The sequence below is a fragment of the Flavihumibacter cheonanensis genome (assembly GCF_022352215.1).
Taxonomy (GTDB): Bacteria; Bacteroidota; Bacteroidia; order Chitinophagales; family Chitinophagaceae; genus Flavihumibacter; species Flavihumibacter cheonanensis.
Genome location: NZ_JAKRWF010000002.1, coordinates 979978 through 1037648, shown reverse-complemented (window position 1 = coordinate 1037648; position 57671 = coordinate 979978). Strand labels below are relative to the sequence as shown.

Here is a 57671-nt window from a genome sequence, read left to right as displayed (position 1 = left end):
AATCAAGCCATACTGTGATACCAGGTCCCAGTGGGGCTTGGATCCTGCAGCCAGAACAGGCTTCACGCCTCCTTCCCGAACCACAACATTTTCTTCCGGAGTGCGACCAACAGGCACTTCTGCAGCCGGCAGATTGGGAAGTTGTACCAGGATGCCATGAACCGCGGCCTCCAGGTCAGCCAGTTCAGAAGTATCATCCATTTGTATTTTGATGGCAGCCACTTCCGCCTTGAGTGCCTCCGCTTCTTCCTTTTTGGCCGATTTCATCAGGTTACCGATTTCCTTGGATGCCGCATTCACCCTGCTTTGCAATTCATCCCGCTCAAACTGGAGTTTTCTTCTTTTTTCATCCAGCGCAATCAGCTCATCCACGAGGTTCAACTGGGAAAAATGTTTTACGGCCAGTCTTTCCTTCACGAAATCCGCGTTCTGCCTGATAAAATTCACCTGTAACATCTCTTTTTGAATTTGACGCAAATATAAGTGACCCGTCCGGTTATCTTTGTACCATGAATGTACAGGACGATTTACAGGTACGCTGGTGGAACCTGGAAGCTAAGCTGGTGGAGCGTTTCGGTAAGAAGCCAGATATGGAAACGATTTTATTCCTGATCGGGATACAGGAACTGGGAGAAGTAAAGGAGAAATTCAGCAAGGAGCAAAAACAGGATCTGATGCATGTGGCTGTATGCAGCCTACTGGCTCAAAGCGGCTATTATGAACTGGAAGGGCGCGATCCCGATGGCTGGCCTCATTTCAGGCAATTGAAAGACCTGCCAATTCTGCCTCCGAATGAACAGGAACTCTTTTTAAAAGATCATGTTTTACTCTACTTTGATAAAAATGAGTTGTAGGTTGATTACCTGCTGCCTGGTGTTAGGTGCTCTAATAATAGGTTGCAGTCCCAAAGCGGGGGCTCCTATCCCTAAAAGATTTCAGAACCGGGATGTGGAGCTACAAACCAGCAAGGGTACCATACGGCTACGATTATACAACGAAACCCCTCATCATCGTGATAATTTCATCCGCCTGGTAAGATCCGGTTTTTATGATGGCATTCAATTCCACCGGGTGATTCCGGACTTTATGATTCAGGCAGGGGACCCCAAATCCAGAAAAGCTGCTGATACGGCTAAGCTGGGAAGTGGTGGGCCCGGATATACTATTCCGGCTGAAATCCGTCCGCAGTACTTTCACCGCAAGGGAGTGCTGGCAGCTGCCCGTATGGGCGATCATGTGAATCCTGAAAGAGCCAGTAGTGGCAGCCAGTTTTATATTGTACAGGGCAGGGTGTTTACCGATCAGTCCCTGGACTCGGTAGAAATCAATCGCCTGAATGGCCGGAAACTACCTGTGGAGCACAGGGCTGTTTACAAAACAATTGGTGGAGCTCCTCACCTGGATCAGGCCTATACGATCTTTGGAGAAGTGATCACTGGCCTGGAGGTGGTGGATTCCATCGCCGCAGTAAAAACCAGTGGTCGTACAGGTGGGGATCGCCCCCTTGAGCCAGTGGTGATTAAGAAAGTCCGGCTAATACGCCGCCCCTAATTCATAATTCATACTTCATAATTCATAATTCTCCATATTTTGCAGCACAAAACGTCAAGACATGAATATCCCTGCAGCATTAAAGTATACGAAAGATCACGAATGGATCAAATTGGAAGGAAATATTGCAACCATTGGCATCACTGATTTCGCTCAGGGGGAATTGGGTGATATTGTATATGTGGAAATCGAAACAGTTGGTAAAAACCTGGATGCAGAAGCTGTATTTGGTACAGTAGAAGCTGTTAAAACCGTATCAGATCTGTTCTTGCCTGTAAGTGGAACCATTAACGAAGTAAATCCCGCCCTTGCTGCCAACCCAGAGCTGGTGAACTCCGACCCCTATGGTGAAGGCTGGATGATTAAAATGACAGTTTCCAATCCGGCTGATGTGGATGCCCTGCTGGATTCGGAAGGTTATAAGACACTGATCGGATAATTCCTTCTTGACAACTGCTAACACATACACAGAACCAGAACTGGTTCAATTGCTCCGGCAAAAAGAGGAGACTGCTTTTAAGTATCTGTATGATCATTATGCAGGTGCCTTAAATGGTGTGATACTTCAAATTATTCCTGATCAGGCCCTCGCTTCAGATGTTTTACAGGAAGTTTTTGTAAACATCTGGCGAAGAATGGAGACTTATGATGCATCGAAGGGAAGATTATTTACCTGGATGCTCAATATCGCCAGGAATGCGGCCATTGACATGACCCGATCCAAAGCCTACCAGAACAGCCAGAAAAACCGGGAACTGGATTCTGACGTACATATTCAGCCGGAGGGAACTAATCCTTCACTGGATCATATAGGCTTATCGAAAGTAATCGGGCAATTGAAAGAAGAGCACCGGGTATTAATCGATCTGGCTTATCTGAAAGGATATACGCATGAGGAAATAGCAAAGCTGCTGGAAATCCCCCTGGGAACCGTGAAAACGAGAATCCGTGCCGCCTTGCTGCAACTTAGAAAATTTTTAACGTGAATGTGCAGGAATACATAGAAAGTGGCAGCATTGAAAGCTGTGTACTGGGACTCGCAGATCAGGCGGAGCAACAGGAACTGGAGCGTATGTGCGCTGCCTATCCTGAAGTTCGGGCTGCACGCGATGCCTTTGAAGCCAGCCTGGAAGCCAGTGCCATGGCCGGTGCGGTTGCACCTCCTCCTGCCCTGCGCGATTCCATTTTTGAAAAAATCACCCAACCTGAATCAGGTTCTCTCACTCAGCCCGCCCCAGTTGTTGAACTGCCAACTCCGGAGGCGTACTCTGGTGTCGGTTGGAAAAAATACCTCGTAGCTGCTTCGGTTATATTGCTGGCTGGAAGTGCAGTCCTGAATATTTACCTGTACAACCGGTATCAACAATCTGATTCCTTGTATAAAGATCTGCTTGCCCAACAGCAGCAGCTCGCTGAGAATAACAATAGCATCCAAACCCGTTTGAATGAACTGGAAACGGATTTGAGCAGGATCAAAAATCCCAATGTACAGCCAATTAAAATGACAGCTGTAAATAACACGAATAGTTTAACCACTGTGTATTGGGATAAAAATGCTGCGGAAGTTTACCTGTTGGTTAACCAATTACCGAAACCTGAACCTGGAAAACAATATCAATTGTGGGCAATCGTTAATGGTAAACCTGTAGATGCTGGTGTAATTGATTTAGAACCAGGAGATGGTTTGGTGAAAATGAAAAATATTCCAAGTGCAGAAGCTTTTGCTATCACCCTGGAAAATGCAGGCGGCAGTCAGAGTCCTACGCTGACAGCTATGTATGTGTTAGGAAAAGTATAATTACATTTTCATGTTGCACTCGTTTTTTGAAAGACGAACATTCCCTTTAGTATTACTTGTTTTTGTTCATTTCCTCCTGCTGCTACCAGGAGGCAGTTTCGGCAAAGAAAAAATCGAGCTTATTCCTCATGCCGATAAGATTGTTCATTTCGGCCTCTATTTTATAATGGTAGGAAGTTGGGTTGTTTTCTTTAACCTGAAAGACGATCTCAACCCTCACCAAAAAAGAACCTGGAATTTTATAATTGTATTACTGGCAATAGGAGATGGAATTATTGTGGAGTTCATGCAGGCCTCGCCTTTGATTCACCGGGATTTTGATTGGTTGGATGCCCTTGCAGATGGTATCGGTGCAATTGCCGGACTCATCGCCGGACTCTGGTTCACCAAAAAAATAAAACGCCCCCCTTTCACATAGTTTTCACGTTTCACTTCTCACATCTGTCGTCTCACCTTCTTTCACTTTTCACCTTTCACTTTTCACCATAAAAAAAGGCCCCTGTGGAAACAGGGGCCGTAACCAAAACTAACTGCTTATGAGAAAATTGACTGCTTAAGTGAGAGTCAAAAACGTTGAATCTAATTTCTATTATACTAAACGATCAAACTAACCAAATAGTGTGCTTTGAATCGTTAAAGAACTTTGAAATTTACCAATCTCTACTTTTCTCTTTCTCTCTTTCGTTGATAACACAAAGTAACGACAGTATCTCCGCTATTTAATCAGACCCAATTTGATTTTTAAAATAATTAACACGGAGCCCGCATCACGACTGCTTTCGTAGGGATTACGCAAACGTTTGATATACCCTATTCAGGGTATTATCCGTAAAAAATGATAGAAAAAGAAGTAAAAACAACAGCAATTTCAATTCACCCGATCACCTACTGAATTTACCACATTAATTCGGTAAAAACAAAATTAATTTCCCTGTTGCTGCGTCATTTTTTCTGCGTTCTCTGCAAACTGTAAACGATCAATAAATTCCTGGATATCGCCATTCAAAACAGCGTCGAGGTTGTATGCTGTGTAGTTGATTCTGTGGTCTGTTACTCTACCTTGAGGAAAATTATACGTTCTGATTTTTGCACTGCGATCCCCACTGCTTACCAGGCTTTTCCGGTGGCGGGAAATTTCTTCTTCCTGCTTGCGCACCTGCTCTTCATAGAGTTTGGTTCTGAGCATTTGCATGGCTTTTTCCCGGTTGGCCAGCTGGGTTCTTTCTGTCTGACAAATCACTACCGTTCCGGTTGGAATATGCGTGAGCATTACTTTGGTTTCCACCTTATTCACATTCTGACCACCGGCTCCGCCACTTCGGGCAGTTTCCATTTTGACATCCGCATCCCGGATTTCCACATCCACTTCCTCTGCTTCCGGCATTACTGCCACAGTTGCGGCACTGGTATGCACTCTTCCGCTTGCTTCAGTTGCCGGCACCCGCTGCACCCGGTGTACACCTGATTCAAATTTCATTGTGCCATACACATCATCTCCAATCACCTCCACATTCACTTCTTTATAACCTCCAACAGTTCCCTCATTTTCGCTCAGGATAGCTGTTTTCCAGCCTTTACTGTTGCAATAACGCAGGTACATATTCAGCAGATCTCCGGCAAATAAAGAAGCTTCATCGCCACCTGTTCCGGCACGTATTTCAAGAATGGCGTTTTTTTCATCCTGAGGATCCTTTGGTATCAGCATTTGGCGGATGGCCGCACGCAGCTTTTCTTCCTTTTCCTCAAGCACAGGTAGTTCTTCCTTGGCGAGTTCACGCAATTCCTCATCATCTCCTGCCAGCGCCTCCCGGTAGGTTTCAACATCAGACAAAACTGACTTATACTGGTTGTATTGTTCAACAATCTTTTCCAGGCTGCGGTATTCTTTGCTCAGGGCACTGAACTTCTTATTGTCTCCCACGATTTCAGGGTTGGTCAGCGCCACACCCAGGTCTTTAAATCTAGCCTCAATCGCTTCCAGCTTGTCTAACATAGTTGCTTACTTTTATACCGGGAAAAGGTTGGCAAAATTAACAGAAAAGCAGGCATGGCATATCGAAAGTTTCGGGGAACAAAACTTTTTACCGGAAAATCCTGGGCTCCGCAGGATTCCGTACTCATCACCCAATCCAATGGGCAGGTTGAAGCAATCGTTTCAATTGCAGAGGCTGGTGATGATATTCAACCCGTAGATGGAATCATTTCCCCGGGATTTATAAATGCACACTGTCACCTGGAACTCAGTCATATGGCAGGAAAAATCCCACCTCAAACTGGCATGATCCCCTTTCTGCTGAACGTGATGAACCACCGACAGGCCGCCATTGAAGCCATCCAGGAAGCCAGCTATCAGACAGACCAGCAAATGCATTTGGAAGGCATCGTAGCCGTTGGTGATATCTGTAATACCCTGCATAGCCTGGAGACAAAAAAATCGAGCAGGCTGAACTACCACAGCTTTGTAGAAGTAAGTGGTTTCATTGGTGCCACAGCCCAAAACCGGTTTGAACAAGCCCGGACTGTTTGGGAAAAATTCCGTGAGATTGGTCCCGCCAGCATAACACCCCATGCGCCCTATTCTGTTTCACCTGAACTGTTTCAACTGATCAACGACTTTGATCCCGGTACCCTGCTTTCCATGCACAACCAGGAATCAGAAGCAGAGAATGATTTTTTTATCAGTGGCCAATCCCCCTTGCGGGATCTCTTCACCTCAATTGGAGTAAACATTGATTTCTTTCAAGCACCCGGCATCACCAGTCTGCAGGCCGTACTCCCCCATCTGAACAAGGCAGCGAAACTGATACTGGTACACAATGTTGTAACCAGTCCGGATGATCTTGCCTTCCTGCAACAGCAACCAATCAACGAAACTTTTTTTTGCGTTTGTCCGGGTGCCAACCAATACATCAATCAAAGTATGCCGCCCGGGTTCTTGTTAAAATCACAGCTTGATAAAATTGTAATCGGCACCGACAGCCTGGCTTCTAACTACCAGTTATCCATAACCGAAGAATTAAAACTTCTGGCAGGCTGCTATCCGGAAATTCCGTTGGAACACCTGCTTCAATGGGCTACCCTCAATGGAGCAAAGGCATTAAATATGGATAGTCATCTGGGAAGTTTTGAAAAAGGCAAAACACCAGGAGTGATTGCTTTGAACGACTGGAAGGTAACGCGGCTACTTTAACCCAATACTTCCTGCAATACCGCCATAGACCTCAGCTGCCCAAAATCACTGACATGAAGCGCATAGTACAATTCCAGTTGCTGTAACAGGTATCTTCGGGTACTCACGGGTAAATGAACCTGGCTTAATTCTTCCGGTTGCATAACACGTAAGAAGGTAGCTATTACTTCACTATTGAACCCCTCCAGGTAAAACGTATGTGTCGGATGCTGATTCAAAAACATACCCTCCTGAAGATCCAGTATAGTATGTGTTTCATCGTATTCATCTACCAGCCGGAATCCGAAAAAATTAGCGAGGTGCAAGGAGAAAAAAAGGGGATAGTTAGCAACCATTTTCGGACTCGCTTTATCCAGGTGCAATAATGCATCCTCCATGAAATAAAAGAGATCCGGGTTGGGCTCCGGTTGCTTAAGGCATTTCTGCAATAATTCTACCATATAGGTTGCCACCGCTCCCTTGAAAACATCAAAGAAAAGATGTTCATACAATACTGCCCAACGGTGCTCTTTAATGCGTTGCAGGTTTTTCTGTTCATTGTGATACACCACCAGGTCGAGTAAAGCCGTAGGCTGAAACAGGTTGGATTTGGTTCCTGCCTTTTTTGAAGAGGAACGTACGCCATTAACAATGTACGATTGCATACCAAACAATTCAGTAAAGATGGAAACAATCACGCTTGTTTCTCCATACTTTACTGTCCGTAACACAACTCCTTTGGTATGAAAATTCATAACTATTGTTGAATGAAAACAATTTTGGTAACTGCCTGCTCGGTTCTTCCATCATTACTGATCCAAACCGGATAAACTCCCGTTGCCACTTTCTTACCGTTCAGGTCTAACCCATTCCAGATAAACTGTCCGCCTAGTGCGCGTCCCTGGTAAATCAACCTGCCATTCAATTCAGTAATCTTCACCACTGCATTGTTCACCAGGCCACGAATGGCAATCGTTCCTGTATATCCGGGAGGAACTGGATTCGGATATACCAGTACGTTAGTATTGGTTCGGCCTCCTTCGGTTGCGGTTGACTGATAGCTCATTAACCCTTTTGCAGTTGATATCAATACTGCTCCGGTTGTAGGATCAATTGCAATCTTACGAATATCATTATCCGGCAAGGGGCTATTCGCGGTCGTAAATCTTAACAGGGTTTGTTCACCACCCGCACTGATCAGCCATGCGCCATTTTTTGTACCGATCCATTTTCTATTTGCTCCATCAACAGCAATAGTCTGAACAGCTTCTCCCTTAAAAAGGAAACCGGCAAAATTATCGGATTGCACAACCGGCAAAATTGCTTCGCAAGCATCCCCTGAAAAAACCTGGCTGGCACATTGTATGATTCCAATACCATCTGCGGTACCGATCCAGATAAAACCAAACTGATCCCGTGCAAGACTGAGCACTTCATTCGAAGGCAGATTACCATTTCCGGTACCTGCCTGGAAGAACCGCCATTGCTCATTCGTGGCATTCAGACAAAAGAGTCCATTTCCCGGAGAAGCAATCCATTTCTGATCCAGTTCATCTATAACGATCTCCTTTACCCGAAGTGAGGGATAAAAAAAGGGAATCTCAAATGACTGGTGGGTTCCATCCGGCCTTCTTACCACCAGCCCCCTTGCTGCTTCATCATTGCTGATCCAAAGTTGTCCGGCCGCATCCAATGCGAGTCCGCCTACTTTATACCCCTCTGGCTCCTGAACCGATTCTCCCAGCAATTCTTCCCGAAAAACCTGCAGGTTGCCTTCCCTTAACAGACCCAGTCCTGCATTCCTTGATCCCACCCAAAGTCCCCCGTCACCAGTTTCCAGTAATGGACCAATAGCTTCAAACGTGGATGATAGTTGCCAGTTTCCATCAAGAAAACGGCTTAAGCGATTTTCATTTGCCATCCACCAGCCTGAAGCTCCTGCCACCAGTCCGCCTGTTCCTATTCCAGCTGGTGAATTAGGATACAGTCGATCAACAAAATTACCATCATAATTTATCAGCCCGTTTAAGGAGTCGGCCACCCAATACTGTTCCTGAAAATAAACTGTTTGATAAGGCCATTGAATCAACGGATGAGTTAATGTAGTTTGAACCTGTCCGGTATTATTTATTAGCTGCACACGTGCAGCACCGTTAGTACGTTGGGCCAGTAATATTTCCGATGAACTGGTATCAACTTCCTGCCATTGCCAGTTGTCCTGGTAGATGGAATTGAAACCGCCTGCCTCCTCCTTAAAGAGTTGATTTCCGATTTGTACGTATAGCTCATTTCGCCATACCAACACCTTCTGTACTGCTCCGGCGGGCAATCCGCTCAAGAGGGTCCAGTTGCGAAAATCTGCGAGATTTGTTGCAGAACGGGAAGCCCGGTAAAGACCTTGCTCGCCAGCTGCATAATAATAGCCAGTGCTTGCCGCGATACTGTTTATTTTCGAATAGACTCCACCGTTAGCGATCAGATATACATCCCCGATTTCTGCTTTTTCGATATTCAATACAGCAATTCCAAAGCCGGTAGCCAGCAGGCAACGGTCATTTTCCTTCCAGATTGCATTCACTTTTTTATCTGCCGCAATATTGCTGAGTCGAAGGGTATTTACAGTTCTAGTTTTACCATCTTCCAGCAAATCGATCTGACCATTTGAGTACGCTATGATTGTCAGAGATCCATCGATGTAAATGGTTTCAATGCCCGATTCTGATAATCCATTGATCTTGGAAAAGCGGGAGAAGGTTTCGTTCTGGGGATCATATGTAAAGAGCGCCCATGGACTTGCCACAACCAGTTTACTATCGCCTGTACCCACCGCGATCGCGGATTGGTAGGATAAATGGTCCTGCCAGGTACCAATGGGTTGAGCAAAACAGGCAGTTGAAAGCAGGAAAATCAATACGAATACGAGGCAGCGGGAACGCATAAGAAGTCAAAGTTAACCGCTTCGGTCCGGCTTTTAACCGATTAATAGCTGTAAAATGGTTTTCTTTGCGTGCTATAATTGCAAAACCTCCTGTTCATGTGGCATCAACTGGGTTCTTTTGTATTGAAAAACAGATTGGTATTGATTCTGGTCCTGCTGCTGGCTACCGGCTTTATGGGATATCATGCCAGCAAGGTGGAAATGAGTTATGAATTCGCCAAGGCAATTCCCACCGATAATCCGAAATACCAGGCCTATATCGCATTTAAAAAACAGTTTGGAGAAGATGGCAACCTGGTAGTGGTTGGCATTCAAACCGATCAACTCTTTAGCCAACCGATATTTGAGTCCTATCGCCTCCTGCAGAAAGACCTGAAAAAAATCAGGGGGGTAGAAAACATCCTGGGTATTCCGGGTGCCGTGAACCTGGTGAAGGACCCCGTTTCAGAGCGCCTGCAATCGCAACGCATATTTCCCGATACCACAGTCAGCCAGGCAGAACTGGACAGCGCGCAGGCATTGTTCCGGAGTCTGCCATTTTATCGCGGACTTCTTTATAATCCGGAAACCAATAGCTGGTTGATGGCATTGGGCATGAACCGGGACTTGATGGCATCTCCGGCCCGGACAAAAATCATTGAGGATATTGTCAGCAGGGTAGATGCATTTGGTAAGGCGCATCAGTTGGACATTCATTATAGTGGATTGCCCCTCATACGTACCCAGATCGCTGACAGGATTGCGCGTGAAATGAAATGGCTGCTGATTGGATCACTTGCCTTATCTGCAGTAATACTATTGTTATTCTTCCGAAGTATCAGTGCCACCTTAATCTCCCTGGCAGTAGTAATTATGGGCGTAATCTGGAGTGTTGGGATTCAGGTTTTGATCGGATATAAAATTACCTTACTTACCGCGCTAATTCCACCGCTGATTGTGGTGATTGGAATACCGAATTGTATATACTTCCTCAACAAATACCATGTATCCTGGAATGAGACAGGCGTTCAAAAAGAAGCAATCCGGACCATGGTAGGAAAAATGGGGATTGTGACGCTGTTCTGCAATATCGCTGCTGCGATTGGCTTTGCAGTTTTTGCACTAACGCGAAGTGCGGTGCTGAAAGAATTTGGTGTGGTGGCAGGTATCAGCATCATGGTGATCTTTTTAATTTCTTTCATTTTCATTCCGGTGGTGCTGAGTTATCTGCCCGCACCCAAAAACAGGCATACGCGGTATCTGGAAAACAGGTGGCTGCAGGCTGTACTTGACCGACTGGAACGCTGGTCGCTCAATCACCGGAAGCTGATTTATGGCACCACCCTGGCTGTTACGATTGTTGCAGTATTGGGCATACTCCGACTTAAATCAGAAGGTTTTATTGTTGATGACCTTCCTAAAACAGACAGAATTTATACCGATCTGAAATTCTTTGAACAGAATTTCGGAGGTGTGATGCCACTAGAAATTGTAGTGGATACCAAAATCAAAAATGGCCTGCGCCGGCAGCCCTTGCAATTGTTTGAGCGGATTGATTCCTTATCAGGATTTATCAGCAGTTTACCGGAAATGGCAAGGCCATTATCGGTAGTGGAAGGAATGAAATTTGCGCGGCAGGCATATTATGATGGTGACAGCAGTAACTATGGTTTACCTAACAGTTTTGACATCAGTTTTCTGGCCGGCTACCTTAATATGAAAGGTTCGGAAGACAAGGGAGATCAGATGGGTCAGTTGGTGCGTTCCTTTATGGATGAGGATAAACAGATGACCCGTATCAGCGTGAATATGAAAGATGTGGGCAGTAAGCGATTGCCGGAAATCCTGAATGAAATACAGACCAAAACCGATCAGTATTTTGATACCAGTCAGTATCAGGTAACCCTGACCGGTAGTAGCATTACTTTTTTGGAGGGCAGTACATTTATCATCAACGGGTTAAAGGAAAGTATCTTCTGGGCTTTTCTGTTGATTGCGCTCTGTATGTTATACCTTTTCAAAAATGGCCGTATTCTATTATGTTCCCTGATCCCCAATGTAGTGCCTCTGATTATAACCGCCGGCATTATGGGCTGGGCGGGAGTGGCGCTGAAACCCTCCACTGTTTTGATTTTCAGTGTGGCATTGGGAATTGCCATTGATATCACCATACGCTTCCTGGTAAACTACAAACAGGAGCAGGGCGGATCTGAGAAAGAGCGCCAGCAGGTGGTGATCGAAACCATTCATTCTACGGGAATCAGTATTATCTATACATCCCTGGTGTTGATTGCAGGCTTTGTGATCTTCTGTTTCAGTGGATTTGGGGGTACCCAGGGATTGGGCTGGTTGACCTCCCTGACCCTTGTTATTGCAACCATAACCAACCTGGTACTGCTTCCTGCCCTGTTAATTGATCTTACAAAAGGGCGAAAAAAATCTTAAACAGATTAGAATTTTATTAGAAATTTCCAAAAGGAGACTCATTAAAAGAGTCTCCTTTTTTGTTTATTCAAATAAACAAACTGCTTTACAATTAGATATATATATAATTTTTTTTGTACTGTAAAATCTGGATCATTTACCAAAATTTTCTATTTCAAACCGTTTAACATGCATCATTTACCGTTCATCAATTGTCTTTATTTTTAACACTCTTTTAATTTCTAGTCAAAACTAAACGCACATGAGAAAATTCGTCCTGTTGTTATTGGGCATCATTATGCTCAATAGTCAACTATTGGCCCAGTCACGCACGGTGACCGGAAAAGTGACAGATGCAAGCGGCAATGCAGTAGCCAATGCATCTGTTTTGGTTAAAGGAACTTCGGTAGGTACTACAACCGGAGAAGATGGTACTTTTTCATTAACGCTCCCTCCTAATGCAAAGGTATTGGTGTTTTCGGCCATTGGAAGCCAATCTCAGGAAATCACTATTGGTAACCGGGGTTTATTCAACATTTCACTTTCTACAGAAGATAGAGATTTGCAGGAAGTGGTTGTTGTGGGTTACGGAACCGCAATTAAAAGAAAAGAAGTAACCGGAAACATTGCCAATGTGAAAGGAGACGCTGTTGCCAACCGTCCTGTTCAAAGCTTCGACCAGGCATTAGGCGGAAGAGCTCCAGGTTTACAGGTTGTGATTCCAAGTGGGGTTTTGAACGCACCACCGGTTTTCCGGGTTCGTGGTACAAACTCCATCTCTCTTTCTTCACAGCCATTGATTGTTATTGATGGTATTCCGGTTTATTCAGGAGATGCCAGTTCAACTTCTGCAGCAGGTAATGCCTTGGCTTCGCTGAACCCAAATGACATTGAAAGCATTGATATCGCAAAAGATGCGGCGGCTTCGGCTATTTATGGATCAAGAGCTGCGAATGGAGTAATCTTTGTAACAACCAAAAAAGGAAAATCTGGTCGCCCCAAAGTAAATCTTGACAGCTGGGTTGGTTGGAGTAAAGTGCAGCGCTTACCAGAACTACTGGATGCGTTTCAGTATACTGAATACAAGAACCAGTCCTTAACAAATGCCGGATTGTTTTCAGCTACCAACCAATTTGCATTAACAGAAGGACCAGATGGTCAGCCAATTAATACAAACTGGTATGATTATGTATACCGCACTGGGTTTTCTCATAACAATTCCCTGAGTATGTCAGGCGGAAATGAGTCTACCAAATATTATACTTCAATAGCTTATACCGAACAAGAAGGTATCATTCAGCGAAATGATTTTAAGCGCATGTCAGCTTTGATGAATGTTGATCATAAAGTTAATAAAGCCATCTCAGTTGGTACTAAAATTCAATTCTCCAATGAAAAGAACCTTTCTGCTGTGAGTTCGGGTTCATTAGGGGACGCATTCGCAACAGCAGGTCTTGGTCGCGTGCCTTTGATTACTGCACCGAATGTTTCTCCTTATAACAATGATGGAACCTATAACTATTCAGGTGCCCTTATTGGTGTAATGAATAATAAAGTTGGACAGGTAGGATTTAACAACCCAGTGATTCAGCTGGATCAGAACAGAGGTAATTCAGAGGTTAACCGTCTATTGGGAAATGCTTATGTTCAAATCAAACCAGTTAAAGGTGTAACCTTCCGTTCACAATACAATATTGATTATTTGTATGTAGACAATGAAACCTACTGGTCTCCTATCTCGGGTGAGGGTTTTTCAAACGGAGGTAGTGCTACATCTGTATATAATCAGAATAAACGTTGGGTATGGTCCAACACACTCCAATATGATCAGACTGTAGGAGAAAATCATAACTTCAGTGCTCTTGTTGGAACCGAGCAGCAAAAGAGTGATAACAAAAGTTACGGTCTGAACCGGATTGGTGCTAACGATCCAGACTTCATTAACATCCAGGGAGGTTGGAGAACACCGAATGCTTCCGGATTGGGTATTGGCGAAAGTTATCTGTTATCCTATTTCGGAAGACTGACCTACAACTTCGCTAACAAATACTACCTGGCTGCAAACCTCCGTAGAGATGGAGCTTCTCAGTTGGGACAAAATAACAAATGGGGTAACTTCTGGGGAGTATCTGCTGGATGGGACGTAAACAATGAGAAATTCTTCGAAGATGCGGGATTGAATAAAATTTTCAGCAGTCTGAGAATCAGGGGTAGTTATGGTAAGGTTGGTAATATTGACGGACTTGGTCAATATGCTTCACTTTCTACTTTTGGATCAGGTCTTTATGGTGGGAATGGTACACTTGTATTTAATCAGGCAGGAAACCCCAACCTGGGTTGGGAATCCAGTACCAAAACAGATATCGGTATTAATTTTGGATTGCTGAATGACCGGATTACAGGTGAAGTAACGTACTACAAAAATGATGTAGACGGGTTGATTTTGAACGTTCCAACACCACCTTCAGCAGGTTTGCCCAGTAATATTCCAACAAACGTTGGAACTATGTACAACAAAGGAGTTGAAATTGCTTTGAATTTTGTTCCGGTTCAGAAAAAGGATTTCACCTGGACAGCTAATTTCAATATAACCTTCAACAAAAACGAGGTTACCTCTCTTGCTCCAGGTTTAACCAATATTATTGCTGCAACCGGCGGACTTGAGTCGCCCAGTATCACTGTTGTAGGTGAATCGCTGGGTATGTTATTCGTTACACGTACTGCTGGTGTTGATCCAGCAACCGGTCGCCGGATTTTTATCAATAAGGACGGTGATCGTGTATTGTTCCAGCATGTAATACCTGCAGGAACAACAGGTTTCCGGTTTGAGTATGAGGATGGAACAGCTGCTCCAACCATTAGCTCTGCAGATGCTGTTGTTTACAAAAACACACTCCCCAAGTTTTTTGGTGGTTTTGATAACACCTTCCGTTATAAAAATTTTGAACTGAATACACTCTTCACCTTCCAGGGAGGAAACTATGTGTATTGGGGTACGTATGCAGGATTACGTGATCAGCGTTTCTGGAACAACTCAACTGATGTTTTGAGAGCCTGGACAAAATCCGGTGATGTAACAGATATGCCTAAGTCTTACTTTGGAGATAACGTTTCAAACGGATCAGCATTCCCTCTTGACATTAATGTATTCAAAGGTGATTTTATCAAGTTAAGAACACTCACACTTGCTTACAATTTGCCAATGGCAGTTACCAGTCGGGTTAAAATTAACAATCTGCGCTTCTATGTAGCAGGAAATAACCTTTGGATAGGTACACAATATCCTGGTCCAGATCCTGAAGTTTCATCCAACGGTACCGGCAACATCAACCAGGGTATAGACAGAAATACTGTAGGTAACCAGCGTGGAGTAATCGTAGGAATGAACGTAGGATTCTAACCCAAAATCTAACAAGAAAATGAAAAAGAAATTATTATACGCGGCCATTGCAATTGGTGTAATTCAATTGGCCGGATGTAAAAAAGAAGATCTTGAACCCGTTCCAACCAACGTAGTATCTGATTTATCTGCATTTGATAGCGAGGTTCGGATTGTCGGCCAGGTAAACGCCATTTATGCAACTATCAAGAACGCAGGAATGTATGGAGGTCGCTACCAAATTTTTAATGATATACGTGGTGGAGACTTTCAAAACGACAGAACTAACGTTGTAACAGGGTTTGATGTTTGGAATTACACACCAAGTAATAGTTCAAGTAATTCCGTTCAAGCTGTTTGGTCACGTGCTTATTACGCGATTAACCTGGCTAACGTCTTCCTGGCGGGTATGGATACAAAGGGAGCCAGTGTGGTGGGTGATGCCAAAGCGAATAACTTTAGAGCTGAAGCCCGCTTTGTTCGTGCGATGTCTTACTATGCATTATTGCAGTTGTATGCCCGCCCGTTTTGGGATGGAAATGGAAGTAAGCCAGGAGTACCATTGCGTTTGACGCCCAATACTGGTTCCGGAAATTATGATCTGGCTAGAAGTACGGTAGCAGAAGTTTATACTCAAATATTGGCTGATCTGGATTATGCAGAACAAAATCTTCCGACCAATTATACCACCGCAGCTTTGAATACAACAAGGGCGCACAAGAACACAGCAATCGCGTTCAAGACTCGCGTTTATCTTGCAATGCAACGTTATTCAGATGTAATCACGGAAGCAAATAAGATTGTAAGTGCAGCTGCTCCCTTTACAGCTCCTAGTGGTGTGGCACATGCACTACAGGCGAATGTTGCAACGCTGTATTCAAACTATACAACAACTGAATCCATTCTATCCATGCCCTTCAGTGATGTAGAAGCTCCGGGCACACAGAACCAGTTGGGTTACTATTATGGTTCTGCAGCCATGAACGGAGGAAATGGAGAATACTCTCTGTTATCTACCGGAATTATTTCCAATACCGGCTGGAAAGATACCGATGCGCGCAGAGCCCTGATTGTAACATCCGGTGGTAAGCAATACCTGAATAAATACCCTAAAGCGGCTCCTTTTACCGATTGGGCTCCTGTTATCCGTTATCCGGAGGTATTATTGAGTTTGGCAGAAGCCATTACCAGGAGCACAAACACTGTAGATGCCCGCGCTATTGCTTTGCTGAATGCGGTTCGCCAGCGCTCTGACGCAACTACCACCTTTGTAGCAGGAGATTTTGCTACATCTGAAGATCTGGCAAATGCCATCCTGACGGAAAGAAGAATTGAATTTCTCGGTGAAGGGCTAGCTGGACAGGATATTACCAGGTTAGGACTGGCACTTCCTGCAAAACCCGGGGTTAGTGCAGTTCAGCCAACCCAACAGGAATATATCTGGCCAATTTCTTCAACAGAACTATTATTGAATAGCCTGTGTGAAGACAATTAACGTAATTTTTTTATCTGTAAAAGAGGCTGTATCAATCGAGCAGCCTCTTTTTTTTGACCATTCTTTAATTCGACCAGTATTATTAGTATCATTCTTTGGTTTGTTTAGCGAAATAATCAATGGTATATATTTTAATTAAACGCGCATTAATTTTATTTTTACCCCTTTTTTATCAACTTTTACCTGCGTATATTGTTAAGCTCTTGATAAGAACCCCATCCTCGAAAAAATAAGGCATGTTCCTTACCGTAAAATCCAATTTCTGAACTGGTAGCTTGTTTATTTTTTAACCAAACACATACACTGATGAGAAAATTGCTATGCGCGCTTCTATGCGTGCTCGTAGTGATGAGCAATGCTTTTGCTCAGTCCCGTACACTTACGGGCAGAATCACGGATGCAACAGGTGCCCCTGTGGCAAATGCATCCATCCTCGTGAAAGGTACCAGCATCGGTACCACCACCAATGACAACGGCTCCTTCAGCCTGAATGTTCCCGAAACAGCTAAAGTATTGGTATTTTCTGCTGTGGGTTATGAATCCATAGAACAGCGTATCGGAAGTTCGAATGTATTCAACATCTCTTTTACTTCCCTGGATCAGAAACTTCAGGAAGTAGTTGTCGTGGCCTATGGTACCCAGAAAAAGCCGGAAATTACCGGTGCTATTAATACCATAAAAGGTGATGAAGTAGCAAACAGGCCATTTACTTCCGTAGACCGTGCTTTGCAGGGTGCTATACCCGGTCTGCAATCCGTTCAGGGAAGTGGTAACCCTGGTTCTATTCAGCAGATCCGGATTCGTGGTATTGGTTCAATTAATGCAAGTGCTGCTCCCCTTTGGGTTATTGATGGTAACCCGATTAATACTGGTGATCTCAGCCGTCTGACCACTTCTTCCAATGCATTGAACAGTCTGAACCCGAATGACATTGAAAGTATTTCCGTATTAAAAGATGCCTCTGCCGCTTCCATTTATGGATCGCGGGCTGCGAATGGGGTAATCCTTATTACTACCAAAAAAGGAAAAGCAGGGAAAACCAAATTCAATGTTGATCTGGAAGCAGGTACCAGCGATATTGCATACCAGAATGAAAAATACAAACCATTAAATGCTAGCCAGTACTTTGATCTTACCCGTGAAGGGTTGATCAACTTTGGTATTGCTCCAGCCAACGTAGATGGTGTAATGACAGCCAACTTCGGATTTGGAAACGGGGTAGATTTTAACTGGCTGGACAATGTAACAAGGAGAGCAGATCAGCAGCAGGTTAACCTGAGTGCTAGCGGCGGTAATGATCGTACCAGCTTCTTTGTTTCAGGTGGTTATTTCCGCCAGCAAGGACTTACTGTACAGTCTGATTTTAAGCGTTATACCGGTAATGCCACAATTACCAATAAAGCGACAGAGAAACTGAAATTCACTCTCAATACCAGCGCGGCATATATCAATCAAAATGCACCGCTGAATGGTGGAGCATTTGGTAACCCGATTCTGAGTTCTTATTTCCTGCTGCCGTCGAGAGCGGCCAGAAAAGAAGACGGCAGCTTGAATATTACCGCACCAGATTTTGGTCCAGGTGCATTGCACAACACCATAGCAACTGCTGAATTGGACAAAAGAAACCTGAATCAGTTCTCTCTCCGTTCCAACCTGATGGCCGAATACCAGATTCTCAAAAATCTGAAATTTACCAGCCGTGGAGGTATTGACTACAATATTCTGGAAGAAGATCAGTATAATAACCCCTTCCATGGAGATGGATTCAATGTTAATGGTCGCGCGTTCAGTCGTTATACACGTTATTCCAACCTCAGTATAACCAACTACCTTGATTATAAGCAGAACCTGAATAAGGATGAGGACTTCTATCTGGACTTCAAACTTGGTTATGAAGCCCAAAAATCAAAAGGATATTTCACGAACGTACAAAGTCAGGGCTTCCCGCCAACATCTGACCTGATTGTTGCTTCAGTTGGTGCAACTCCTATTGCTGCACAACAAGATGCTTCTGATTATGCATTTAATTCCGTATTCTCTGTAATGAACGTGAATTACAAAGATCGTTATGTGATAAGTGCAAGTGGTCGTCGCGATGGATCATCCCGCTTTGGTCCCAATAATCGTTTTGGTAATTTCTGGAGCCTTGGATTCAGCTGGAACGTTGATCAGGAAGCTTTCATGAAAAATGTGGATTTCATAAGCCAGTTAAAACTCCGTGCCTCTTATGGTGTGAATGGTAACGCTGGTATTGGTAACTACGATTGGAGACCAACCTATGGATTTGGAGTGAACTATAACCAATTGCCAGGTAGTGCACCCAATAACCCGGGTAACCTGGACCTGACATGGGAATTGAACAAACCACTGAACATCGGATTAGACTTCGGTGTGTTTAATAACAGAATTTCAGGTAGTGTAGACTATTATGTAAGAAAGACTTCAAATCTTTTGTTGAATGAACCGACTTCCTTAACAACCGGTTTTGGCGGGGTAACTAAGAACATCGGTGCTATGGAAAACAAAGGTGTGGAAGTAACACTGAATGCAATACCGGTGCAAAGTCGCAACTTCAACTGGAATGTGAACTTCAACTTTGCAACCAACAAAAACAGAATCACTGCACTGGTTAATGATGCAGATATCGTAACTGGCGTATTTATTCGCCGAGTTGGATATGATTTCCAGACTTTTTATGTTCGTCAGTATGCCGGTGTAGATCCCGCTAATGGTGACCCGCTATGGTATGTAGATGATACAAAGGGAGAAACAACCAATAACTGGAATACTGCACTGCGTACTGCTGATTATGGATCGGCAACTCCGAAAATGTTTGGTGCTTTCACCAATACGTTCAATTTCAAGGGAATTTCTTTGGAAGCTCAGTTTTACTACAATTTCGGAAACTACGTTCGGGACACATGGGGTGGTTTCTATATGGGTAGTGGTAACGGTGGTGCGTTTAACAAAGTGGTTCGCCAATTGGATCGCTGGCAGCAGCCTGGTGATGTTACAGATGTTCCAAGATATGTATTTAATGGTAACAGACTAGCTCAGAACTTCTCTACTTTCTATCTTGCAAAAGGCGACTTCATTCGCCTCAGAAATATTCAGTTGGGGTATACTATTCCGAAATCAGTTACAGATCGTCTGAAAATGAACAGTATCTTCTTTTATGCAAGGGGTACAAATCTTTGGACATGGGTAAAGGACGAGAACATGCCGTTTGATCCGGAAGCAGGTGTTTCCAGTGAAACCAACCTGGAAGTATTCATCCCCAAAACCGTAACTGTTGGATTAAATATTGGCTTCTAATCACAAAAACACAGGTTATGAAAATTATAAAAACAAATCATATAGTCATTGCAATGGCACTAGGGGTGGCTGTTACCACATTTAGTTCCTGTAAAAAAGAATTCCTGGATCTGGAACCCTACACTTCTTTACCAGCTGCTTCCGCAATCACTACCGAAGCTGATATGCAGGTAGCACTGAGAGGAACGTATGCAGGTATGAGAGGAGTAGACATTTTTGGTCGCTCTGGTCCTGTATTAGGTGATCTGTTGGGTGACAACGTGTACCAGTCTGTTCAAAACAGCAACCGTTATACTTTGTATAATCGCTTTGAACAACCTGTTACAGATGGAAACGCCGATGGGATGTGGGCTCAATCCTATTCGGTTATTTTGCGTGCCAATAATATCATCGCATCAGCTCCAACCGGAACTCCTGCAATTGATCAGTATCGTGGGGAAGCACATGCAATCCGGGCGCTGATGTATTTCAACCTGGTGCGCTTTTTCGCAAAGCCTTATACAGATGATCCAGGTGCTCTGGGGGTTCCTCTAGTGACTTCCTATGATATCAACTCCAAACCCGGCAGAAATACCGTGGGCGAAGTTTATACTCAGATTCTGAGTGATCTATCTGAAGCCTATAACAAGATGACGCTTTCACCTGGTTCTTTGCAGTTTAGCAAATATGCTGCAAAAGCATTGGAAGCAAAAGTTCATCTTACAATGGGTAATATGGCTGCCGCACGTACTGCTGCACTGGATGTTATCAATAATAGCGGATATAGTGTTGTTACTGCTGCGAATTATATTGCATATTGGAGAAACCCAGCCCCTTTGGCAGGTACCAATAAAACAGAAACGCTGTTTGAAGTAACAATGGATGCAGTTGGAAATCTTGCTTTTGATGCGCTTGGCTATATCTATAATCAACAAGGTTACGGAGATATGCTACTAGCAGATGATCTGTATGCACTATTCACTGATACAGATGTACGGAAAGGTTTATACAGTGCTGGAACCCGCGGTGGTTTACCTGCTGTTTTCGTAAATAAGTACACCAATATTCAAACTGACCGCGATGATACCAAAGTTTTGCGTATGAGTGAAGTTTATCTCATTGCAGCTGAAGCTTCTCTTTCCACAAACGAAACAGAGGCAAGAGATTTCCTGAATTTCATTGCAACCCGTCGTGATCCAAGCTTCACCGGATATACTTCAACAGGAGCTGCATTGCTGGAAGATATTCTGACCGAACGCCGTAAAGAATTAGCTACGGAAGGAGATCGTTTTCATGATCTGAACCGACTGAAAAGACCAATTGTACGGAGTGCTAATTTTCCTGCAAATGCACGTAACATTCCTTATCCCTTTGATAAGCGTCTGTTGCCTATTCCACAGAGAGAAACGGATGCGAATCCAAATATTAAGTCTCAGCAGAATCCAGGTTATTAATAATTGGGGGAAATAAAAAAGGCGGCTCTAAAAAGGCCGCCTTTTTTATTATTCCGAATAGCTTAATTATTCAAATTCGGGTTGTTGATTACTTCCTGTTGAGGAATCGGGAATGTCAACTCATCCGCATTGTAGGGGAAAGATTCTCCTGCAAAGAACAGGTGATTCGATCCACGCGTATTGGTTGCTTTGTTCCGCTTCATTGCCAGATAACCTTTACCCTCACCCCAGAATTCAAGACGTGTTTGTTTGTAAATCTCATCTTTTAATGCCTGACCAGAAAGCGCATCCAGGTAATCTACGTCATCCAAACGGTTTTCAAGAATTTCCTTTAACCGGGTAATAGCTTCAGCATCTTTATTCTGATAGGCCTTTGCTTCTGCATTTAGCATATAGAACTCATCAGCTCTCATATAGATATAGTCAGTTTCGATATTACGTTGACCACCAATTACTCTTCTAGGATCGAAGAATTTGTTACGCGGTCTTAATGCAGCATCGAATTGGCCTCTACGGATATCATCGGGACGCATTGAATCAAATAAACCTTTGTCCATAACTTTGGGATCACCAGCCCAAGCATAACTATAGGTATAAATATCCATCTGTCCCCACCAGGAAACCAGGTCAAGATCACTCTGCAGATTAATATCAACTCCCCAGATCCAACTTGGAGTAGCTACGTTATTAAAACCAGACTCAGGATTGGTAACAGTTGTACCAGACAATACCGCCACAGTTTGAGCACGGGTTGTCAATGGGAAACCTGCATCAATAATTTCCTGAGTTAAAGTTTCAACCTGAGCCCAGTCACCAGCCTGTCCCCTTGAAGCTAGCGCATAGGCCAGTAGACCTTTAGCAACATCTGCATTTACCTGATCTTTTGTTGTACGTTCAAAATCACTCAGGTAATCAATTGCCTTCGTTAAATCATCTACAATGAGATTGTAAATCTTCTGAGAAGTTACTCTTGGCTGATTCAACTGGGTAGCACTTGTATAAAGCGGAATGCTTTTTTCTGATCCGGTACCATATTCTTTTGAATAGATATTGGACAGATAAAAATATGCATAGGCTCTCATTGCTTTTGCTTGCCCCATCAGATGACGCTCATTGGTTTCTGTGGGATTTGCATCTGTACCACCCAATGCGTCTATAATCAGGTTAGCCCCGAAAATTATACGATAATAGTACCGCCAGGGATGATAATTATCAATCCTCGTAAAATCGAGAGACGATTGATAGCGCGCAACGTTGGAATACCATCCATAGTTCAACGCACCGAGAGCCATATCGCTACTTAACATATCGGTGTAGATATCCACACTTTTCTGACCAAAGTCATCATGCTGCGTAGTTCCACCAATGAAGGCAGTGTACATGGTTGTGTACAAACCGGCAATGTTACCGTTCAGCAGATTTGGATCCAGGGCAACCGCTTCAGCAAGTCCGCGGTCCGTTACAAACTCTGTTGCATCGGTATCCAAAAACTCTTTTTTACAACCAGTGAAGATCGTAGAACCGATCACAAGGGCAGTAATTATATTTCTAGTTCTCATTTTGCTTTTTTTACAAATTATAATTTAACACGCATACCTACAGTAAGTGTAGACAAGGGCGCATAAGTGTAAATGCTGGAACCACCAGTTTCTGAAACAGTGGGGTTGAAACCACGACGTGCAGAACGGATCCACAGGTTATCACCTGATACGAAGAATCCTGCATCAGCAATACCCAGGCGATTGTTCAAAGACTTAGGCAGATTGTAACCCAAACGGATATTATTCAATCCGAGTGCAGATGCCTTTGTAAGGAAACGGGTAGAGGTAGCATTAGCGTTTGCATCCTGCTGGTTAGACAAACGGGGAACATTGGTAACCTGGCCGGGTTCAGTCCAAGCTTTGAACTGATCTTTATGCCAGTTATTTCCACCTACCAGTCCGTTGTTCATCAAACTCTGATAAGCTCCATCAATTGCATATCCACCCAGAGTGTACAGGAACTGAATAGCAATGTCAAATTGCTTCCAGCCACCTCTCAGGTTGATACCACCACGAATGGTTGGGATACTTGATTTTCCAACAAAATACTGAGTAGCCTGAGAATATGTTTTAGTAATGCTCTGCTTCAATGCGCCATCCTTATCAGGATTGGCAGCGAGGAAAGCAACGAGGTCAGTTACCTGCTCTCCAGCCTGGAAGGTATTATCATTATTTAAATCATCATAGAAAACGGTCCAGGTTGAAAGTCCGTCTGCAGGATCCACACCTTCGAAATTACGCATGTAAAAATCGAATACGGAGCCACCTTTTGCCCAACCATAAGGAGATTGGTTGTCGATCGCTTTTGGTAAACCGGTTGAAGGATCGATTGGCATCTGTGTAATGGTATTCTTAAAGTGTTCACCATTGATGCCCAGATCGAAATAGTAATCCTTCTTTTTCAGCAGGTGAGCAGTAAGATCCCACTCAAGACCCTGGTTGCGAAGTTTACCATCGTTTACTTTGATCAGTGCAAAACCACTTGAAGGACCTACACGACGATCGAAGATCAGATCATTGGTGTTCTTGATATAGTAATCCACAGAACCTGTCAGGTAATTTCCCAAACGGAATTCAATACCAGTCTGGAACATCTGAGATGTTTCCCAGGTCAGATCAGGGTTACCTTTTGTTGAGAAGGCAAAGGCTGGGTTATTATTCAGGTTATCAACGTTGAAACGATCGTAACCAGGATAGAAACCTACACCTTCCTGCTCACCAATAAGTCCATAGCTCGCTTTCAATTTCAGGAAGTCAAACACTTTCTGTTTGTCCATGAATGCAGCATTGGAAACAATCCAGCCCAAACCAACTGAACCGAAATTACCCCACTTATCATTCAGGAAGCGGGAAGAACCATCACGACGAATAGTTGCTGACAGGTAATAAGTAGCATCGTAGTTATAGTTCAACTGCGCAAAATAACTTTCCAGTTTGAAGTTATTTGTGTAAGAAGTTGAAGGGGTAGAAACTACACCGTTGTTTAATTCTTCGCTGGTATTAGACACCAGGTTGTATCTGCTTGCATCAGCAAATGATTGTCTCCAGTCAGTTGCTTCATGAGCTGCCAATGCTTCAATGCTGTGATTGCCATAAGCTTTGTTAAAGCGCAACATTTTCAGCAGGTTGGTATTCAACAATTCTGTTCTGGACTGATAGATAGAACCATTTTGTCCGGCAGCTGAACCATAGAACTTATTCAGCAGGTTAACGAAAGAGTTGTTGTAATACTGAACACCCAGTCTTGTTTCAAAAGAAAGATACTTAGTGAAGTTTACCTTGATATTGGTATTACCATTCAGTTCGTTTCTACGGCTCTTAACAGTATTGAATGTTGCATCTGCAATCGCATTGGTTAGAGAACCAAACTTACGTCCTGATTCACCATAATCAAATTGACTACCACCATAAATTGGATCAGGAATATTATTTCCGGCCGCATCCTTCATGTACAGAGGGTAAATAGAAGGAATGTTATCAACAAACCAGAAAATACTGTTGGAACTGCTACCCTGACCATTCTGATTAGTGGTGGTATTCGCATAACCAATGTTCATGCTTGCAGTTAACCAACTGCGGATTTCCTGATTCACATTCATTCTGGCAGATAAACGCTGGAAATCGGAATTAATAGAATAACCAACATCTTTAAGGTAACCTAAAGATGTATAATAGTTTGATTTTGCATTACCTCCACCAAGACGCACATTCGCTTCCTGACGGGTAGATGGCTGGAATGCATAATCTTCCCAAACCTCAGGATTAAAACGACGTGAAACACCGGAACGAACTTTACCAGTTGCAGGATCAATCAATTCTGCACCACTGGCAACATTCCACATGTTATAGTCAGGATCAATGCCAGATGTAGAGAATAAACGGGTGTTAGCATAGGCAGTAGGATCAGCATTGTTAAGTGCACGACCCTGGTTGTAAAGTGCCTGCCAGCTTAACCCAATATAATCTTCCGGACTGGTAATCTTATCATGACGGGGAAGCAGAGAAAAGTTGGTACCCAATCTACCGTCAATTTCGATGAACGGTTGCTTGCTACGACCATTTTTGGTTGTAATGATGATAACACCATTCGCACCACGTGCACCATAGATCGCAGTAGCAGCCGCATCTTTCAATACAGTTGTAGATTCTACGTCGCCCATATTGATCGCGTTGAGGTTTCCATCATAAGGAACACCATCAATCACATAAAGCGGAGCACGGTTTCCATTTACTGAACCAATACCACGAATACGGATAGTTGCAGCAGCACCAGGCTGTCCAGTGGTATTGATTACCCGAACACCAGCAACTTCACCGGCAAGGGCCTGTGAAACGTTTGAAGTGTTTTTGTTAGTCAAAGCCTGCGCAGAAACTACTTTTGCAGATCCGGTAAAGGCTTCTTTAGTGGTATTGCTATAACCAACAACTACCACTTCCTGTAAATCTGTATCAGAAGCTTTTAATACAGCATTGATGGTATTTCCATCACCAATGCGTTGTTCAAATTCACTGAAACCTACACCGGAAATTACCAGTGATCTTGCAGTTGCAGGAATGTTAATGGAATAGGTACCATCTTCATTGGTGGTAGTACCTGTGGTTGTACCCTTAACCACCACCGATGCATTGGCAACAGGATTGCCGGATGCATCAGTTACCCGACCCGTAATAGTTCGGGATTGTGCCCATAGTTGCCCTGCCAGGACAACCATGCACAAAAGCATGCAGAGCATTTTTCTCATGTACATTGTGTGTTTGATTAAAAAAAAATCTTTGTTAAATAGTATGACAGGCGAAAACTTGAATAGCTGCATTAAATCTGGTTTAACAAACCAGAAATTTTATTCAAGATAATTTGATCGGAGGGTATTGTGGATAGAGCACTGCTCTCACTACGGCGTAACGTTCTCATGTGTTTAAAAATTTTACTGGAATTAACAAATTAAACACACAATATTTAAACTAAGGTTAATTGTTTATGGTACAATACATAGTTGTTTCTATCATTATTGTATTTTTACTGTATAATACGCTTATTTTACCTATTAAAATTTATGTTATTTATTCATGCCAATCAGAATAGAAATGTGAATGAATTCAAAATTTCTTGAATAGTTTATTGAATGAAAAAAGGAACCAACATTGGTTCCTTTTTTATTTGAATGGTAATTCAGTTACTTCAATACTTCCAACAATTTATTCTCCAAATCAGGTCCGCGTAAATTCTCTGCAACGATAATTCCATTGGGGTCAATTAATACATTGTAGGGAATTCCTTCAAACCCATACACTTTCACAGATTCACTATCCCAGAACTTCAGATCACTCATATGCGACCAGGTTAGTTGATCATCTTTAATAGCCTGCAGCCAGTCTTCCCTGCTTTTATCCAATGATACACCTAAAATGGTAAAGTTTTTTTCACGGAATTTATCATAGGCTCTAACCACATTGGGATTTTCTTTTCTGCATGGACCGCACCAACTGGCCCAGAAATCTACCAACACATATTTTCCTTTGAAACCAGATATAGATATGGGCTTTCCATTTTCGTCCGGCATGGTAAGTTCAGGTGCAGGTTTACCAACCAGGCTTTTGGCCGACTGTCTTTTCTCCATTTCTTCCAACTGGGCTTTCTGCTGATCAAATGTTTTTTTCACCGACTGTAGACTTCCATATGCAGGAAAGCGGTTAACCGTTTCCGTTAGTATCTGTTCAAATTCATTTCTTGGAACTATCTGAGAAGCGAGTCCCAGGGTAAACATACTTACAGCCGGACTTTCACTTTTACTAACCACACCTTTTACATAACCTGTAAGATCAGCAATTAGTTTATTTTTTTTATCCGTGAGTTCCAATACCATAGTATCCGAACCGGGGAATGATTTTATACTGTCCAGTTGTGCGAATACATAATTAATCTGTAAACTGCGATCACTGTACTCATTGATAAGATCCTGAATTTGCTTGCTGGCCGGAGATCCTGCAACTGAATAGTTCCTCTCCCTTTTAGACATATCCAATTCCACAGTGATTTCTTCCGCATCATTCACTACCAGAAAAACAGGTCCATCATCTACCGAAACTTCGTATACCCCCTCTTCTTTTGCCTTTGCATTTAATGTAACAGTACCTGATGCATCTTTTATTGTGGCAGAATCCAGAATAACCGGAACCGCATCAGATCCAAATGGAATTTCTTCAATTTGAATTCTACGGTTAGGCATTGGAGTTAGCTTATCTGCATTAGTAAACTTAACTGTAACCGAAAAATCACCTCCGGCCTTTTTGGTCTGGCAGGATGCCAGAATCACCAGCAGGATAACAACCATGCTGTTTATTGAACGGGAAATTTTCATACGCACTTAATTATTGATTTAGTTTTTGCTCTAATACTGCTGTTGTTGTTTTGGGATCTGCTTTTCCTTTCGATACTTTTTTCACTTCTCCCATGAATAAACCAATCAGTCCTTTTTTACCTTTTTTGTATTCAGCTACTTTTTCAGGCATTTTTGATAATACTTCAGCAACCCATTGTTCGATCTGGTCTTCGCCGGCATCCTGCAACAACTGAAGGGAGGTCGCAAGAGTAACAGGATCAGCAGCAGGCTGCTCCAGCAATCTTGGAAATAAACGGGAAGAGGCTGAAGAAAAACTAATCTTACCGGAATGTACCAATTCTACCAGCCTGGCCAGTTGCGAAGGTTCCAGTTTAAACTGATCAATGTTCAGATTATTTTCATTCAGCCAGGCTTTGATGGGACCCAGTATCCAGTTTGCAACAGCTTTGTATTGTTTTGTGAATTGAATGGTTGCTTCAAAATAGTGAACCAATTCTTTTTCATCACTTAGTAATCTGGCATCGTATGCGGGTAGCTGGTAGTCTTTCATATAACGCTGCTGGATGGCATCCGGTAATTCTGGCATCCCACTGCGAATAGACTCCAGTTGAGCAGCTGATATCACAAATGGCGGCAGATCCGGATCGGGGAAATAGCGATAATCGTTTGCTTCCTCTTTGGATCTAAGAGAGAAGGTTATCATTCGTTCCACATCAAAACTTCTGGTTTGTTGCTGAATGGTTTCTCCCCGCTCAGCCATTTCCATCATACGCTGCGCTTCTATTTCGATCGCTCTCTTTACATTTCGAATGGAGTTCAGGTTTTTAACCTCTACTTTGGTCCCCAACTTTTTTTCTCCCCTTGGGCGGATAGAAATATTGGCATCACAACGCATGCTCCCCTCTTCCATATTTCCATCACATATACCCAGAAAACGTACCAGCTTCCGGATCTCGGTTACAAAAGCGTATGCTTCTTCTGCACTATACATGTCAGGTTCGGATACGATTTCAATCAGTGGCACACCTGCCCGGTTGTGATCGATTGCTGTCTTTTCAGGATGCGCATCGTGAATGCTTTTGCCGGCATCTTCCTCCAGGTGGATATGATGCAGCTTTACGGCGCGCTCCACGCCATTTACCTGGATCTTTACTTCACCACCCTGGCAAATATTATTGATATGCTGAGAAGTCTGGTATCCTTTGGGTAAATCCGGGTAGAAATAATGTTTTCTGGCAAACCAGTTGGTCTCTGTGATTCTGCAACCACAGGCAAGGCCCATTTTCACCGCCGCCACCATGGCTTCCTGATTAAGCCTGGGCAGCGTTCCCGGGTAAGCAAGTGTAATCGGACTGATGTGGGTATTGGGTGCCCCCCCAAAGCTGGCAGAATCACCGCAAAACAATTTGGTTTGCGTGGATAATTGGGCATGTACTTCCAATCCTATGACCAGTTCATATTTATCCTCCAGTTGAATCGGTGCTTCCCGAATGCTTGCTTCCATGGCGCAAAGGTAGGGGGAATGAGAGAATGGAGGAATGGAAGAGGGAAGAATGGAAGAAGGGACAAAGGAACACGGATATGAAAAGGGTGGGTACCGGAAATCCGGCACCACCCTTTATTTCACTGTTTTTGAGGGTCAAAGTTCTGCAGTGCGAAGTTTGCGGGGAACTTTGAGTTCTACCTTTTGTGATTTACCATCACGCAGGTATTCGATGGGAAGGGTGAGCTTTTTAGCTTCACGTGCAGCACGGTTGCCATCGACCAGTTCATTCACACTATTAATTGATTTGCCATCAAAGGAAGTAATGATATCCCCTTCTTTAATACCGGCTTTTGCAGCCGCTGATTCCTCATCCACCTCCAACACTTTTACTCCTTTACCATCTTCAGTATCCTGTGCCTTGATGCCTAGTTTAGGCTGATTTTCATTCCAGTTAAAATTGAAATTCCGCCCTCTAAAGCCTTCCAAATTAAATTCTTCATTATCAAAAGGTATAACCATGGGCTCTCTGCCATTAAAACTGAATGACGATGCCCGCTGACCCAGGGTGGCTACCAGCTCAGCTGATTTTCCATCCCTCAAGTACCCTATTTTGATCTTTTCTTCCGGTTTGAATTTTCCTATGGCATCGGTAAGCGCCTGGGGTGATTCAATTTTGATATCGTTTATTTTGGTAATAATATCACCCTTTTTAAGTCCGGCTTTCTCCGCTGCACTTCCTTCTGTTACCTCCATAATGACCGCCCCGCGTTCCGATTTTTCAGTTGACACACCTAGAAATGCCTTGTTCATACCCCGGAATTCAATGATCCTGTCTTCCTCGACCCGGCCCTGCAAACCACCATCCTGAAAAGGGGATCGTGGTTGCCTTGGTATAGTCACCCGCATGGTATTTCCATCCCTTACAATGATATTCTTCTTAAGAATGGCTATTTCATCGTTATTAAATTCAGCCAGGGGTTTGCCATTTACTTCCACCTTATCATCCTTAATGACAATCGTCAGCTTCACATCCTTGCCTCCTTTGTCTCCCTTGTCTCCTTTGTCCCCCTTGTCTCCCTTCTCCCCTTTCCTCTTAATAATGATCTGATCATATTCCCCAAGTCCTTCCTTTTCCTTTTGCTGGGCAGATGCCGGCTGTGCCATAACCATCAGTATCCCTAAACCAGCGGCTGCAAACTGAATCGCTTTCATATTATTTTTCATTTACGGTGATTTTCGTAGATCAAATATAGGAGAAGTTTTCAATCTACGAAACATTTCGGAAATGTTAATTTCCCTATCATCGGTCGGGGACCGATGGGTTTACCAATGTGTGAGGCACTGTTCGGTCATGATAGAACTGTACCCTCCCTGGTAGGTTGGTATACGCCCAGATAGAGTAGCACCCGCCATGGCATTGCGGCGTGTTAGATCAGAGCAGGGAACGAATGGCGGCAATTACCGCAGGCAGGTTGCTGGCATCCTGTCCACCGGCAGTTGCCAGGTTTTTCTGTCCTCCACCCCCACCCTTGATCAGAGGCGCCACTTTTTCCTTAATAAGTTTACCTGCATCCAGACCACGGGCAGCCACCACCGTATCCGCAATGGATATCGCTACGGATGGTTTACCGCCAATATTGGCAGCCAATACCACCAAATAATCGTTCAGGTTATTTTTCAAATCAAAACATAGTTTTTTAAGCGCATCTGCATTGCCTACTTCTACGATATCGCCTATAAACGTTATGCCGTTTACGATTTCATCTTTCTTCAGCAACTCATTCCGGATACCAACCAGGGCACGGTTTTCGAGGGATTCCAGTTGCTTTTTTAACTGGGCATTTTCTGCCAGCGCGGCCTCAACTGATTTAGTTAGCTCCTTTGGATTTTTAAATGCCATCTTCACCGACTCCAATTGATCCACCTGCTCTGTCAGCCAACTTGAAAATGCACCTCCGGCAACTGCTTCCATTCTGCGTACTCCGGCTGCCACAGCAGATTCACTTACAATTTTAAAATACCCCAGTTCACCCGTCGCTTTTACATGTGTTCCCCCACATAGTTCAATGGAATACTTTGGGTCAATCGTAACCACCCGCACCAGGTCGGCATATTTCTCCCCGAAGAGTGCCATCGCGCCAGCGGTTATTGCTTCTTCTTTTGGCATTTCCCGGATTAGAACCGGCCAGTTCTCCCGGATTTTTTCATTCACCATTGCTTCAATTTGCGCCAATTCTTCCTCACTTAGTTTTGCGAAATGCGAAAAATCGAATCGCAATTGCCTTGAGTTTACCAGCGATCCCTTCTGTGCCACATGTGTACCCAATACCCCGCGCAGGGCTGCATGCAGAAGGTGGGTTGCGGAGTGATGCACTGCAGTTTCCTGACGCTTTGAAGCATCCACCCGCGCTGTTACAATACCGGTAATATTGACCGGCAATTTTTCCGATACATGTATAATAAGATCATTTTCTTTTTTCGTATCCACTACAGCGATTTCTTCACCCTCAAAGGACAACACCCCGGTATCTCCAACCTGTCCGCCGCTTTCAGCATAAAAAGGGGTTGCAGATAATACCAACTGGTAAGCTTCTTTCCCCTTTGCTTTCACCTTACGGTACCGGATGAGTTTTGTCTCCACTTCCAACTGATCATACCCTACAAATACTGAAGATTGATCTTCCTGGAAACTTACCCAGTCTTCGGTATCTACGACAGTTGCAGCGCGACTCCGTTCTTTCTGCTGTTCCATTTCCTTCCTGAATCCGGCCTCATCTACTTCCAATTTATTTTCCCTTGCAATCAACATCGTAAGATCTAACGGGAACCCATAAGTGTCGTATAATTCAAAAGCAGCTGCACCATCAATTGAAGTTGCTGATCCAGTCATTATATCATCCATTTTTTTCAATCCTTTCTCCAGCGTTCGCAGGAATGCTTCCTCCTCTTCTTTTACCACCTTAGTCACGAAATCCAGCTGTTGCTGTAATTCCGGGAATACTGTTTCAAATTGTTTTCCCAATACCGGCATCAATTGAAACAATAAAGGCTGCTTGTAATCAAGATAAGAATAGTAATAACGAACCGCCCTGCGAAGAATACGGCGGATCACATAACCCGCACCCGTATTCGAAGGCAACTGTCCGTCTGCAATCGTAAATCCAATCGCACGGATATGATCCGCAATCACGCGAAAAGCAATATCAGCACGATTATCGCTGAATCCATAGGTCTTGCCGGTGATTTTTTCCGTCGCAGCAATCGTTCCGGTAAATACATCCGTATCATAGTTCGATTGCTTACCCTGTAATACCCGCACCAGTCGCTCAAATCCCATACCTGTATCTACATGGGTAGCAGGTAGTGGCTCCAGGCTACCATCTTTCTTACGGTTGTATTGAATAAATACATTGTTCCAGATTTCAATTACCTGGGGATGATCCTTATTAACAAGTTCACGTCCTGGTACCTGCGCACGTTCTGCATCCGGACGGCAATCCACATGGATCTCACTGCAGGGACCACAGGGACCGGTATCGCCCATTTCCCAGAAATTATCTTTTTTATTTCCATACACGATATGATCCACCTCCACCAGCTGCTTCCATTTCGCCAGTGCAACAGTAGATGCAGGCAAATTCTCAGCGGGATCACCTTCAAAAACGGTCACGTATAACCGATCTTTTGGTATCCTGTATACTTCTGTCAGCAATTCCCAGCTCCATTCAATCGCTTCTTTCTTAAAATAATCTCCGAAACTCCAGTTACCCAGCATTTCAAACATGGTATGGTGGTAGGTATCCACACCAACCTCTTCCAGGTCGTTGTGCTTTCCACTCACACGTAAACATTTCTGGGTGTCCGCTGCCCTGGTATAAGGGGCTTTTTTATTTCCCAGGAAATAATCCTTGAACTGGTTCATACCCGCATTGGTGAACATCAGGGTAGGGTCGTTTTTCACCACAATTGGCGCAGATGGCACTATTACATGTCCCTTGGAAGCAAAAAAATCAAGGAACGCTTTTCTTATTTCAGCACTTGTCAACATAATTCGGAATGATTCTTGAGCGTATTTTTCGCCGCGCCTGCTATATTTGCGCAAAGCCGGTGAAAGTGGTGCAAAGCTAAGGAAATGGGCTGTGCAGGCATATATGAAAAAAATCAAATATTACTATAACCCGACAACCCTTCGATACGAGAAGCTTGAAACCCCCCTTCGGGTGAAGCTGCTTCGCGCCCTTGGTTTTATAGCCGGCTCCCTGGTTACTGCCCTGATTATAGTCTCCATCGCCTTTCAATACCTGGATTCTCCCAAAGAAAAAATCCTCCGTCAGAATTACGAGCGGGCCCGGGACAACTACGACCTGCTCAACATGCAACTAGGTAAGTTGAAGCAACAGATGACGGAGCTGGAGAAAAGAGATAATGAAATTTACCGCTCCATTTTTGAGGCCAGCCCGATCCCCGACAGCGCGAGAGTAAAGGAAATGGAAAAGCAGAAAGAGATCCAGCTGGTCCAGGCTATGGACGCAGATGCGCTGTATACCGATATCGTTGGTACCTTAAATAACCTGATCAAGCGGGCTGCCTATCAGCATAAATCCTACGATGATATCGAGGGATTTATTAAAAACAAAGAGATTCTGCTGGCCGCTACACCTGCTATTCAACCGGTAAGCAACTCAGATTTACGAAGGATCGCTTCCGGTTTTGGTTACCGCATTGATCCGGTTTATAAAACTGTAAAAATGCATGCGGGACTTGATTTTGCAGCCCCACAGGGAACCCCGATTTATGCAACTGCCAATGGAACCATCAAACTTGCAGGCAATACCGGAAACGGATATGGCAACCATGTCATTGTAAATCACGGATACGGATATGAAACCCTGTACGGACATATGTACCGGATCAAAGCCAAATCAGGTCAACGGGTAAAACGTGGCGAGATTATCGGCTATGTAGGAAGTACAGGAAAATCAACCGGTCCGCACCTGCATTATGAAGTGCACAAAAACGGGAAACGGCTCGACCCCGTTTATTTCTTTTACAACGACCTTACTCCCGAGCAGTACGATCGTTTGCTTAAAATGGCTGCCGCGAGTAACCAAAGTTTTGATTAAAGCGATACCATTTTGCGGCACGACCATTGTATCTTTATGCATCAATGGCGAAGGCATATCAACAAATCACCTTAGATTTTGGATTTCAGGAACCAGAAACTCCTGAGATAACTACCTTAACCACCGAGGTGGATGCCATTTCGCCTGAGCCTGCTTCAACATTAAAGGCCCCGGTTAAAATTGAGCAGACAACTGAAGCAACTGCGATCACGCTACGCCGTAAACCCGGCCGCAAACAAAAGGAGAAAACCTGGAAATCCGCCACCCCGGGCAAACGTGGGCGAAAATCATTAAAGGAAATAGCAGCCGAGGCCGACCTGGTTGAAATCCCCTCTGACGAGGAATTGTTCACCAAACAGTATTATAGTATCGGTGATGTGGCCAACATGTTCCGGATGAACCCGGCACTGATCCGCACCTGGAGCAATGAATTTGAGTCCATGCTAAAACCGCGGAAAAACCGCAAAGGGGACCGATTTTACCGGCCGGAGGATGTAAAATTCCTTCATCTTATTTATCACCTCGTACGCGTTCGGAAGTTTACCCTGGAAGGCGCCAAAGAACACCTGAAAGGACAAAAGAAAAAGATGGAAAACCAGTTCCAGGTGATTCAGAAACTGCAGCAGTTGAAAGCTTTCCTGCTGGAATTGAAAGCGAATCTTTGATTTAGTGTTGATTTGTTACTACCACTTCACGTGTTTCTCCTGCCAGTTCAATTTCCATAGATTCGAGCAGACGTAATATTTCAAGGTTGATGGTCTGCTTCAACTGATTGAACTCAGCCATGGGTATCATGCCGGTATAATATTCGGCAGTAACGATAAATGCATTGGCTGTAATATCACTCAGCAAACAGGAATAATTTTCAATCGCAGGATGACTTAGAATGGTTTTAATACCTGCCACTGCATGGTCCAGTTTTACGGTAGAGGTTTTCAAAGAAAGTTCCAGTCTTAAATCGGCCCTGCGCTGCGAACGCAAACTCAGATTATCCATAATGCTGTCCACCATCTGCTTATTGGGAACGCTTACATAGGTTTTCTGATCCGTTCTTAGCCTGGTACTCCTCAGGCCAATTCGTTCTACCGTACCTGTTATCTGCTGAACTTTTACCGTATCACCCACGTGAAACGGTTTGTCGAAAAAAATGATAAAAGAAGCGATCAGATTCTCAAGACTCTCGCGGGCAGCAAGGGCAAGAGCACCCGCAACGATAGAGAGACCTGCCAGGTAGGTAGTGATATCCTTATTGAAAGAAAAACGGATAACCAACAGAATACCAACTATAACCAAAACGGTCTTAAAGAATTCCTTGAAAAAAACAACCATCTGGTTGTCTGCCAGATCTTCTGTAAGATTGGCTCTTTGCTCCATCAGCATTGCAATGAAATCAATCATTCTGCGTAGTAACCAGATAAAAATAATCACCCAAATACCTTTTGCAATACTGGCAAGAATATCTCTGATTTCTACCTGGTAGATCTTTATATTCAATAAGGCCGGAAACTTCAGATTATCAAGCGCGATCATGGTAACCGAAACAATCAGGAATACCTGCATAGGCTGAAAAACCAGCTCTACAAATGAATGCTGATCAATTTTCCAGGACCTGCTTTTAATGATTTTGAAAATTATACGTGATAATACCCTGGACAGATAGCGCTTAAAAAGAATGGCAAGCAGGATGGTTCCTAAACAGATGATATACGCACGAACCGTATTCTCAAGGAAAACATAGTCCAAAACCTCCTTCATGTTGACATCCGATTTATAAACTGTAAATAAATAACCTGCCTTGCTTTAAAACATACAGATGATCCAGGCTGACCTGAACTTTACTTGCTTTTTCGAGCAGTTCCGGAACAGCCTGCTCCTTCAACTCCAAACTTCCGGGAACATAACTTTCCAACATACCCCCTTTCCTTCCCAATACCCTGTTCCCAATTACCTGTAAATCCGTCCATCCGGTTAATGCTACTTTGTTTTTAAGTGTACCAAAATAATCCAGTACAAAAAGACCTCTTGCAGGATCATAGAGATAAACCAACCTGCCTGCATCAGCAATGAACTGAGGTGAAGGTGGGTCATCCACAATAACCCTGAAATCCACAGTTTCACCAATCAGGTTACCATTATCATCCAGTCTTTTCAACCTTCCTTCCAATTCATCATATACCCAAACTCCATTATCAAAAGATTGCGCAATTGCTTTTGCCTGGAAAATCTGGTGCTTTCGAAGATCAATGGTTAAGCGATTATTCAAAAACCGGTCCAATACTACGATGGTACCAAAATCTTTATAGAACAACAACACTTTAAGCGGATTGGAAACATCCATGGAGTATAACTTACCATACCTGCGAACATCATTAAATACGCTGATGGAATCACCTTTGGGAGAAAGTTTTTTCATCTGTCCGGTTGCATCTAACAGGTACATATAACCGAGATTATCCACGGCAAAGCCCGTAAGGTTCTCTCCCACCACCTGTTTCAGGCGAAAACTGTCATTCAGGAAATGTGGATCAGCTGCCTGTACATACAGCCGAAGTAACAACAATCCCAGTAATAACAAGTTTCTCATGGTGTATAATATTCGAGACATAACGTAGTGCCGTCAAAAACAGCATAGGAATCATAGCGCAGCCAATCACCCAGGTTAACATAACGGCTCTGTTCATTCAATTTGAAATCAATGGGCAGGTGGCGGTGACCAAAAACAAAATAATCGAAACTCTCTTTCTGCAAAACCTCTTTGCAATATTGAATCAGCCACTCCTTGTCTTCACCCAGAAAAACTTCGTCCGACTGTCCGGTGGCCGCCCGACTTTTACGACTCATATAATTAGCCAGCCCAATTCCCCAACTGGGATGTAAGGCTCCAAACAACCACTGACAAAATTTATTCCTGAAAACTTTTTTGATGAATTTATACCCGTGATCTCCTGGTCCCAATCCATCCCCATGTCCAATCAGGAATTTCTTTCCGTTGAATTCAAACCTTTTCTCTTCGTAATAGACGGGAATATTGAGCTCCTGTTCAAAATAACCATCCACCCACATGTCGTGATTACCTACAAAAAAATGAACCGGTATACCTTTATCAGTAAGGGATGCGAGTTTACCCAACAATCGCACATATCCTTTTGGAACCACCGTTTTGTACTCATACCAGAAATCAAAGAGATCTCCTACAATGAACAACTGCCCCAGCTCAGGTTCAATCCGGTTCAGAAACTGAACGATTTTTTTTTCACGAATGAGACTCTGCGTATGATCAGGCGCTCCCAGGTGAAAATCCGAGATAAAATATATTTTCTTTCCAGCTTCCAGTTGCATGCCCGCAAATATACTATTATCCCTTTTCGCGCCGGTATTGCAACACATCACCACCTGGGATTAGTGGTCTTCCGGTAACATCACCATTAAACCAGTAAATCCAGGCTTCGGTGGATTGGCCATTGGCTGATTGAATAGTAGCAATCTCCCTTTTATACAAGGCGGGTTCACCTTCCTCCGGAGCCACTCCCTCATAATCATCCAGCTGGGCGATCGCCCAATCCCAGTCTGCTTCCGGCTTTAACCGGTATAATTCTCCGAATATCCAGTTGTCCTCCATTGAAGGAATGGCCGCAGGATATTCTCCCATATCGTATAATACACCGCGCACTTTTCCTTCAGCAACAAAATCAAAATGCTGGCTGATATAAGAGTAAGCCGGATGATGAAAACCCCTCCGCAGGGATCCGTAGACAAACAATAACATGGATAACAGGTTTAAGAATTATCAAGAAGAAAAAGATAGACTTCCTTCGGACCATGAACTCCCACTACCAATGTTTTCTCAATATCTGCTGTGCGACTTGGGCCGCTGGCAAAGCTGATAAAGGAAGGTAGACTGGTTCCATATTTTTCTTTCAAAAGCCGAAGTCCGTCTTTGATATCATAGACCAACTGACTGGTTGTAGCTATGCATATATGTACCGGAGCATATACACTGGAGGTACGGCCACTGGCCTGTGCACTGCTCAGAACAATGGTACCGGTTCTGGCTACCAGGCACTCACAACCTGTAATTGCGGCATCACAATTCTTTAAAGCCTCAGGCGACTGATCTTCCAGCAAAACTGAACGAACCGCTTCTTCGGTTATGCCTGCCCGCAAATCTTCTTCCCTGCAATAAATTTTCTGAAAATTTTTCTGTTTGGCAAGCAGCGCCAGTTGTAATTCCAACTCCTGCTGATTCAGACAAAAAACAAACTTACCCTGTAATTTCCCGAACTGCTCGGCAAATAAAAGATCAAGATCATCAGGTGCAGGCTGAAAAACGGAATTGTTTCCTTCGCTGGAAGGAAATGGAAGAGGCGTTGATTCACTCAACGCCTTCCTTATTTTTTTTAAAATTGATTCTTTGGATGCAGCCGCTTTCATGACTATCAGGCAATACTCGGTGACTCGTCCACTTCCAGTGTTTTCTTTTCTTCATATGGACGCTTTCCGATCAGTTGCTCCACGTCACTCTGGAAGAGTACTTCTTTATCCAATAATTTTTCTGCAAGTATCTCCACCTGCTGTTTCTTCTCGGAAAGAAGTTTCTTCGTCCGGTCATAAGCCACATCTATCAGCTTTCTTACTTCCTCGTCAATGAGTTTGGAAGTTTCTTCTGAATAGGGCTTAGTGAAAGAATTTTCATTTTGTGGATCATAGAAACTTACATTCCCCACTTTCTCATTCATTCCATATACAGTTACCATGGAATAAGCTATCCGGGTAATCTGCTGCAGGTCATTCTGCGCACCGGTTGAAATTTTATTGAAGAAAATATCTTCAGCCGCCCTTCCGCCCAATGTCATACATATCTGATCCAGTAACTGATCGGTATTGTAGAGATACTGTTCTTTCGGCGTGTATTGTGCATATCCCAATGCTGCCGTACCTCTTGGTACAATGGTTACTTTCAATAGCGGATACGCATGTTCCAGGTACCAGCCACAGATAGCGTGGCCTGCTTCATGGTAAGCAATGATCTTTTTTTCATCAGGAGAGATAATCTTGTTTTTCTTTTCTAATCCTCCGATAACACGATCCACCGCATCCTGGAAATCACCCATGTCCACCGCTTCCTTGCCTTTACGGGCAGCGATCAGTGCGGCTTCGTTACAGATGTTGGCGATATCCGCTCCTGCAAATCCGGGAGTCTGCTCTGCCAGTTTATGAATATCCACCTGCTCGGAAACCTTGATTGGTTTCAGGTGCACTTTAAAAATCGCTTCACGACCTTTTACGTCCGGCTTGTCTATGGTTATCTGACGGTCAAATCGTCCAGGCCGCAACAATGCGGTGTCCAATACATCCGGACGGTTGGTAGCAGCCAGTACGATGATCCCGCTTTCTCCACTGAATCCATCCATTTCAACCAGCAACTGGTTCAGGGTACTTTCTCTTTCATCATTGCTCATGATCGCATTTTTACCCCGTGCGCGACCAATTGCATCAATCTCATCAATGAAAATGATACAGGGCGCTTTTTCACGGGCCTGCTTGAACAGGTCGCGTACCCGACTGGCACCTACACCCACAAACATTTCGACGAAATCTGAACCACTCAAACTGAAGAAAGGTACCTGCGCCTCTCCTGCCATTGCTTTTGCAAGCAGGGTTTTACCAGTTCCCGGAGGGCCTACCAGTAATGCTCCTTTAGGTATCTTTCCACCCAGGTTGGTATATTTTTTTGGATTCTTAAGGAAATCAACGATCTCCATTACTTCCACCTTAGCTTCATCGAGGCCCGCAACATCGTTGAACGTTATGTTTACTTTGGTACCCTTATCAAATAACTGGGCCTTGGACTTTCCTATATTGAAAATACCACCCGGACCAGCACCGCCGCCTGCACCACCGCCCATTTTCCGCATCAGGAGTACCCAGATAAGCACGATAATGAAAATTGGCAATACGAACTGGAAGATAGGAGCTAACCAGTCGCCCTCTGTTTCATCGTATCGGGGCACTTCATTCACCTGGGGATTCTTAGTATAAAAATCTCGCAGGTCGTCGGTAAAGATTTCCGGTTTGGCGATAGTAAATTCGAATTGAGGGGCTTTATCACTAAGGGTAGCATTGAACCCTTTCGGTAATTTTTCCTTGTAAAAAGGTTTGGAAAGACTGTCGGGTTTTATATAAACACGAACCAGGTTCTTATTGCTGATCAACTCGATTTTGGCAACATCACCTTTAGCAAGCATTTCCTTAAACACATCAAAGTTGATACGTTTGGCGTCCGGAGTAAAAGAACTGAACAGGTTAAATCCAAGCAGGATTACCGCCAGCGCTCCCCACACCCAGTAAATATTAAAACGGGGTCCCCGGCGCGGATCATTTCCACCTCCATCCATTCTCGGCCTCATCCGGTTAAATCCTCCCCTGTCGTTTGATTTCAGATCTTCTTGTGACATATTTTAGATAACTATAAATATTTAATGCTTATGTGCCGTCTTTGTTCAAATGAAGTGGTTAAACTTATGACTCGTAATTGGTCATAGGTGCATCGCTCCACATTTCTTCCAGTTTGTAAAAGCGGCGGATTTCAGGTTGCATAATATGCACCACCACATTTACATAGTCGATTAATATCCATTGGGCTGATTGCTGGCCTTCATGCCGGTAGGGCGCTTCTCCCAGGGTTTCTTTTACTGATTGTTCAACGGAATCGGCTATGGCTTTTACCTGTGTATTGGTGCTGGCCTCGCAGATCACAAAGAAATCGGCAACAGCTTCATGAATCTTTCTGAGATCCAGGGAAACAATGTTTTCTCCCTTCTTATCCTGGATAGCCTTTATGATGGTGGTCAGGATTTTGGAATTTTTGGTAAGGCGAGTCACACTACTGCGTTGACGTGAAGCTAAAGCTGACAATGGTTCCAATAATCTATTCTTTTAGTGAACTAAAAACTGAAAATACTACATTCGTCCCGATCAAAAGTACTAATCTTTTGCGCAATCCTATGCCTCATTATCCTATAGGACATAAGCTTACTATTCTGGACTCCGTAGACAGCTCCAACAACTATGCCATGGGCCAGGTTCAGTTACGAAAGGCAGAACATGGATCGGCTTATTTCGCACTCGAACAAACAGCAGGAAAAGGACAAAGAGGGAAACAATGGCAAAGTGAGCCAGCCACCAATATCATGGTAAGTATAGTGTTGGAAACCAGTCAGCTGGCGAGTTCGGACCTGTTTTACCTAAGTATGGCAATGGCGCTGGGAGCCCGCGACTGGCTGGCGAAGCATACCGGAGAGGAGACCCGGGTTAAGTGGCCGAATGATCTTTTCTGGCGTGACAGAAAGGCAGGCGGTATCCTGATCGAAAACAAATGGTCTGGTTCAGAATGGCAGTTTGCTATAGTTGGACTTGGCATCAACGTAAACCAGGTGGTATTTGAAGAAACGGGTCGGAAACCGGTTTCTCTTCGGCAGATAACCGGAAAAACCTATGATTTGATGGAGGAGACCCGTAAGCTATTTGAAAACCTGGAGCTCCGCTGGAAGCAGTTGCTAGATGGAAAAAGATCTAAACTGCATGAAGATTACCAAGCTTATCTGTTCGGAAAAGGAAAAATCTGCCGCTTTCGCAAGAATACGATTGTTTTTGAAAGCCTGGTAGTTGGAGTGGATTCGAACGGCGAGCTCCTGACCAGGGATAAAACCGACCGCCGATTCCGGGTCGGAGAAATAGAATGGGTATAATCAGGTTAGTTTTTCTGACTGGGCGAAATTGGGTAGGAAAGAATACCTATCCTCCAGGAATGGATCCTGCTCTGCTTCGCGGGCCTCCACTTCAAAACGGTTCATATAGTAGCCTTTTCTAACGGATTCCACCAGGTATAGAAAAAGGAAACGGATCCAGCCATATTGCCGGAATTGCCGGATGTGCGCCAATTCATGCCGCAACCAGCGTTTGTTTCGCAGAAATTCCTGGTGATGTGTGTTGTAAAGATGGACAGTTCTTCCCAGTACCATTGCCATCTTATCAGCTTTCATTCGTTTGGCCGCCAGTTTTGCCCAAAAAGAATCTTCCTTAATATAAAAGGTGTCAGCCATATGTATCCACGATGTTAATACATTGTGCCTATATCTGACTGACACCAACCGAAAATTATTTTAGTGTGATATCAGCCCACTGCCAGGCTTTCTGGAAACGGGATTGCACTTCTCCTGCTTCAGCCATTTTCCCCTGGCCAGTCAGCGCTTTTTGAAGGCCATGTAAAGCCCATCCATTTTCCGGGAAGGTTTCCAGGTCCTCCCGATACACTTTCTCAGCTGCCACAAACTGGCCGGATTTTATCAACCAGCTTCCTAATCGTAAGCGATTGGAAAAAAACCAGTCAGGTGGTTCATTGTAATTCAACTGATCTTCCAGTTGAATTGCCTCTTTGAATTGTGTTATGGCCAGATCCAGTTTTCCCTGCCGGGCGTTCAGTTCTCCTTTCAGAATGAGAACCGCCATATCTACCAATTGCTGGGCCGGGTTCATATCCCAGATTATTTGCTCCTTTAAAGTCCCCTCTGCAGCAATTTTTTCCAGGGCAGTAAGTTCCAGGCTGGCACTTTTATAATCCGATTTACCCGCAAACGCCAATCCTCTTGCATAGTGCCAGATTGCTTTGGGATACTTCAATGACTCCCCGGGCATGGGTAACCGAAGAATTTCTTCCCATTTTTCTAGCTGGGCCAGCACATAATAGGGGATACTGTAGAAATGCTGAACCGTGATGCTCTCTGCCAGGTTTTTTTTATCAGTCTTCCGCGAAACCATCCAGGCTGCATCAATGGCTTTTTTTGAACTTCCTTCCAAAAAGGCACAGGCTGCCAGAAAATGAATATTATGCGGATACAGTAACATTGGATAAAATCCCTGGGCACGGCACTGACTTATATACACACTATCTGAAGCGGAAGCTTCTTCATTTACCAATACCCCTTTATGATAATCACCTGTACGGATATAAGTATGAGAAGGCATGTGTACCAGGTGACCATTCCCCTTTACTAATGAAGCCAGTTTATCCGCAAAGGGAAGCGCTTTCTCTGGTTCCCTGGAAGCTTCCGTTGCATGAATATAATAATGAATGGCGCCGGGATGATCCGGCCATTTTTTCAATACGGATTCAATTACAGAAACGGTATGACTGGTCCATGGTTGCGCTGTTCCGTCTTTTAGCCAGAAATTCCAGGGATGCTCATTCATCAGTGCATCTATATACAGTACCGCTATCTCCTCACTGGAAGGATGCAATTCATACAATTCCTTCATTGCCTTTACATATGCGGCATTGTATGGGGTCATGTTTTCAACCGGAGTAGCTGGAAAACGCAGTGCCAGCGCATTAATCAGGCCCTTTTCCAATTCTGTTGCAGTCAGGCTTCGGGACTTTGCATTTTGGATAGCTTCATTGATATCTTTTAATGCACCGGGATTCAATGCAGCATTGTAATTGGGCCCAAGCACCATAGCAAGCCCCCAATAGGGCATTGCAGCAGTTGGATCCAGGCGGATCGCGGTTTTAAAGGATCTTCCCGCCTCTCCATGATTAAAAGCATACAACTGACTCAATCCCTGGTCAAAATACAGTTGGGCTGAATCCACCTTGGTAGCTATTGCTAAATGAACCAATTTAAATTCCCGAATAAGCGGCCCATGATCATCACTCATCAATGACCAATCAAGCGCAGGAGCACAAAATACGGGAATGCTGGATATAGCTGGTTCATATTGTTTGCTACCAGGTTCCCCGGAGGTGAAAAAATAAGCCAACCCAAGGCACAATGCCAGTATAAGCACACTTTTCATGATAAATGGGTTTTAGTGATTAACAATGTTTCATAATGGAAGCAAATGGTTGTTGACCACATAGTCTCCTATCTTATTTCCCATTTCCTGGCCTGCATCACAGGCAAAACGGAAATGAATTCCGGCACTTACTCTTGAATCTGCATTTTCATCAGCAGCCGCCAGGAAACTAACAAAAGTCTTAACCAAACCTTCAGGACCGGTAGTCGAAGTCATACTAAAGCCGGTGTTTTTGCCTAGTAACTTGGTGAGTACGGTAGCACCAGCATTTCCAAGTACACTATGGGTAGAAGGGTAATCCTGAACCGGAGGTGTCGGCATCAGTGGATCCCAGGTCAAATCTACGACAGTTTCTGTATTTCCATCCTGACCCGCATTCCGGATAGCAGTGTAGGGTCTCCATAAATTATAATGAAACTTGGAATCCCAACCTGCAGTATAAGAATCAGCCAGCGCCATATTAACCAGTGCCATGACTCTGGCGGATTCAATAAGTCCCAATTTTTTCTCAGCTATCGCTACCCTGGCCACCCTGTTCCATCCCATCTCTGAAAATTCGTACCAGAATTGTGCCTGCTCAGTTTGTTCAGCGGTACGAATAGTACTTTGTAACTGTCCGCGTAATTGAACCTCCTTAAATGCCTCCGTATACTCATCGCTGTTTAAAGCAGGTGGAGGAACGGAGCGAAACTGGTCCTGCTTCTGCAATCCGAATAATTTCATTGTTTTCCAATGGGGGGCAAAAATGAAATTGAAAGGCGGAACCAACTGATAAACTCCAGCTGAAGAAGACGGCTCTATCGGGGCGATAGGATCCTGAAAAGCACCATCATCTGCCCGAATTTGAAGCATGGCTGCTGCTGCCGCCTTACCTAATGCGATTCCATTTGTTTTAGCATCCGTATCCGGAACCTGCTGAATAGATACATTCAAAATAGAATCAAGTGCGCTTTGTTTATCCGGGAAATTACCAACCAAAACTTCATGAGCTGCAACAGCGGCTGCTACAGTTGGATCCGCTTTTTCATTTTTCCCAAAATAAGCATAGGATCTATAGGTAGGTCTTGCCGCATTGATAGCATCATGCATAGCCAGGTGCACCATGGCACCAATTCTTGATGCAAGCAGGGAATGCTGATAAGAAGGACCACCCATGGCTATTACAATTGCTTCATTCCAATCAAGGATAACTTGGTTGGAGTAAGGGTCTTTAATTACTTCCGGCGCATCGTGCCGGTTACAGGAAGAAATCGCTATGGCGCCTATTGCGATAACGACCATAAATTGTTTCAACTTTTTCATACGTGATGGTTTAAAAATTAAGACACAAAGCTGCGTTTTCCATCCTCCTTTATCAATCCCCAATCACGTGAAATCCCTACCCTATTCCGGTGAAGTCCTGATAAGTTCAAGGAATGCAAGCATATCTCCAGCAACCTGACCTGGTCTTTCCCAATGAACTGCGTGACCGGTTTTTTCATAACGCATCAAATAGGCATTTGGGAATGCTTTCAATAATCTGTCCTGATCGTCTTTCAGGGTCTGTTGATCCGCTTCTCCCCAAATTAGTAACACCGGTTTTTGATACCTGATTAAGGATGTTTCGTAAGACGCATTTACTAAGCCTTTCAGGGTTTCTCTCCATACTACTGCGTTGAGTTTTTTACTCTCTGATATCACCGTTTTCATAAATGCTGCCGGAAGTTTGCGAGCAAGAGTACTAAGTTGAAAATCGCGAATAAAATCCGGATCAACCGGATCCTTCAGTGCTTGCGTTGCTTTGAGTAAATCTGGTATAAATTCCTTGTCCTCAAAAGATGCAAATGCTGCCAACAATATTAATGAAGATGTTCGCTCTGGATATTGCAATGCCATTCTCATGGCAACACTGGCACCCATTGAATGGCCGACAACAACAACTTTATCCAGGTGTTGCTGATTCATAAAATAAATGATGTCTTCAACCATCTCGTCCTGAGAATATCCTTTTTCAGGCTTTGGTGAATTACCATGACCACGCAAACTCACTGCAATACAGTGAAATTCATCAGGCAACTCATTAATCAGCCTATAAAATGAAAACCAGGAATCGGAATATCCGTGCAAGAACAATACTTTAACCGGATTACCTTTTCCTTTTTCGTAAAAATCCAGTTTAACTGGAAGAGAAGCGTGTTGGGCATGCAAATTCTGGCCCATGGTTGCAAACAGGAGCAACCAGCAGAAAACTACTGATTTCATGTTGATAAGATTTAAGTATGAAAAAAAAGTTACACGATTCGTTGATTGATTGCCTTTGCCACCATTTCGGTTAGAGAAGCGACATGGAGTTTTTCGTATATTTTTTTCACATGTGAGCGAACTGTTTCGTAGCTGATATTTAATTCTGCTGCGATCATTTTATAACTCAGCCCATTTACAAGACAGGACAGTACATCTTTTTCTCTGGCAGTCAGATGGTAATCAGGTGCCTGATCAGGCCGAACATGTTGTGGTATGGATTGTAGTTTGGTCAGTACTTTCCGGGCTATTGAAGGCGACATGGGAGAACCTCCAAATTGAAGCTCCCTGATAGCATCTACCAATTTTGTATTCAATTGATTTTTCAGGATATAACCAGAAGCCCCTGCACAAATGCTATCAAAAACCCGATCATCGTCTTCAAATACCGTTTGCATAAGAACCTGGATATTTGGAAATTCCTGCTTAAGCTTTATCAGGGCCGCTATGCCGGTCATGCCAGGCATTTCAATATCCATTAACACCACATCCGGTTTGGATTCTTTTACATCATCTACACAGTCCAATACATGACAATAAGCGCCAACGACCTGAAAATCCGGAACAGTTTCCAATAACATTTTAATACTCTCCCGAATATTTTTATTATCGTCAAATATCGAAATGCGTAGACTCATTGTTGGTGTGTTCTTACAAATTTAAAAAAGCAAAATTTGCCTGCCTATCCCCAAATCAGGTGAATGTAAACCATAAAATAAGGGTAGTTCCCTTTCCCGGTTCAGATTGGATTGTTATTTCACCGTTTAGTTCACGTGCCCTGTTTTTCATATTATTCAAACCATTACCAGACAACGATACCCTGTTGGAACTTCCAACTGTACCCTGATCAAAACCTTTTCCATCATCCCTGATTTCCATCACGACCTTATTACCGTTTCGTTTGATTTCTATTTCCAGGTTGGATGCTTCACTGTATTTAACCGCATTATTCACAGCTTCTTTGAAGATTAAATAGAGATTTTTTCGTTGTTCCATTGACAACAGAACTGTTTTCAATTCCGGCTGGGAATGCAATCCAAAGGAAATACCTGCCGATTTTAATAAGGGCCGCGCAAAGGAATCCATCCGCTGAAGAATTTTTTCCATCGTGTCGTTTCGTGGATTTATAGCCCAAACAATATCATTCATATCTGATATCATTTCTCCGGAAATACGACCAATCCTCAGAAGGGTATCCTCCAGTTCCCACTCTTTATTTTGTTCTTTATAAATTTTAGCAACCTGGCTATAAACAGATATACTACTTAAAGTGGATCCCAGGTTATCATGTAAATCCTGCGCAATCCGGTTCCGAATAGCCTGCCTTTTCAATAATTCGTTTATACGATAGCGGTATATTGAATATATTACTGAACCTGCAACAACCGCCAGCAAGAAATAAAACCACCATCGTTGCCAATAAGGAGGAATGAGGTTTAACTCGATTACCGTGGCGTTATTTTTCCAGATACCCGGGATCGTGGATGAACGAACCATAAACTGATATTGACCAGGAGGTAGTTGCTGGTAGGCAGTTTTCAAATTCGTTCCTGCGTCCATCCAGCCGGGATCTATGCCCACTAATTGATATTGATAATACACTTGCTGTTGGTACCAGGGCGCAGAGTAATGAAGTGTGATATAATTCTGGTGATGCTTTAGTCGGATCCTTTTTTCTCTTTGGAATAAATGATAAATAGATGAATCAAAAACGCTGAAATCTGTCAGCAGAACGGTTGGATGCATTACTGGCTGCTGCAGAGAATCCGGATGCAATCGAATAAAAAAATCAGTCCCCCCCATAAGCAAATAGCCGCTTGAATCAATTTTCAACCGGCCTGTTAGCTGACCATTATAAACCCCCAGCATATTTTCAAAAGATCGAACCTGGTCCGATTCCGGATCATAGGCGAAAAGTTCCCCGTTTCCAATCATCCAAACACGTTGTTTGGCATCAATGCAAATCGTTTCCAGCAAATTTGGACTGTTTCTAATGTGCCGGAAAGTTTGTGTACCTGGCTTAAAACAATTTAGTCCGCCTCCGTAGGTAGCCACCCAAATATTTCCTGATTCATCAGCTACTACATCATTCACATGATTGTTTGAAAGTGAGTTGGAAAGCTCCGGGTTATTTATGTAATAACGGAAGGACTTTTTACTTCGATCCCAATAGCCCAATCCCTGTTTTGTACTTGCCAGCCAGATAGTACCATTTTTATCCTTATAGATCTTATGAATGAGATTGTCTGCAATATTAAAGCGCTGAATTATTTTTTTTCCGGTATCACCCCTACTAATCCATACGCCATCTTTAAAATTGTAATAAGTAATAAAATGACCATAAGGAGAAACGAGTAGTGCGGGCTTATTGTCAATTGAATCTTCTTCAATAGAAACGACCCTGGAAGCGATCAATTTTTTCATTACCATATCCTTTTCTGTTCCTGCTAAAGGAACCAGGCTGTTTGCACGAGACTTCCAGGTAAATAAACTTATATCAGTTCCGATATAAACTATACCATTCACTGATTTATACAATGCAGTTATAGCAGGTTGTTTCTGGTTCCATTTGGCAGGAACAACCTTTAGTGAATTATTGCTCCATTCGAATAAACCGTTCTCTGAAGCAATCCATATTCGGTTGTCAGAAATTGGCAGAAAATCATACACCTGACCAATTGTACTTCCAGAATGGGCAGGTAGTTTAATGGGTGTAAGTCTGGATTTATCTGCCTGTGTATATAGACTGATCCCTTCAGAGGTCCCAATCCAAATATTGTTTAATGGATCCTTATATAAACAATGGATAGTATTGGATGCCAGGTCGGAATCGGTATTCTTTACTGAAGTCCATTTCCCTGATTTTGTATCATAAATAAGCAATCCTGATTTTTTGGTTCCTACCCAAAGCGAATGCGGACCCTGATTCACAAAACAGGTTGCTTCATCTGCTTCATCCAGTTGTTTTAATGGCATAACGACTGGTTTATTCAATAAATCACCAGCACTACCCTTATAAATCGTAGGATCCCAGGAGGCCATCCATACATTCAATTCAGTATCCGTATAGATACTGGTAACCGTTACATGGGGCAGTTTTTTATATGGATTTATATATTCGGGATCATACCATATTTGAAGTGATTTTGGATCCAATTTAAAAAACCCTCCACCCTGTGTGCCGGCCCAGATCAGCCGGTTTTGGTCATAAGAAATATCAGTAATGGTTGATCGAAGCGGACTGTTTATCCTGGTAAACTTTTCCTTGCTGATATCAAACTGAACAATTCCGGCACCACTGGTCGCCAACCAGATTTTACCACTGGTATCGTATAAAACGGCATTGATCGTATTGACTGGAATTGAACTGCTGTCTCCAGGTAAATGACGAAAATTTTTGAATCGATGAGAGGGTTCAGCATTACGGTCATACCGGCATAATCCCCCATCTCCTGTTGCAATCCAAAGCCTTCCATCTTTATCTTCACACAGATCCTGGATGATATTACCACCAATACTCTGTTTATTCCCTGGTTCATGCTGAAAAATAGTAAAGGCATTACCATCGAACCGATTGAGTCCGTCGTCGGTACCTACCCAGGTAAAACCCAGTTGGTCCTGAAGAATACAATTTACCCTATTATTCGATAAGCCATGTTCTATGCGTATTGTTCTGAACCGAAAGGCAGTATGCTGCCCATACGCTTGCATGAAAAGCAGCCATAAAACAGGTGGAAGCAGAAAACGTGACATTCTAAACTGACACTAGACAGTACAAAGTAATCAAATAATGCCAGTTCGGATGCTCCCCAAAAACGGGGATCTGTCAGCTTTTATAAAAAGCAAGAATTTCCTCTGCGTGCTGCTTGCTTTTGGGTTTCAGATACACTTTTTCAATGATCCCTTCTTCGTTGATTAGAAAGGTAGTTCTGTGCAGCCCCATATATTTACGACCATACAATTGTTTCTCCCCCCATACTCCATACTTCTCAATGATGGAATGTTTTGTATCTGCTATCAGAGGAAAGGGCAATTGATGACGTTCTTCAAATTTTTTATGACTGCTAACTTCATCCGGTGAAACCCCGATCACCTGGATTCCATTTGCCTGGAGGATGTTGTAATTATCCCGCAGATTGCAGGCTTGCACTGTGCAGGTTGGTGTCATATCCTGCGGATAAAAATAAAGGGCTACTTTTTTTCCTTTAAAATCAGCAAGTTTTACTGTTTTCCCATTCTGATCTTTTCCACTAAATGCCGGCGCCTTAACACCCGCCTCCAATTTATTCATAGAGTACTTTTTGTATCCTTTCCTCCCTCTTCCATTCCTCCATCTTCCATTCCTCCCTTCTTCCCTACCTCCTTATCCTCCACTTCTCTTCCCTTTCATTACCCGCTTCATCAACTGCTACGATTCTTAGTTCATGGTCACCAGGAGGACAATGTTCATCGAACACGTAAATAAAGTTTTTTCCTTTGTCGTTTGTAAATCTGATCCACTTCCCATCCAGTTCTGTTCTCAACACTTTCCATTTCCCAAAATTGTCGTTAACGGTAAAAACAACACGCGATGCCGCCGAAAGGTTGGCTCCATCTTTGAATCCGACAGGGATAATTTCAGGTGCCGTGGTATCAAGAACTAATTGAAAGGATCCAAATTCACGGAATCCGGCAAGCGCCCAATCTTCTTCCCAGCTAACTTTCTGAACCTCCTTGCGGGTGCCGGAAATTCGTTGCATGATTACTTTCGATTTATGAAAATCCGTAAGAGATTCGGTCAACCGGATCCGCACCATCATGGCATCCTGCAGCGGAATGGAAGGAGTTCCAATCGTATGGATGGAAGAAACCACACCAGATCCCATTGCAGGTTGTTTTCTGTGAACCAGGCTGACAGAATCATACAGGGTTCTTTCCCCAATGATAAACTCACATTCCTCCGACTCGAAGATATCTACCATCATTGGGTAAAAGCGTTTACCTGGCAATACCTGTCCGGGTGCATGAACTCCATTGAATTTTACCGGCACTTTAACCCTGCTTGCATTTCCATAGGCATCTTTTACCACGATTGATAATTCATGAACCAGCCCATCTGATAAATCCACCACTCCATCACCATTAAACCGGGTATAAACCGAATTGATATAACCCGGCAATTCGCTCATATGCTGCAGGTAAGGGCCACCCCCCTGTTTTGTTTTATAATCGATATGCGCATTCAGGTAACGGGTGGCATCATAGCTGATCTGATCCATCCGGAAACCAACTACCGGTTGTTGTTCATCAAAGAGTACTGCTTCAAAAACACCATTGAGGTTGGAAGAACCGGTATGCGTGTCATAGGTAGTTAGTGCCAGACTTACTTTGGGTGTGCTAACCGTTTGTAAGACCGTACTGTATTCTCCATTGCCCTTGTTAACTACTGGTACAAGCCTGGGCGATTGTTCATAGACCGATTTGGTTCTATCGTAGATAGCTACCCGAAGAATAGTGGGCTTGGTCTGGTCTGCCAACGGAAAACCAAACAACATCGGATTCAGATTGACTTCATCAGAAGTTCGTCTGATCTCAAAATGCAGATGTGGTGCCTGTGATCCTCCGGTATTACCGCTGTATGCCAGCAACTGGCCTTTTTTGACAGGAAACCTTTCGGCAGGAACTTCATCGTTCAGATACCAGGATTCTTTCCTGTATTGCAACTCTTTCACCCAATTTTCCAATTCCGGAAAAAAATCATTCAGGTGACAATAAACCGTTGTATACCCATTTGGATGATTCACATAGATGGCTCTTCCGAATCCGCCAGGTTCTACTTTGATCCGACTGATATAGCCCTCCGCCGAAGCAAACACTTTCAGGTTTTCACGGCGTTCCGTTTTAAGGTCAAGCCCCATGTGATAATGATTGGGACGGAGCTCACCGAAATTTCCACTCAGGCTGATGGGGATGGAAAGTGGATTACTGAAATAAGCTTTTGGATAATCCGGACTGGACGGAAACTGGGCCCGGACCAAACTGCTAAGAAAAAGGGCCATCAGGGTAAGTCGAATCATCGGCTTTTTTTTGTTGAAGCTGCAAAGATAAGCAGGGAAGGGGGGAATGGAAGAGGGGAAAATGGAGGAATGGAAGAGGGAGGAATGGAACGTAGAAATTTTTTAGTTGTTTAAACAACTTGTTAAATTAAAATAAATGATAGGTTTAGGTATGGCTTTTGCAAACATGGAACAGCGTTTGTTGTTATTTGTGTGTCTAAACAAGGAGGCTTGACTGGCAGCAATTTTTTAAAGGTTAAATAGAATGGTATGAAAAGATTCCAACAAAAAGCAGTAGTGATGGTGGTAATGGTAGTGGGATCCCTGATCGGGGCTTTTAAAGGTCAGGAGGCCCGCCAGAAATGGATGTTCAGAATCCTGAGTAAACAGGAAGAAAAGCAATCCCGTGCAATCCGCAAAGCGGAAGTACGCAAAGGGAAGGTTTTGCTGGATGACATCGAGATGGCAGCATATCACAACAGTTAATGCACCTCTTCCACATAAAGCAGGCCTTCACTACGGTGAGGGCCTTTTTTTATGCCTATTCAGGGCTGCGCCCGCCGGAGTTTGTGATGGAGCGTGAAAATTAATCAGGGAAAATTGCTTCCCGGACCGTACTTTTGCGCAATTTATTTTTCCGCAACCATGCCAAAAGACAATTCCATCAAATCTGTTCTGATCATCGGTTCAGGACCCATTATCATCGGACAAGCCTGCGAATTCGATTATTCCGGAACCCAGGCTGCACGTAGTTTACGCGAAGAAGGGATTAAGGTAATCCTGATCAACAGCAATCCGGCTACGATCATGACCGATCCCATGATGGCCGACCGGGTGTATCTTCTCCCTTTGACAGTAGAAAGTATTGAACAGATCCTGGAAGAAAACCAGATTGATGCAGTATTACCTACCATGGGTGGACAAACCGCGCTCAACCTGGCCAAGGAAGCAGAGGACCTCGGAGTTTGGGAAAAATATGGCGTACAACTGATTGGTGTAGACATCAAAGCCATTGATAAAGCCGAAGACCGTGAAAAATTCCGCCAATGGATGATTCAACTCGGAGTACCGGTAGCTACCGCCAAAACAGCCAACAGTTTCCTGGAAGGAAAAGAATTTGCCCAGCAGATTGGTTTCCCCCTGGTAATTCGCCCCTCCTTTACCCTGGGTGGAACCGGCGGTGGTTTCGTGCATGATAAAGAAGACCTGGATGAAGCCCTAAACCGTGGATTGCAAGCCTCCCCTATTCATGAAGTACTGGTTGAACAGGCCGTACTGGGATGGAAAGAATTTGAACTCGAACTGCTCAGAGATGCCAATGACAATGTGGTAATCATATGTACCGTAGAGAACTTCGATCCTATGGGCGTGCATACCGGGGATTCTATCACAGTTGCTCCTGCAATGACACTCTCCGATACAGCCTTCCAGTTAATGCGTAATACCGCCATCAATATGATGCGCGATCTGGGTAATTTTGCCGGAGGTTGTAACGTTCAGTTCGCATTGAACCCCGCCACAGAAGAAATTATCGCTATTGAAATCAACCCCCGCGTAAGTCGCTCCTCCGCACTTGCTTCAAAAGCAACCGGATACCCGATCGCAAAAATTGCTGCCAAACTGGCCATCGGATATACACTGGATGAATTGGAAAACCAGATCACTAAAAGTACCTCCGCCTACTTCGAGCCTGCATTGGATTATGTAATTGTGAAAATCCCACGCTGGAATTTCGACAAATTCAAAGGTGCCAATGATACCCTTGGATTGCAAATGAAAAGTGTAGGGGAAGTGATGGGTATCGGCCGGAGCTTCACGGAAGCCGTACAGAAAGCCTGTCAGAGCCTGGAAAATAATGCAGTAGGACTTGGCTATTATGGAAAAAGCCAGATGCATGCGGAAGAATTAATCGAATACATTAAAACACCGAAATGGGATCGCATTTTCCGGATCAAAGATGCCCTGATGCTCGGTGTTAGTATCAATACCATCTCGAAAGTTACAAATGGTATTGATCGCTGGTTCCTCTATGAGATCCAGAAGATCGTGAACCTGGAAAAAGAAATCGCCAAATACAAACTGGCCACCCTACCCATAGACCTGCTTCGTGAAGCAAAACTCCACGGATTCAGCGACGAACAAATATGCCGCATCATGCAGGATGGTCATGAGGATGATCTATACACTAAACGCAAAGAAGCCGGAATCCGCAGGGTGTATAAAATGGTTGATACCTGCTCCGCGGAGTTTGAAGCAAAAACACCCTATTTCTATTCCACTTTTGAAGAAGGTGGCGAAAACGAAAGTAAGGTTACCGATAAGAAAAAGATTGTGGTACTCGGCTCTGGTCCCAATAGAATTGGACAGGGTATCGAATTTGACTACTGCTGTGTACACGGGTTACTTGCTATCAAGGAATCCGGTTACGAAGCCATCATGGTTAACTGCAACCCGGAAACTGTTTCAACTGATTTTGATATCGCAGATAAACTATATTTCGAACCAGTTTTCTGGGAACATCTCTGGGAAATCATCGAACATGAGCAGCCCGAAGGAGTGATCGTTCAATTAGGTGGACAAACAGCACTCAAACTTGCACAACGGTTGAATGAAAAAGGAATCCGCATCATCGGGACCTCCTTTGATAACATGGATATCGCAGAAGACCGCGGCCGCTTCAGCGATATGCTGAAAGAACTGGGTATTCCTTATCCGGATTATGGTACAGCATACGATGTGGATGAAGCTGTAGAAGTGGCGAATCGAGTTGGCTATCCTGTGCTGGTGCGCCCCTCCTATGTATTAGGCGGACAAAGAATGCGGATTGTAATCAATGACGAAGAAGTGGAAAAGGCAGTAGTAAGCCTATTGAAGCATATACCTGGTAACAAAATCCTGATCGACCATTTCCTGGATCGCTGCCAGGAAGCGGAAGTGGATGCCATTTTTGACGGGGAGAATTTCCATGTAATGGGTGTTATGGAGCATATTGAACCGGCTGGTATCCATTCGGGAGACTCCAATGCGGTGCTGCCAGCTTTCAATCTGACCCCGCTGGAGGTAACCACCATGGAATATTATTCGGAGAAAATTGCAAGAGCATTAAATATTAAAGGACTGATCAATATTCAGTTCGCCATTAAGGACGGAAAAGTGTACGTGATTGAAGCAAACCCACGCGCTTCCCGTACTACTCCCTTCATCGCGAAAGCCTATCAGATTCCTTACCTGAATATCGCTACCAAAGTAATGATAGGCGTGAATAAACTCACTGATTTCAAATTCGAGAAAAAACTGAAAGGATTTGCAATCAAGGAGCCCGTGTTCAGTTTCAACAAATTCCCGGGCGTGAATAAAGAACTCGGTCCGGAAATGAAAAGTACCGGTGAAGCCATCCGATTTGTAAAAGATCTTCGCGATCCCTATTTCCGGCAGTTGTACAAAGACCGCTCGATGTACCTCAGCAAATAAGATCCTTTACTCATTTTATTCAATCCCCTGCGCCAACCCGCCCAGGGGATTTTTTTATTCCCTCTTCCGCCGTAGCGGATGGCACCTAACCGAGGGAACTGCGCCAAAGCAGATGCCACCCGACCGGTGGGCCCGCCACGGCGGATGGGGGACTGCAATCTTGGCAGCAACTCAGTCTTTGGAACGATGTTTGAACATTGTATATGCAATTAATAACACCAAACACATATTATGCATTACCTCGAACAGCTGAATTGGCGTTATGCCACCAAGCGATACAATGGAGAACCCGTACCGGAAACAAAACTTCAAAACATACTGGAAGCAATAAAACTGGCACCCAGTTCACTCGGACTTCAACCTTTTGAAGTGCTGGTAATTGAAGATCCGGAACTGAGAGAAAAACTTGCACCTGCTGCCTACAACCAGCCTGCCATCACTGAAAGCGGTGCCCTGCTTGTTTTCACAGCATGGAAAAACATTACCAATGCCCAGGTGGATGCCTATATAGATCGGATGGCCCGGATTCGTCAGGTTCCCGTCGAATCACTTGACGGATTTAAAAACATGATCCTCTCCAATACGCAGGGTAAATCAGCTGCGGACCTATTCCAGTGGAATGCACGCCAGGCTTATATCGCATTGGGGTATGCCACAGCGGCAGCCGCCCTTGAAAAAATTGACAGCACACCAATGGAAGGTTTTAATCCCGAGAAAATTAACGAAATCCTGGGGCTGGATGAAAAAGGCACGAGTGCCGTACTTCTCCTGGCGCTTGGTTTTCGGGATGAAGAAAAAGATCCACTTGCCAAACTTCCCAAAGTAAGACGTGAAGTAGGTGTGAGGGAATTGATATTCAACCTGAACTAAACAGGCAAACAATCAGGGTTAAAAAACCCTTGCAGGAAAACTTGATGGGCACTAGTTTTCAGTGAGATCAACAGCTATGCAAAAAGATGCAGCTCCCTGGTTGGCAGCCCCCTTTATCCGGCTGGTTCTACCCTTTTTAGGGGGTATCTGGTTGGGAGAAACGTTGTTGCCCCACAGGATCGTAATCAGCTCTACAATAGCCATCGTTTTCCTGTCAGGCTGTTTTCTACTCCACCAACTTATGCAAAAACAGTTGCAGGCATTCAACCTTTTATTCGGTTGTTGCCTGCAATTTTTTTTACTATCGCTGGGATGGACCAGCCTGTTGTTACATGATATCCGGTACTCCCCTAATTGGATCGGGCATCAGTTGAATCAGCAAATCCTCGTAGTGGCAGAACCAGAAGCGCTTCCGGCATTAGGAGCAAAATCCGCCCGCTTTACCATGCAGGTTAAATCTGTAATTACCAGGGACGGAATCAACCAGTACCGAAAAGGCCGTTTCCTGTTATACCTTCCAAAGGATCAATCCGGATACCTGCAACCTGGTTCAACATATCTCCTGCCAGCTGACCGGTTAAAAAAACTGATACCCAACCGAAATCCGGGAAGTTTTGATTTCGCTGTATACAACCATAAAAAAAACATTTTCCACCAGTTATACCTCGACAGCAGCCAACTGGTTGCATTT

44 protein-coding genes (2 of these 44 only partly in view) are annotated in these 57671 nt (G+C 43.8%); 19 read left to right on the top strand and 25 right to left on the bottom strand.

Translation table 11 applies throughout. The features are described from left to right. Positions 1–456, bottom strand: partial view of a serine--tRNA ligase gene (gene serS, locus MD536_RS13785; protein WP_239601121.1) — the 5' portion only. The gene continues 813 nt to the left of window position 1, outside the view; 456 of the gene's 1269 nt are visible here — the first part of the coding sequence; it begins with the start codon at positions 454–456; its stop codon lies off the left edge, out of view. A 53-nt stretch (positions 457–509) separates the two neighbouring features. Between serS and MD536_RS13780 the strand changes: the two genes are divergently transcribed. The 6 genes from MD536_RS13780 to MD536_RS13755 all read left to right on the top strand — a co-directional run bounded on the left by MD536_RS13780 (position 510) and on the right by MD536_RS13755 (position 3767). Next, positions 510–854, top strand: a complete 345-nt coding sequence (locus tag MD536_RS13780; RefSeq protein ID WP_239601119.1) for a hypothetical protein — start codon at positions 510–512, stop codon at positions 852–854. Next, positions 844–1551, top strand: coding sequence for a peptidylprolyl isomerase (locus MD536_RS13775; RefSeq protein ID WP_239601117.1), 708 nt, complete (start codon positions 844–846; stop codon positions 1549–1551). Before MD536_RS13780 ends, MD536_RS13775 begins: the two co-directional genes overlap by 11 nt. A 61-nt stretch (positions 1552–1612) precedes the next feature. Then, on the top strand, positions 1613–1990 hold the full coding sequence (gcvH, locus tag MD536_RS13770; RefSeq protein ID WP_239601116.1) for a glycine cleavage system protein GcvH: 378 nt from the start codon (positions 1613–1615) through the stop codon (positions 1988–1990). Positions 1991–1997: 7 nt separating this feature from the next. After that, the gene (locus MD536_RS13765; protein WP_239601114.1) at positions 1998–2537 is read left to right on the top strand and encodes an RNA polymerase sigma factor; all 540 of its coding nucleotides are present in this window, start codon (positions 1998–2000) and stop codon (positions 2535–2537) included. After that, on the top strand, positions 2534–3349 hold the full coding sequence (locus MD536_RS13760; RefSeq protein WP_239601112.1) for an anti-sigma factor: 816 nt from the start codon (positions 2534–2536) through the stop codon (positions 3347–3349). The genes MD536_RS13765 and MD536_RS13760 overlap by 4 nt, the downstream gene beginning before the upstream one ends. 10 nt (positions 3350–3359) lie before the next feature. Beyond that, a complete protein-coding gene (locus MD536_RS13755) occupies positions 3360–3767 on the top strand; it encodes a VanZ family protein (protein WP_239601110.1) in 408 nt (135 codons plus the stop codon). A gap of 504 nt (positions 3768–4271) precedes the next feature. Here MD536_RS13755 and prfA read toward each other — a convergent pair. Next, positions 4272–5342, bottom strand: coding sequence for a peptide chain release factor 1 (prfA, locus tag MD536_RS13750; RefSeq protein ID WP_239601108.1), 1071 nt, complete (start codon positions 5340–5342; stop codon positions 4272–4274). A gap of 54 nt (positions 5343–5396) precedes the next feature. Here prfA and MD536_RS13745 point away from each other — a divergent pair, with 54 nt between their 5' ends. Next, positions 5397–6539 (top strand): amidohydrolase family protein, encoded by a 1143-nt coding sequence (locus MD536_RS13745; protein WP_239601102.1) that lies wholly within the window; start codon positions 5397–5399, stop codon positions 6537–6539. Here the strand turns inward: MD536_RS13745 and recO are convergent. Both recO and porZ read right to left on the bottom strand, forming a co-directional pair. Continuing rightward, entirely contained in the window at positions 6536–7273 is a 738-nt protein-coding gene (recO, locus tag MD536_RS13740; RefSeq protein ID WP_239601100.1) for a DNA repair protein RecO, read from the bottom strand. The two genes, MD536_RS13745 and recO, sit on opposite strands and share 4 nt — an antisense overlap. 2 nt (positions 7274–7275) lie before the next feature. Further along, a complete protein-coding gene (gene porZ / locus MD536_RS13735) occupies positions 7276–9456 on the bottom strand; it encodes a type IX secretion system anionic LPS delivery protein PorZ (RefSeq protein ID WP_239601098.1) in 2181 nt (726 codons plus the stop codon). A 96-nt stretch (positions 9457–9552) separates the two neighbouring features. On the opposite strand from porZ, the gene MD536_RS13730 reads away from it, so the two are divergent. The 5 genes from MD536_RS13730 (at position 9553) to MD536_RS13710 (ending at position 21481) form a co-directional block, all read left to right on the top strand. After that, complete coding sequence (locus MD536_RS13730; RefSeq protein ID WP_239601096.1) at positions 9553–11880, top strand: efflux RND transporter permease subunit; 2328 nt, start codon at positions 9553–9555, stop codon at positions 11878–11880. Between the two features lie 241 nt (positions 11881–12121). Next, the gene (locus MD536_RS13725; RefSeq protein WP_239601094.1) at positions 12122–15259 is read left to right on the top strand and encodes a SusC/RagA family TonB-linked outer membrane protein; all 3138 of its coding nucleotides are present in this window, start codon (positions 12122–12124) and stop codon (positions 15257–15259) included. A 19-nt stretch (positions 15260–15278) separates the two neighbouring features. Beyond that, positions 15279–16733: a RagB/SusD family nutrient uptake outer membrane protein gene (locus MD536_RS13720; protein WP_239601088.1), complete on the top strand. Its 1455-nt coding sequence runs from the start codon at positions 15279–15281 to the stop codon at positions 16731–16733. Between the two features lie 306 nt (positions 16734–17039). Then, entirely contained in the window at positions 17040–20048 is a 3009-nt protein-coding gene (locus MD536_RS13715) for a SusC/RagA family TonB-linked outer membrane protein (RefSeq protein ID WP_239601083.1), read from the top strand. Between the two features lie 17 nt (positions 20049–20065). After that, a complete protein-coding gene (locus MD536_RS13710) occupies positions 20066–21481 on the top strand; it encodes a RagB/SusD family nutrient uptake outer membrane protein (protein ID WP_239601064.1) in 1416 nt (471 codons plus the stop codon). 62 nt (positions 21482–21543) lie between these two features. Here the strand turns inward: MD536_RS13710 and MD536_RS13705 are convergent, their stop codons facing one another. The 6 genes from MD536_RS13705 to alaS all read right to left on the bottom strand — a co-directional run bounded on the left by MD536_RS13705 (position 21544) and on the right by alaS (position 33397). Further along, positions 21544–23040 carry a RagB/SusD family nutrient uptake outer membrane protein gene (locus MD536_RS13705; protein WP_239601062.1) on the bottom strand — a complete coding sequence of 499 codons (1497 nt, stop codon included), beginning with the start codon at positions 23038–23040 and terminating at the stop codon, positions 21544–21546. A gap of 17 nt (positions 23041–23057) precedes the next feature. Further along, positions 23058–26264, bottom strand: a complete 3207-nt coding sequence (locus MD536_RS13700) for a SusC/RagA family TonB-linked outer membrane protein (protein WP_239601054.1) — start codon at positions 26262–26264, stop codon at positions 23058–23060. A gap of 432 nt (positions 26265–26696) precedes the next feature. Further along, entirely contained in the window at positions 26697–27881 is a 1185-nt protein-coding gene (locus MD536_RS13695) for a peroxiredoxin family protein (RefSeq protein ID WP_239601049.1), read from the bottom strand. A 10-nt stretch (positions 27882–27891) separates the two neighbouring features. Continuing rightward, positions 27892–29367: an Asp-tRNA(Asn)/Glu-tRNA(Gln) amidotransferase subunit GatB gene (gene gatB, locus MD536_RS13690; protein WP_239601040.1), complete on the bottom strand. Its 1476-nt coding sequence runs from the start codon at positions 29365–29367 to the stop codon at positions 27892–27894. 135 nt (positions 29368–29502) lie between these two features. After that, on the bottom strand, positions 29503–30573 hold the full coding sequence (locus tag MD536_RS13685) for a PDZ domain-containing protein (RefSeq protein WP_239601039.1): 1071 nt from the start codon (positions 30571–30573) through the stop codon (positions 29503–29505). Between the two features lie 208 nt (positions 30574–30781). Continuing rightward, positions 30782–33397 (bottom strand): alanine--tRNA ligase, encoded by a 2616-nt coding sequence (alaS, locus tag MD536_RS13680; RefSeq protein WP_239601033.1) that lies wholly within the window; start codon positions 33395–33397, stop codon positions 30782–30784. A 103-nt stretch (positions 33398–33500) separates the two neighbouring features. On the opposite strand from alaS, the gene MD536_RS13675 reads away from it, so the two are divergent. Together MD536_RS13675 and MD536_RS13670 are read left to right on the top strand one after the other, a co-directional pair. Continuing rightward, positions 33501–34472 (top strand): M23 family metallopeptidase, encoded by a 972-nt coding sequence (locus MD536_RS13675; RefSeq protein ID WP_234866869.1) that lies wholly within the window; start codon positions 33501–33503, stop codon positions 34470–34472. A 44-nt stretch (positions 34473–34516) separates the two neighbouring features. Then, the gene (locus tag MD536_RS13670) at positions 34517–35137 is read left to right on the top strand and encodes a MerR family transcriptional regulator (RefSeq protein WP_239601031.1); all 621 of its coding nucleotides are present in this window, start codon (positions 34517–34519) and stop codon (positions 35135–35137) included. 1 nt (position 35138) lies between these two features. Here the strand turns inward: MD536_RS13670 and MD536_RS13665 are convergent, their stop codons facing one another. The 7 genes from MD536_RS13665 to rsfS form a co-directional block, all read right to left on the bottom strand. Next, positions 35139–36227, bottom strand: a complete 1089-nt coding sequence (locus tag MD536_RS13665; protein ID WP_239601030.1) for a mechanosensitive ion channel family protein — start codon at positions 36225–36227, stop codon at positions 35139–35141. A gap of 13 nt (positions 36228–36240) precedes the next feature. Next, a complete protein-coding gene (locus tag MD536_RS13660) occupies positions 36241–37056 on the bottom strand; it encodes a hypothetical protein (RefSeq protein ID WP_239601028.1) in 816 nt (271 codons plus the stop codon). Next, positions 37053–37811 (bottom strand): UDP-2,3-diacylglucosamine diphosphatase, encoded by a 759-nt coding sequence (locus tag MD536_RS13655; RefSeq protein ID WP_239601027.1) that lies wholly within the window; start codon positions 37809–37811, stop codon positions 37053–37055. Before MD536_RS13655 ends, MD536_RS13660 begins: the two co-directional genes overlap by 4 nt. Before the next feature lie 16 nt (positions 37812–37827). After that, entirely contained in the window at positions 37828–38238 is a 411-nt protein-coding gene (locus tag MD536_RS13650; RefSeq protein WP_239601025.1) for a gamma-glutamylcyclotransferase family protein, read from the bottom strand. A gap of 11 nt (positions 38239–38249) precedes the next feature. Beyond that, positions 38250–38903 carry a LutC/YkgG family protein gene (locus tag MD536_RS13645; RefSeq protein WP_239601023.1) on the bottom strand — a complete coding sequence of 218 codons (654 nt, stop codon included), beginning with the start codon at positions 38901–38903 and terminating at the stop codon, positions 38250–38252. A gap of 5 nt (positions 38904–38908) precedes the next feature. Beyond that, on the bottom strand, positions 38909–40927 hold the full coding sequence (gene ftsH / locus MD536_RS13640; RefSeq protein WP_239601022.1) for an ATP-dependent zinc metalloprotease FtsH: 2019 nt from the start codon (positions 40925–40927) through the stop codon (positions 38909–38911). Positions 40928–40991: 64 nt separating this feature from the next. Continuing rightward, entirely contained in the window at positions 40992–41354 is a 363-nt protein-coding gene (rsfS, locus tag MD536_RS13635; RefSeq protein ID WP_239601020.1) for a ribosome silencing factor, read from the bottom strand. A 122-nt stretch (positions 41355–41476) separates the two neighbouring features. Between rsfS and MD536_RS13630 the strand changes: the two genes are divergently transcribed. Beyond that, a complete protein-coding gene (locus MD536_RS13630) occupies positions 41477–42220 on the top strand; it encodes a biotin--[acetyl-CoA-carboxylase] ligase (protein ID WP_239601018.1) in 744 nt (247 codons plus the stop codon). On the opposite strand, the gene MD536_RS13625 is transcribed toward MD536_RS13630, so the two are convergent. The 8 genes from MD536_RS13625 to MD536_RS13590 form a co-directional block, all read right to left on the bottom strand. Next, on the bottom strand, positions 42221–42574 hold the full coding sequence (locus MD536_RS13625; RefSeq protein ID WP_239601017.1) for a DUF4157 domain-containing protein: 354 nt from the start codon (positions 42572–42574) through the stop codon (positions 42221–42223). Between the two features lie 55 nt (positions 42575–42629). Next, positions 42630–44324: a hypothetical protein gene (locus MD536_RS13620; RefSeq protein ID WP_239601015.1), complete on the bottom strand. Its 1695-nt coding sequence runs from the start codon at positions 44322–44324 to the stop codon at positions 42630–42632. 30 nt (positions 44325–44354) lie between these two features. Then, complete coding sequence (locus MD536_RS13615) at positions 44355–45626, bottom strand: vanadium-dependent haloperoxidase (RefSeq protein WP_239601011.1); 1272 nt, start codon at positions 45624–45626, stop codon at positions 44355–44357. A gap of 81 nt (positions 45627–45707) precedes the next feature. Then, a complete protein-coding gene (locus MD536_RS13610; protein ID WP_239601010.1) occupies positions 45708–46565 on the bottom strand; it encodes an alpha/beta fold hydrolase in 858 nt (285 codons plus the stop codon). Between the two features lie 29 nt (positions 46566–46594). Then, positions 46595–47242: a response regulator gene (locus MD536_RS13605; protein WP_239601008.1), complete on the bottom strand. Its 648-nt coding sequence runs from the start codon at positions 47240–47242 to the stop codon at positions 46595–46597. A 55-nt stretch (positions 47243–47297) separates the two neighbouring features. Next, positions 47298–50357: a ligand-binding sensor domain-containing protein gene (locus MD536_RS13600; protein WP_239601006.1), complete on the bottom strand. Its 3060-nt coding sequence runs from the start codon at positions 50355–50357 to the stop codon at positions 47298–47300. Positions 50358–50430: 73 nt separating this feature from the next. Next, positions 50431–50895: a thioredoxin-dependent thiol peroxidase gene (gene bcp, locus MD536_RS13595; protein ID WP_239601000.1), complete on the bottom strand. Its 465-nt coding sequence runs from the start codon at positions 50893–50895 to the stop codon at positions 50431–50433. Between the two features lie 64 nt (positions 50896–50959). Then, positions 50960–52660, bottom strand: a complete 1701-nt coding sequence (locus MD536_RS13590) for a M23 family metallopeptidase (protein ID WP_239600998.1) — start codon at positions 52658–52660, stop codon at positions 50960–50962. 249 nt (positions 52661–52909) lie between these two features. Here MD536_RS13590 and MD536_RS13585 point away from each other — a divergent pair, with 249 nt between their 5' ends. From MD536_RS13585 to MD536_RS13570, 4 genes are all read left to right on the top strand, one after another. Next, a complete protein-coding gene (locus MD536_RS13585) occupies positions 52910–53125 on the top strand; it encodes a hypothetical protein (protein ID WP_234866855.1) in 216 nt (71 codons plus the stop codon). 159 nt (positions 53126–53284) lie between these two features. Beyond that, positions 53285–56110 carry a carbamoyl-phosphate synthase large subunit gene (gene carB / locus MD536_RS13580; RefSeq protein WP_239600991.1) on the top strand — a complete coding sequence of 942 codons (2826 nt, stop codon included), beginning with the start codon at positions 53285–53287 and terminating at the stop codon, positions 56108–56110. A 231-nt stretch (positions 56111–56341) separates the two neighbouring features. Beyond that, complete coding sequence (locus tag MD536_RS13575; RefSeq protein WP_239600983.1) at positions 56342–56980, top strand: NAD(P)H-dependent oxidoreductase; 639 nt, start codon at positions 56342–56344, stop codon at positions 56978–56980. Between the two features lie 76 nt (positions 56981–57056). Then, positions 57057–57671, top strand: the 5' portion of a protein-coding gene (locus MD536_RS13570; RefSeq protein ID WP_239600982.1) for a ComEC/Rec2 family competence protein. It continues 1482 nt past the right edge of the window; 615 of the gene's 2097 nt are visible here — the first part of the coding sequence; the start codon lies at positions 57057–57059; its stop codon lies off the right edge, out of view.

Bases quoted from the DNA above. Each gene is read 5' to 3' on its own strand.
- MD536_RS13780 (WP_239601119.1), top strand. From the start codon at position 510: ATGAATGTACAGGACGATTTACAGGTACGCTGGTGGAACCTGGAAGCT.
- MD536_RS13775 (WP_239601117.1), top strand. From the start codon at position 844: ATGAGTTGTAGGTTGATTACCTGCTGCCTGGTGTTAGGTGCTCTAATA.
- gcvH (WP_239601116.1), top strand. From the start codon at position 1,613: ATGAATATCCCTGCAGCATTAAAGTATACGAAAGATCACGAATGGATC.
- MD536_RS13755 (WP_239601110.1), top strand. From the start codon at position 3,360: ATGTTGCACTCGTTTTTTGAAAGACGAACATTCCCTTTAGTATTACTT.
- prfA (WP_239601108.1), bottom strand. From the start codon at position 5,342: ATGTTAGACAAGCTGGAAGCGATTGAGGCTAGATTTAAAGACCTGGGT.
- MD536_RS13745 (WP_239601102.1), top strand. From the start codon at position 5,397: ATGGCATATCGAAAGTTTCGGGGAACAAAACTTTTTACCGGAAAATCC.
- recO (WP_239601100.1), bottom strand. From the start codon at position 7,273: ATGAATTTTCATACCAAAGGAGTTGTGTTACGGACAGTAAAGTATGGA.
- porZ (WP_239601098.1), bottom strand. From the start codon at position 9,456: ATGCGTTCCCGCTGCCTCGTATTCGTATTGATTTTCCTGCTTTCAACT.
- MD536_RS13730 (WP_239601096.1), top strand. From the start codon at position 9,553: ATGTGGCATCAACTGGGTTCTTTTGTATTGAAAAACAGATTGGTATTG.
- MD536_RS13725 (WP_239601094.1), top strand. From the start codon at position 12,122: ATGAGAAAATTCGTCCTGTTGTTATTGGGCATCATTATGCTCAATAGT.
- MD536_RS13720 (WP_239601088.1), top strand. From the start codon at position 15,279: ATGAAAAAGAAATTATTATACGCGGCCATTGCAATTGGTGTAATTCAA.
- MD536_RS13715 (WP_239601083.1), top strand. From the start codon at position 17,040: ATGAGAAAATTGCTATGCGCGCTTCTATGCGTGCTCGTAGTGATGAGC.
- MD536_RS13710 (WP_239601064.1), top strand. From the start codon at position 20,066: ATGAAAATTATAAAAACAAATCATATAGTCATTGCAATGGCACTAGGG.
- MD536_RS13705 (WP_239601062.1), bottom strand. From the start codon at position 23,040: ATGAGAACTAGAAATATAATTACTGCCCTTGTGATCGGTTCTACGATC.
- MD536_RS13700 (WP_239601054.1), bottom strand. From the start codon at position 26,264: ATGAGAAAAATGCTCTGCATGCTTTTGTGCATGGTTGTCCTGGCAGGG.
- MD536_RS13695 (WP_239601049.1), bottom strand. From the start codon at position 27,881: ATGAAAATTTCCCGTTCAATAAACAGCATGGTTGTTATCCTGCTGGTG.
- gatB (WP_239601040.1), bottom strand. From the start codon at position 29,367: ATGGAAGCAAGCATTCGGGAAGCACCGATTCAACTGGAGGATAAATAT.
- MD536_RS13685 (WP_239601039.1), bottom strand. From the start codon at position 30,573: ATGAAAAATAATATGAAAGCGATTCAGTTTGCAGCCGCTGGTTTAGGG.
- alaS (WP_239601033.1), bottom strand. From the start codon at position 33,397: ATGTTGACAAGTGCTGAAATAAGAAAAGCGTTCCTTGATTTTTTTGCT.
- MD536_RS13675 (WP_234866869.1), top strand. From the start codon at position 33,501: ATGAAAAAAATCAAATATTACTATAACCCGACAACCCTTCGATACGAG.
- MD536_RS13670 (WP_239601031.1), top strand. From the start codon at position 34,517: ATGGCGAAGGCATATCAACAAATCACCTTAGATTTTGGATTTCAGGAA.
- MD536_RS13665 (WP_239601030.1), bottom strand. From the start codon at position 36,227: ATGAAGGAGGTTTTGGACTATGTTTTCCTTGAGAATACGGTTCGTGCG.
- MD536_RS13660 (WP_239601028.1), bottom strand. From the start codon at position 37,056: ATGAGAAACTTGTTATTACTGGGATTGTTGTTACTTCGGCTGTATGTA.
- MD536_RS13655 (WP_239601027.1), bottom strand. From the start codon at position 37,811: ATGCAACTGGAAGCTGGAAAGAAAATATATTTTATCTCGGATTTTCAC.
- MD536_RS13650 (WP_239601025.1), bottom strand. From the start codon at position 38,238: ATGTTATTGTTTGTCTACGGATCCCTGCGGAGGGGTTTTCATCATCCG.
- MD536_RS13645 (WP_239601023.1), bottom strand. From the start codon at position 38,903: ATGAAAGCGGCTGCATCCAAAGAATCAATTTTAAAAAAAATAAGGAAG.
- ftsH (WP_239601022.1), bottom strand. From the start codon at position 40,927: ATGTCACAAGAAGATCTGAAATCAAACGACAGGGGAGGATTTAACCGG.
- MD536_RS13630 (WP_239601018.1), top strand. From the start codon at position 41,477: ATGCCTCATTATCCTATAGGACATAAGCTTACTATTCTGGACTCCGTA.
- MD536_RS13625 (WP_239601017.1), bottom strand. From the start codon at position 42,574: ATGGCTGACACCTTTTATATTAAGGAAGATTCTTTTTGGGCAAAACTG.
- MD536_RS13620 (WP_239601015.1), bottom strand. From the start codon at position 44,324: ATGAAAAGTGTGCTTATACTGGCATTGTGCCTTGGGTTGGCTTATTTT.
- MD536_RS13615 (WP_239601011.1), bottom strand. From the start codon at position 45,626: ATGAAAAAGTTGAAACAATTTATGGTCGTTATCGCAATAGGCGCCATA.
- MD536_RS13610 (WP_239601010.1), bottom strand. From the start codon at position 46,565: ATGAAATCAGTAGTTTTCTGCTGGTTGCTCCTGTTTGCAACCATGGGC.
- MD536_RS13605 (WP_239601008.1), bottom strand. From the start codon at position 47,242: ATGAGTCTACGCATTTCGATATTTGACGATAATAAAAATATTCGGGAG.
- MD536_RS13600 (WP_239601006.1), bottom strand. From the start codon at position 50,357: ATGTCACGTTTTCTGCTTCCACCTGTTTTATGGCTGCTTTTCATGCAA.
- bcp (WP_239601000.1), bottom strand. From the start codon at position 50,895: ATGAATAAATTGGAGGCGGGTGTTAAGGCGCCGGCATTTAGTGGAAAA.
- MD536_RS13590 (WP_239600998.1), bottom strand. From the start codon at position 52,660: ATGATTCGACTTACCCTGATGGCCCTTTTTCTTAGCAGTTTGGTCCGG.
- MD536_RS13585 (WP_234866855.1), top strand. From the start codon at position 52,910: ATGAAAAGATTCCAACAAAAAGCAGTAGTGATGGTGGTAATGGTAGTG.
- carB (WP_239600991.1), top strand. From the start codon at position 53,285: ATGCCAAAAGACAATTCCATCAAATCTGTTCTGATCATCGGTTCAGGA.
- MD536_RS13575 (WP_239600983.1), top strand. From the start codon at position 56,342: ATGCATTACCTCGAACAGCTGAATTGGCGTTATGCCACCAAGCGATAC.